Consider the following 57671-nt stretch of genomic DNA (forward strand, 5'->3'; position numbering starts at 1 on the left):
TTGACGCTCACCCCGGTCACCGACAGGGCACCGCCCGGGCCGGTCACCGTGATGTCGCTCACGTCGATGCTCGAGGCGTCGATGGCAACGTTGTCCGCATAGGTCACCGTTACCGTGGTGGAGTTGCCACCCCCGACACCGATGCCCGCCGCGCTGACGGCGCTGACCGTGGGCGCCTGCAGGTCTTCGACCGGCTCCCCACCTCCTTCCACCGGCGTGAAGTCGAGGTAGTCCACCCGTAGCGGCTCGCCGCCGTTGGGCACACCCGTGATGGCCACCACGTCCCCCTCCGCCAGCGTCACAGCGGCAAAGCTGTGCTCGGCGAAGGACGAGGTGTTGGCGATCGCGTCCCCGGCATTCAGGTTCCAGGTGAAGGTCTCGCGCACCTCGTTGTTCACCATGAGGCTGAGCACCGAGTTGCCGTCGGATTCGTCGTAATGGCCGACGGTGATCTGGTAGGTGCCCGGGGCCTCGGCGAAGACCAGGCTGGCGACATTCGGCCCGCTGCCCGGCGCCTGGATGAAGGCATCGTTCGAGGCGTGGCCGTTGGCGGTGGCGACAAACCCCTGCAGCGTCAGCGTCTCGGCCTCGACCCGGAAGGTCTCGCCGATGCTCGTGGGCGGCGGGGTGACTGGCACCACGACGTTGAAGCTGGTTAGAGCTCCGTTCGCCGCCACGGCGTTGCCGCTGGTGTCAACCACCTGCCCCGCCTGCAGCGCCACCGTGTAGGCGCCGTTGTCGGCGGTGTCCCAGGTCCCGCCCGGCGCCGCCACCGTGTAGGTGGCGCTGCGCGGGCTGCCGTCGGTGCCGACGTTGACGCTCACCCCGGTCACCGACAGGGCACCGCCCGGGCCGGTCACCGTGATGTCGCTCACGTCGATGCTCGAGGCGTCGATGGCGACGTTGTCGGCATAGGTCACCGTCACCGTGGTGGAGCTGCCACCCCCGACACCGATGCCCGCCGCGCTGACGGCGCTGACCGTGGGCGCCTGCAGGTCTTCGACCGGCTCCCCACCACCTTCCACCGGCGTGAAGTCGAGGTAGTCCACCCGCAGCGGCTCGCCGCCGTTGGGCACACCCGTGATGGCCACCACGTCCCCCTCCGCCAGCGTCACAGCGGCAAAGCTGTGCTCGGCGAAGGACGAGGTGTTGGCGATCGCGTCCCCGGCATTCAGGTTCCAGGTGAAGGTCTCGCGCACCTCGTTGTTCACCATGAGGCTGAGCACCGAGTTGCCGTCGGATTCGTCGTAATGGCCGACGGTGATCTGGTAGGTGCCCGGGGCCTCGGCGAAGACCAGGCTGGCGACATTCGGCCCGCTGCCCGGCGCCTGGATGAAGGCATCGTTCGAGGCATGGCCGTTGGCGGTGGCGACAAACCCCTGCAGCGTCAGCGTCTCGGCCTCGACCCGGAAGGTCTCGCCGATGCTCGTGGGCGGCGGGGTGACCGGCACCGCGACGTTGAAGCTGGTCAGAGCTCCGTTCGCCGCCACAGCGTTGCCGCTGGTGTCAACCACCTGCCCCGCCTGCAGCGCCACTGTGTAGGCACCGTTGTCGGCGGTGTCCCAGCTCCCGCCCGGCGCCGCCACCGTGTAGGTCACGCTGCGCGGGCTGCCGTCGCCGGCGGCGTTGAGGCTGACACCCGTGACGGTGAGCGGCCCGTTCGGCCCGGTCACGAGGATGTCGCTCACGTCGATGCTCGAGGCATCGAGCGCCACGTCGTCGCTGAAGGTCACCACGACGCTGGCCGTTGCCGCCCCGGCGACGGTGATGTCCGCGGCGATCACCGCATCGACCACCGGCGCCACGGTGTCCTCGGGCTCGACCGAGACCTGCTCCAGACTGAAAGAACGGAAGTCGAGGATGTAGCCGTTCGACGCCGGCGCCCCCTCGAAGGTGAAGCGCAGCGTCTGCAGCCCGGCCCCGAGCGCGACGTTGGTCGCTGCCGTCGCGGCGAAGACCGTGCCGTTGAACGAGGTCGAGGTGCCGTTGCTGTCGGGCAGCGCGAAGGTGGCGAGCGGCGTGCCGTCCTCGAGGGTCACGACCACCGAGTTGCCGCCGATCGGGGTCTTGGCGTTGACGCTCAGCGCGTAGCTGCCCGCCTGGGCCACGTCGATGGTGTATTCGACCCATTCGCCGGACTGGATGTAGCCGATGTCATTTGTCGAGCCCACCAGTTCCACGTCCGTGTCCGCCCGCAGCGGATGCGTTCCATCGCGGCCCGGATCGTCGTTCCACGAGATGCCCTGACCGCCGCTGTCGAAGTTCGCGGCGAGCACGGTGAGAGTGTCGTCCAGCACCGGGGCCGGACCCGGGTAGGCCTCCTGCACCGGGGTCGGGCTGTTGTCGGCATCGAAGAAGTCCGGTGTACCGTCGAGGTCGCTGTCGGTCACCAGCGCATCGTTGATCCCGTCGCCATTCGCGTCCTCCTCCGCAGAGAGCTCGTAGCCCTGCACGTTGGTGATGAGGAACATGTGGTCGTTGTAGTCGAAGTTCGACCCGCCGGGATAATCCTGGATGCCGATAAAGGTGCCCTCGATGACGTTGCCGAGCGCGTCCTTGGCCTGGAAGAAGCGGATGTAGTGGCCCTCGTTCGGCGGCGAGATGTTGTAGGTGTCATCCGCCACGTTGGCATCGGGATCGGTCCAGGCCGAGAAGGTCGGACGACCGTCCACCGTCACCCGCAGCCCGAAGGGGTCGTCGCGGTCGATGCTGGCCCGCGCCACGCTCGATTGCGCACCCGCCCCCGAGATGAGCCCGTCCGGCAACAGGGTCTGGTACTGGTTGTCATCCTGCGCATAGAGCTCTGTCAGCGCGCCGTTGGACACATCATGCAGGCTGAGCCGGCTCACGCCCGCGCTCAGGTAGGCGGCAAGCTGGATCACCTCGATCGGCTTGCTGTCATCGAGCCGCTGCAGGTAGGGCAGCAGCACCTCATCGCCCACCGTCTCGACCACGCCACCGTTGGACAGGAGCCCCTGCGCCACGTCGGTCGAGTAGCCGAAGGCCTGCACGATCTGCGCGACGGTTGGCTCCTCGCCGCCCTCGGACTGGATCTGCGCGAGGCCGGCGAGCGCGATCTGCCGCACCTCGCCATTGCTGCCGATGGTCAGCGTGCCCTCGTGGGACGTCGCCTGGCCGTCGTCGTTCGGGTCGATGCCGATGAAGGTGACCGTGAGCTGCGCCGAGGCTCCAGGCGCGAGCACCTGGCCCTCGGACAGGCCGCTGATGGTGAAGTTCCCGCTCACCGCGAGGTCGTCGATGGTCAGGTTGCTGATGCCGTCATTGGTGATGGTCAGCACCGCGCTGTCGCGGAAGGCCTGATCGCCATTGGCGGGATTGTCGATCCGCGAGAAGACCAGCCGGTCGTCCGCCGCCGCATCGTCGAGCCCTTCGATGGTGGTCACCGCGCCATAGTAGACCGGCGCAACCCCTTCGATGACGAACATGTTGTCGTTGTAGTCGTAGTTGATGCCCGTGTAGTCCATCACGCCCAGGAAGACGTTCTCGATGGCGACGCCATCCTCGTCGACCGCCTGGAACATCCTCACGGTGTAACCGTCCGAGATCTCGTTGCCCTCGGCATCGAAGACCTGCCCGTTCACAACCGTGTAGCCCGCGCCGGGATAGCGTGCGTCGAGCTGTGCCTGCGTCGGGGCCCCGGCGCCGGTCGGGTTGAGGCGGGGATCGGTCGACTGGTTGTTGATCTCGATCCCGAAGAGGTCATTGCCCGCCCAGCCATCGGGAATATCCGCCGCGGAGAACACCCGCGTCGCAAAGGCCCCGTTGCTGTTGCCCAGAGGCAGCAGGCTCTGGTTGTTGGAGCTGATGTGGCTGGTCATCCCCACATCGGTGCCTGTGTCGCCCGGCGCATGGAAGCGAACGCCCGCGCCGGAGGGGCTGTGGAAGGCCGCGATCTGGGTGATCCGCGCCTCGGTCACCCCTTCGGCGATCCGCCAGTAAGGAGACAGCACCTCGGTCTCGTCGGAGGAGAGGTAGAGGTCGAAGAAGTCCAGCACCCCGCCGCCGCCGCCGGAGGCGTAGCTCAGACCGGAGATTTCGTTGCCGAAGCCGAAGACGTCCCAGACCTCGTTGAGGTTGGGCTCCTGCCCGCCCTCGTCCTGGGACTGCCAGAAGCCGGCCAAGTCGACCCGTGCCACCGGCGTGTCGGCATCGTTGGTGCGGATGTCGAGCGCCCCTTTGAAGACGCCGCTGACGTTGCCGCTGCCCGCAGTATAGGCAGAGCGGTCAAAGAGCACCTGCACGTTGATCGACTGGCCGGCTGCCAGCGTGAGGCCCTCGAAGATATCGGGATCGGCCAGCTCGAACGGGCCGGTGATCGTGGCCTCGAGGACCTCCAGCGTCTCGGTGCCGGAGTTCGAGATGGTGACCGTCGCGCTCTCCTTGTAGTCGCGATCGGTGCCGGCCACTGCGTCAGGATTGTCGATCCAGGAGAAGTGCAGACGGTTGTCGAAATAGGTCGGATCGTTGCTCTGGATCTCGATGTCGGCATTGTCGTTGCCGGGCGCCGGGCGCACGTCGAGATAGTCGAGCGCGCTGGCCCCCGCCTGGTCCGACAGGACCGTTACCTTGTACTGCACCCCGGCGAGCAGCTCGACATAAGCCGAGGTCTCGCCCGCGTCCCCTTGCCCGGGGAAGGCGATGTCGCCGATCTCGACCGGCTGTGCGCCATCGGCGCTGAGGAAGACCGTCAGCCCGGCGCCATTCGGCGCGCCCGCGTTGGCCGCGAGATCGAGCGCGTAGGTGTCGTCCGCCGAGACGGTGAAGTAGAACTCCACCTGTGTCGCCCCGAGCGTGCGGGTGGTGTCATCGGTCGCTTCGAGTTCGATCCGCCCCTCGCCATCAATCACCGCATAGGCGGGCACGAAGGTGTCGACAGGCGCCTCGGAGACGCGCAGGTAGTCGATATTGGCGCCGTTGGCGTCCGGCACGCTGATCGAGATCGTGTTGAGCCCCGGGTTCAGCGAGATCTGCGCGCTCTGCGGCCCCCAGACATCCTCGCTGGCCGAGCTGTTGGGTTCGAAGCCGAGAATGCCCTGATCGACACCATTGACGAAAAGCGAGGCAGGACGCGCTTCCTTGCTGGTGGCGAGCGCATAGAGGATGTCGATGCCGTAAATGCCTGCCTCGGTGACCGAGACCGTCCAGGTGATGCTCTGCGTGCCCGTGCCGTCGAAGTCGACGAAATCGCCGCTCTGGTTGCGGTCGTCACCCGCGATCACCGCCCCGTCGAGCACCGCATTCTCGGCCTCGTACTTGAGGTAGGTGACGCCGCCCACCGTTTCGCTGCCATCGTTCGGCGCGGTGGGCACGTTGGCGATCACCGCCACGCTGTCGATATTCGGCCCGCCGTTTGCAGCAAGCTGCTCGATCACCACTGTGTTCGGCCCCTCGGAGAGGTCGAGCGTGACCGAGAACTCCTGCCATGCGGCGAAGCTGCCGGTGTCGGTGGTGGGGATCTGCACCGTCTGGATGCCCGCGATGATCGCGACCGGGCGCGGTGTGCCCGAGCCGTTAGCCATGCGGAAGGTCAGCGTGTAGGAGCCGGCACTCGGCGCGTCGTAGACGAAGGAAGCCTTGTCCTCGGCTCCGCCGTTCATGTCGAGATAGCCGGCGCCGGTGTAGCCGTCGTTCATCCCGTCGCCGTTGGTGTCGTATTGACCGCCGGCCGCTTCATGGGTGGTGGGATCGGTCAGCAAGCGGATCAGCGTGCCGTCGTCGGTGTCGAGCACGGTGAAGGCGCTGGCGTCGATGAGGTTCCCACTGGCGCTGTCGCCCGGGGTGAAGCTGGTGCTGGTGGAAGCGCTGTTGCCGTCGTCGTCATTGACCGTCAGCGTCGCCGAGACCTGCTCGGTCTGCCCGCTGAGATCGAGGCTGAAACGGTTCTGCGCGTCGAGCGTCACCGCCTGCGCGGGCCCGCCGTCGAAGCTGATGGTGAGGCTCTGGATGTCGGGGTCGAGCCCGACCACCTGGAACAGCACCGCCGAGGCATCCGCGGCGCTGATCACCAGCAACCCGAGGTTGCCGCCCTCGTCGGCGGTGATGTCCTCGACCTCGCCGCCCGGGGCGGCCTCGAGCCGGATGATCTGGCTGACGCCGTTCGCGCGGTTGAGGGTCAGCATGTAGAGCCGCCCGTCGGCACCCTCGATCACGTCGAGCGGATCGACGTAGTTGATCTCGTTGCCGTCGACATCGGTGAGGATGAAGTCCTCAGCGATGGTGCCGTCCTCGTTGAGCAGCACCGCCCGCAGGTTGTCGCCCGAGGAATACTGGGTGAAGATCACCGCGTTCTTCAGCGAGCTGCCGAAGACACCGCTCATGTACTCGATGGCGCCGTTGGGCGAACGGTTGTTGCCGAGATTGTAGGCGCCTTCGAGATCATAATCGGGGTCGGGATTCGTGCCGACCGGGTAGTTGGTCACCTGGTTGGGGTCGGTGCCGGAGGTCGGGTTGGCGCCGTTCAGGATGTACCTGTCGCGCAGCGGGTTCGGGTGTCCGTAGTAGCCGTCCTCGACCATCCGGAACAGGTAGTCGGACTGCAGCCCGACGCCGTCGATGCTCTCGTCGACGTCGGTGGTCGAGGGATCGTCGGGCACGTTGCCGCCCGCCGCCGACCCGTTGGTCGGCACGTAGAGGTAGCCGTTGCTGTGCCATACGAGGTCATAGGCGTTGCGGTTGCCCTCGGCGAAGATGCTGAGCACGGCGCCATCGGCGAAGGGATCGTAGTAGCGCACGATCAGGTCGGAGGACGCATCCTCACCGGTGCGCACCTCGGCCACGCCATCGGCGTCGAAGTGCAGGAAATTGCCGATGTACTCCCCGCTGGTGATCGCGATGCCGCCGTTCTTGAGATCGTTGTCGGTATCGGCGAAGCGGCGGTTCTGCCCGTCTGCCGGCAGGGGCTCGGTGGAGACGTCGAAGCCCCCCTCCGGTGCCTCTCGGGAGCGGTCGATCTCGAGGATCGCGGCGTTGAGCAGGCGCTCGGGCCGGTTGCCCCAGGCGCTGTCCGGCTCGCCCATCGCCGAGTTCGACCCCTGGGTGAGATAAAGCAGGTACTGCGGCGCATCACCGCCCGGCACGTAGTCGGGGTTGAGACGGAACTCGAGGCTGTTGGTCACGTGGTCGCCGTTCGAGCGCGGCAGACCGGTGATATAGGTCTCGATCGTCGCATCCTCGAGCGATCCGCCCTCACCAAGGGTGACCTTGGATATCCGGCCCGAGAAGTCCGGCACCGAGTTCGACCGGCCGTTGAGCGGGATCGGGTAGTTGTCGGTGATCCAGATGGTGTTCTCGTCCTCGGGATCGAAGGCGATGCCGATGATGCCGCGGCGCTCGTCGCCGACCACGAAGTCGCCCAGTGGGGTGTAGACCTCCTTGCTCGCGTCATCGAGTGAGCCGTCCGCATTCAACTCCCAGCGCGTGATCGATCCGGTGATCGAGGTGACATAGAGGAACTGCTTGTCCGGCGACATCTCGATAGAAGTGTAGCTCTCGCCAAGCATCGGGTTCGAGCTCAGTTCGACAGTGTCGACGAAGGCCACCTCGCGCGCCTCGACCAGCGGCGCGGCGCCGGTGGTGAAGGTCGTGGAGAACTTCTGGAACTCGCGGGTCAGCGCCGCGCTGTCGTCGTTGTCGCCGCGGTCGCGGAAGCCGTCGATGACCACGGTGTAGCTGGTGTAGGGCTTGAGGTCCGACACCGGCGCGATGGTGACCGAGTCGAAGCCGCCGGTGGTGTTGGCGTTATAGGCGACCTCGGCGCCGGTCAGCGTCTCGTAGATGCGGATCGAGCCGTCTTCGAGGCTTTCGAGAAGCACGCCGCCGCGCCCGTCCACCACGCTGACGCCAAGCACGATGTCCGAGGTGGGATCGATGTCGGTGGGCAGCACGCCGTCCTGGATGCCGAGCTCAACCTCGCCATCGGTCGAGACCGCGCGCGGGTTGATGAAGGCGGCATAGTCGTCGGGCGCCTCGTTGCCATCGCCCGGGGTCAGGTCGGGTAGCGCACGGATCTCGAGGTACTGCATCTCGGTGATGGTGCCGCCCTGCGCCGAAAGCGTCAGGTGTCCGTCCTGCACATGCGCCAGGGTGGTCAGCAGTTCGGTCTTGAAAGCCGAGGTGCTGCTCCATTCGGTGACCAACGCGCCTTCGACGAAGAGCCGGTTTTCGCTGTCATTGGGGCCACCCGTGTCGCCGACCGAGACCGTGACCTCGTACCAGCCATTCTCAAGCTCGATCTCCCAGGCAGTCCGCTCGGGGAAAGAGCCGAGGTCGAAATGGGCGTAGCCGGTCAGGCGCGCATCCATCGCGTCGAAATTGACGGTCAGCTTCTCGGTGGGCAGCGTTCCGTCATCCGGCAGAGTGGCCGACCCCGTGCGTTCGTTGATCGCGATCGCCGGGAAGGACGAGCCGGTGGGATCGTTGGCAGTGCCGTCGGCATCAAGCGCCGACTCCTCGGTGATGAACCCGTAGGTCAGCCCGTTCGATTGCTGCCCATAGTCGGTGAAGTTGCCGACAAGGTAGTCGGGATCGACCGGCGTGCTGCCGTCCTGGAAGTTGATGCGGATGGTCTCGCGCACCCCCGGCTCCGAGGGCGGCGGCGGCGGTGTCACGTCGTTGAAGATCGTCACGCTGTCGATGTTCGGGCCGTTGGTCACGGTGTTGGCCAGCGTCACCGTATTGGCGCCCGCAGCCAGAGTCACCTCGACCTCGAGGTCTTCCCAGACGTCCCAGTCGGGTGTCATGCCGAAGGGCACGGTCACCGTCTGGCCGTTGACCTGCAACTCCATCGGACGGCTCGGACTGGTGGTCGAGCCATTGGCGTAGCGGAAGCTCATCGTGTAGGTGCCCGCCTCGGGCACATCGACGTCGAATTGCACCGCATCCCCGATGTCGCCGCCCATGTCGAGATAACCGGTGCCGGTATAGCCCGACCAGATACCCTCGGGTCGATCGACGGTCACCCCCTCGAGATTGTCCGCATCGCGGAACTGGGTAGAGGCGGGATCGCCCTCGCCGGCGCCGGTGTCGTCAAGAATGAGGATCGAGCCGTCGCGGTTCTCGAGCTGGATCGTGGTCGAGAAGGCCTCGGGCGCGTCGCCGATGGCAATCGCGGTGGTGGCCTCGGCCGTGTTGGCCGCCTCGTCGGTCACGCGGAAGATCACGGTCAGAGCGGTTTCGGCGGCAAAGGCCGAGAGGTCGAGCGTGACGATGTCGCCCACCGGCACCACCGTCTGGAAGCTGGCGCCGCCGTCAGTGGACACTTCGATGAGCGTGATGTCGTCATCGACCCCGGCGAGCGCGAACTCGACCGAGCCGAGCCCGGCGGGCGCGATGGTCGCGGCCTCCGGCGCGGCGGCAAGATCGCCGCCCTCGTCGGCGGTGGTGTCCGGCTCGGGGATCGGGCCGGTGCCCGCCTCGGTGATCTCGATCCGGTCGACATTGGGGCCGGTGTTTGCGCCCGCAGGGATCGCCAGCGAGATCGTGTTGCTGCCCGCAACGAGCGTCACCGTGGTGGTCTCGAAGAGCCAGTGATCGAAGCCTTCCTCGGGACCGGTGCCATCGGGATCGGTGCTCGCGAAGGGCAGCGAGACCGCGCCGCCGCTGTTGACCGAGAGATCGAGCGGCCGCCCGGTGTTGGAGGCGTAGCGCACGTTGAGATCATAGTTGCCGGCGGTCGCGACGGTCACGGTGAAGGTGATCGCATCGCCCGGTGTGTCGCCGAAATCGAGATAGCCGTCGCCGCTGAAGCCCGGGCGCAGCCCGTTGACCAGGTTGGCGTTCGACTCCGGGTTGTCGGGGTCGCGGATCTGCGTGTCGTTGGTGTTCGTGTCATTGTCGAGGACGGTCAGCGCTGCGAGGACCTCATCCTCGGCCTCGATCACGATGGGCTCGAAGGTCGCACCGGGATCGTTCACCGTGATCACGAATGTCTGGGTCGATTGCTGGCCGGTCTCGTCGAATGCGGTGACCTCGACGCTGACCGTCGGCTCGGCGTTAAAGTCGAGGGTCTCGCCCGGCAGGAGGGTGAGCTGGTCGTCGCCGTCGATCTGGAAGCGCGCGTCGTCGACCGTAAAGGAGACCGCCGTGCCCTCGGGGTCCACCGAAGAAACCGTGCCGATGATCGCGCCCGCGACGCCGGAGTCCACCGTCAGCCCGGTGATCTGGGGCGCCGAGGGGGCTTCGTCCACGTCGCCGACGGTGATGGTCAGCGTGGTGGTGGTGGACTCGTTCGCCGCATCGGTGGCGGTGATTTCGACATCGACCGAAGGCGTGGCTTCGAAGTCCAGCGCCACGCCGTCCTTCAGCTTCAGCTGGCCGCCGACCACCTCGAAGTCCGAGGCCGGATCGGCGCTGAAGGTGATGGCCGCATCGTCGCCGTCGGGATCAACCGCCGAGAGCGTGCCAATCACCGCGCCCGCCGCATTCTCGGCGACCGTGCTGGTGTCAAGAGCGATCGAATTGGGCTGCGTTGCCTCGATCACGTCGGTGACGGTCACCGAAATGTCCTGCGAGGCGGTCAGCACACCGTCGCTCGTGGTCAGGGTCACGTCGTAGACGTTGTCCGCATCGAAGTCCGCCGGATTCTCGAAATCAGGGGCGGCTATGAAGTCGAGCGCGCCGGTGGTTTCATTGAACTCGAAAAGGGCGGCATCCTCGCCGGTCAGCTCGAAGCTGAGGGCGTCGCCCTCGCCATCGGTGGCGGTGAGACCGGCGGCCACCTCGGTCGAATTCTCGGCGATCGAGACGGCACCCGCCGTGGCGTCGAACTCGGGCGCGGTGTTGACCGGCGGGAAGGCCGGAGTGTCGCCGACGCTGGTGATCGCGACGGCGTCGATGTTGGGCCCGTTGCTCAAGCCCGCGGGGATCGCAAGGGTGAGGGTGTTCTCACCGGACTGCAGCGCGATCTGCACCGGGGCGCGCACCACCCAGGTGTCAAAGCCGTCGCGCTCGGGGAAGCCGATGGTCCCGCCCACCGCGTCCGCGCCATTGACCAGAACAGCGACGGGCCGATCGGTCTGGGTCGATTCCACCGACGCAAAGCGGATGTGCAAGTCGTAAAGGCCCGCATCGTCCACGGTCACGGTCCAGGTGATGAGTTCATCGCCATCCGCCCCGGCGCCATCGAAGTCGGTGTAGCCAAAGCCGCTGTATCCCTCGCGCAGTCCATATTGGTCCTGCGGCAGGTTACCGGCGCCTTCGGCAGTGGTCGGATCGTTCTGAACGCGGTGGAAGGTGCTTGCTCCGTCGGGGATCACCCCGGCTTCGCTTTGCAGCACGATCGGTGCGATGGTCGGAGAAGGGAGTTCGGGATCGACGTCGGTGACGGTGATCGACAGCTCCTGCGTCACGCTGCGTACGCCATCGGACACCTCGAGGCTGACCTGGAACACGCCGTCGAGGTCGGCATCGGTTCTGGTCTCGAAGTCGGCCGGGTCTTTCAGGGTCAGAAGACCCGTGCCGCTGATTTCAACCTTGTCGGCATCATCGCCTGTCAGCGTATAGGTGAGCATGTCGGGGTCGAGGTCCGACAGTTCGGGGTCGTCCACCTGGACCTGACCGATCTCGGTGGAATTTTCGGCAATGTCGAAGGCGGCTGCCGAGAGAATTTCGGGCGCGGCAAAGCTGATTGCGGCGCCGGGAAGCGCAATGGCCACGGCGTCGATATTGGGCGCACCCTCCGTGCCTGTCTGGGCAAGGACGACGGTATGGGTGCCGTCGCCCACGGTCACCGTGAAGCTGTGGCTCGCCCAGGTGCTCCAATCGCCGGTGTTCGTATCGGACAGGGTCTGCGCAGCGCCGCCGTCGACACTCAGCGAGATCGGTCGGCTCTGCCCGTCGGAGCCGTTGGCATAGCGCAGGGTAATCGCATAGGTGCCGGCGGGGGCGTCGAAGCTGAAGCTCAGCCGGTCCCCGACCGCACCTCCGTTGATATCGATGTAGCCGCTGCCGCTGTAGTTGTGGCGCAGGCCGAATTCGTCGAACTGATTGCCGGCTTCCTCGGGGCCTGTGTTGTCGTTCAATCCCCCTTCCACAGCCCCGCTCTCGGGATTTGCGTCGACGGTGCGCTTTAGGGTTCCGGTGCCCACGGGATCGAGGACTTCGATGTCCTCCACTCCGAGATAGATCGGCTCGAAGGGCGGCACGACGGTCACGGTGACCGCCTGCTGGGTGGTTCCGCCCTCGGCATCGGTGGCGGCGATGGTCAGTGTGTAGCTCGGCTTCGCGTCGAAATCGGCTTCATCTCTCAGCGTCAGCGCGCCGGTATCGGAATCGATCAGAAAGGCCCCGCTATCGGCCCCATCGACGATCGAATAGCTCATGCCCACTCGGGCCGGCGCATCGTCGGAGGTGTCGTTGGCAATGTCGGACGCAAGCGCCGCACCGACCGAGGTCGTGCCGTCGGCGACAAGGAAGGTGGTGTCGGACTCGAAGGTCGGGAGCGAGAAATTCGGTGTCACGCCTACATCGTGGATGGCGATCGCGTCGATATTGGGCGCGCCGGTGTCGTTTACCTGGTTGATGATCAAGTCGTGCGTGCCGCTGCCCGAAAGCGTCACCTGGACCGTGCGGGTTTCCCAGAAATAGAACTGGCCGGTTCTCGTGTCAGTAATCGTTTGGGTGACGCCGTCGACGGTGATCGAGATTGGTCGCGTGGCCGTCGACCCATTCGCGATGCGGAGAGTGATTTCGTAGGTGCCCGCCACAGCGTCGAAGGTGGTCGCGGCCTGCGCTCCGGTGTCAGTCCCGTTGATGTCGTAGTAGCCCCAGGTGTCTTCATCGCCGGCGCCGGTATAGTCCGGGCGCAGGCCATATTCGTCGAAGTTGGGCAGACCGGTGTTGGTGGAGGTGGAGGTGCTGCCGATACCGGCTGCTTCCTGGTTGCCGCTCCGGGTGCGGGCGACGTTGGCATTTGTTCCGGTCTGTTCATCGACCGTGTCCGTAATGAGTGCTTCACCCTGAATGAAAATGGTGTCGATCGGCATGTCAAACCTCCCCCGGAGACTACGAGCACTCTTCAAGGCCCGGAAAAATGGACTTTGCGCTAGCGCGCACGAATGAAACCGCCCCCCGCCGCACAGGCCGAAAAGGGCGCAAATATAATCCCGGCCCCATGGCCGAGCAAAATTGCTTGGGTCAATTCATCCGAATTCAGCGAACCGGAAAAAATCGAGACGCACCCGAAAAACCGGATACCGCCAAACTTTGGGATGTTTCAGATCGCGGCGAATGAAATGGTCGGGCCGCAGAAATGATCCAAAATGTCAGAACTAAAATGAAAACTGCACAAATTCATACGCTACAACGCGCGGAGCACTGGACCCCATGCCCAAAAAAAGGGCGATGCGCGTCCACAAAGTGTTACCATAGAGCGCCCTTCTTGCAATAGATTTTTAACTTTCCTGAACCACTTTCGGAGTTCCGCGCGCGTCAGGCGCGCCATCGGACAGTCCCCCCAGCTGGAAGAGTTCTCTAGGCATTTTTCGAAAATACAGAAGTTTCAGTTCGTTATATCGATGTTCTCATCCGACGGAGCTTCGGTCCTGCGCGCCTCACGAAAAGCGGAAGGCCAGGGGAACACCGGCAAGCCTGCCTTGGAGGTGCTCAGAATGCTGCTTGTGCAAAAGGAACTTAGCAACGCATTGCAACTCTCTATTCCACCTGTCGTTCGCCCAAAAGATGCGGGGCTTAGGCAGCGGAGTCGCCTCGAGGTCCAGAAACAGGATCAGACGTTAAAAATCCTGGCGCCCTCGGAGAATCATTGTACGACCTAACGACAATTCGGCGACACTCGATCATTTAGGAAGTGTATCGGGAGGTATAGTACAATCCTAACGCGAAAGGGCGATTGACAGGTTCCCGCCAATCGCCCTCCATCGTCGCGTCGGGAGCAGGCCCTATGCCGGTTCGGCCACCCCTTCCGGCACAGAGGCGCCTGTCATGTAGGCCACCGCGTCGGACATCGTGTGTTCCTTGGGGTCGATCACGCAGAGCCGCTTGCCGAGGCGGTGGATATGCACCCGGTCGGCGACCTCGAACACATGCGGCATGTTGTGCGAGATCAGGATGATCGGGATGCCCCGCGCCCGCACCTCCTGAATGAGGTCGAGCACCCGGCGGCTCTCCTTCACCCCGAGCGCGGCGGTCGGCTCGTCGAGGATCACCACCCGCGAGCCGAAGGCCGCTGCCCGTGCCACCGCCACGCCTTGACGCTGGCCACCCGAGAGCGTCTCGACCGGCTGGTTGATGTTCTGGATCGTCATAAGCCCAAGCTCCGAGAGTTTCTGGCGCGAGAAATCCTCCATCCGCTTGCGGTCGAGCTTGCGGAAGATCTGCCCCATGATCCCGGGCATACGCAGCTCGCGGCCCATGAACATGTTGTCGGCGATCGACAGCGCCGGAGACATGGCGAGGGTCTGATAGACGGTCTCGATCCCCTCGGCCCGGGCGTCATTGGGCGAGGCGAAGGAGACCGGATTGCCTTCGAGCAGGATTTCTCCCGCGTTTGGCTGGATGGCGCCGGAGAGCGCCTTGATCAGCGTCGACTTGCCGGCGCCGTTGTCGCCGATCACCGCGAGGATCTCGCCCGGCCTCAGGTCGAAGTCGCAATGATCAAGCGCGGTTACCTTGCCGTAGCGTTTCACGAGGCCGCGGGCTTCGAGAACGGGGGTGTCCTGGGTGTCCATGCTCATGCCGTCACCTTTCTGATCCATTGGTCCACGGTCACGGCGGCGATGATCAGCACGCCGATGAGGAGATAGGTCCATTGCGGGTCGGCCCCGGCCATGCGCAGGCCCAATTCGAAGACGCCGACGATGAGCGCCCCGAAGAAGGCGCCGAGGATCGAGCCCCGCCCGCCGAAGAGCGAGATGCCCCCGATCACCACGGCGGTGATTGCCTGGATGTTGCCGATGACGCCGGTGGTCGCCGAAGGCGAGACCGAGCCGAAGCGGCCGATCATCACCCAGCCCGCGAGGGCGCAGATGAAGCCCACCAGCATGTAGACCGACATGATGGTCTTGTGGCGGTCGACGCCGGCGAGCTGCGCCGCCTCGGGGTCGTCGCCGACGGCGTAGACATGGCGACCCCAAGCGGTGGAGCGCAGCACGTAAGCCAGCACCAGCACGAGCAGCAGCATCAGCACCACGCCGAGCGTGAAGACCGCGCCGCCGATGGTGAACTTGGTGCCGAGGAACTGCAGGAAGGGCGCTTGCGTCTCGATGTCCTGGGCGCGGATCGTCTCGTTGGCGGAATAGAGGTAGTTCACCGCCAGCACGATCTGCCACATGCCGAGCGTGACGATGAAGGGTGGCAGCTTGACCTTGCTGACAAGCCAGCCGTTGACCGCGCCGATGGCGGTGCCAAAGGCAAGACCGATGGGCACCGCGAGTATGGCGGGCACCCCATAGCGGAAGGTCACCTGCCCCATGATCACCGAGCAGAGCACCGCGACCGCGCCAACAGACAGGTCGATCCCCGCGGTCAGGATGATCAGCGCCTGGGCCGCGGCCAGAACGCCGACGATCTGGACCTGCTGAAGGATCAACGTCAGAGCGAAGGGAGAGAAGAACTTCGAGCCGAGGATCATCCCGAAAACGATACAAGCCGCCAGCAGAACGATCAGCGGCACGATGGCCGGGGTGCTGTGCAGCAGTTCGTGGAACCGGCCCCAGAGACCTTTCCCGCTGTCCTCGAACTCGGCGAACTTCTCGTCGTTCCGTGTTCGGACAACGTCTTCGTACCTGTCCGCTTCGGCCATGTCGTGCCCTCCTCTCACGTGCGCGGGCGCGGCCCCTCACCGGCCATGGTCCGCGCAGGTTGCGATAACTTCAAAAGGGCCCGCCCCGCCGCGCGGCGCGGGCCCGGATTGCGAAGGTTCAGCCCCAGCAGAGGCTCTTGCCCTCTTCGACCGAGATCGAATCCACGCCCTCGACCGGCTGGTCGGTGACCAGCTTCACGCCGGTGTCGAAGAAATTCTTGCCCTCGGTGGCCTCGGGCTTGGTGCCGTCCTTGGCGAAGGCTGCAATCGCCTCGATGCCCTTGGAGGCCATCAGCAGCGGATATTGCTGCGAGGTCGCGCCGATCACCCCGTCGGCGACGTTCTGCACACCGGGGCAGCCGCCATCGACCGAGACGACCAGCACGTCGTTCTCGCGCCCGATGGCCTTCAGCGCCTCGTAGGCACCGGCTGCGGCGGGCTCATTGATCGTGTAGACGACGTTGATCATCGGGTCCGTGGCGAGAAGGTTCTCCATCGCCTTGCGGCCGCCCTCCTCGTTGCCCTGGGTCACGTCATGGCCGACGATGCGGCTGTCACTCTCGTCACCCCATTTGTTCGGGTCACCAAGGTCGATGCCGAAGCCCTGCATGAAGCCCTGGTCGCGCAACACGCCGACGGTGGGCTGGCTCACGTCGAGGTCGAGGAAGGCCACCCGCGCATCGGCGGCGGCATCGCCAAGCTTGGCGGCGGCCCATTGGCCGATCAGCTCGCCGGCAAGGAAGTTGTCGGTGGCAAAGGTCATGTCGGCGGCCTCGATCGGGTCGAGCGGCGTGTCCAGCGCAATCACCAGGATCCCCGCATCGCGCGCCTGCTGCACAGAGGGCACGATCGCCGAGGTACTGGAGGCGGTGATCAGGATGCCATCCGCCCCGTTGGCGATGCAGGTCTCGATCGCGGCTACCTGGCTCTCGTTGTCGCCATCCACCTTGCCCGCGTAGGAGTTGAGCGTCATGCCCAGCTCCTCGGCCTTGGCCGCTGCGCCCTCGCGCATCTTCACGAAGAACGGGTTGGTGTCGGTCTTGGTGATCAGGCAGGCGCTGCCGCCGTCCTGTGCCTGGGCGCCGAGGGTCGATGCGAGCAGCGCAAATGCGCTGACGGAAATCAGCTTCTTCATGGGGTCTCCTCCTCCCTAACGTGTCATGGGACGCCAAGCGCGACGGCCCGTGAAACCTCCGTTCTGCAACGGATTACCCATGTTGATACCGGCGATTCTGACCTCGCGTCAATAAATAAATAAATTTGATTTATTAACGCCAGTCTGTAATCTGAGCCACGTCGGAATGGGGGAGACGGCATGCACACGCAGGAGATTGGACAGGAGATCAGGAAACTGAGCGACGGCGCCAACCAGATCGGCGTAAGGGCGCACAACGAGCGGCTGATCCTGTCGATGATTCAGCGCCACGGCGCCCTGCCTGGCAGCGACATCGCAAAGCACAGCGGGCTCTCGGCTCAGACCGTGTCGAACATCCTGCGCAAGCTCGAGGCCGAAGAGTTCCTGCTGCGCCGCGAGCCGACGCGCGGGCGGGTGGGCAAGCCCTCGGTGCCGATGGCGCTGAACCCCGACGCGGCGCTCTCCTACGGGCTGAAGATCGGGCGGCGCTCGGCGGACCTCGTGGTGATGAACCTGATGGGCGATGTGCTGGGATCGTCGCAGACCACTTACCCCTACCCGATGCCGGCCGAGATCTTCGCCTATCTCGAGAGAGGCATGGCGGACCTGGCGCACAAGCTTTCACCCTACCAGCGCGAGCGGCTCTGTGGCATCGGCATCGCCGCACCCTCGGAGATCTGGAGCTGGACCGACGTGCTCGGCGCCCCCATCGACTTCAGCATCTGGGCCGAGATCAACGTGCAGCAGGAAGTCGCCAAGCTCAGCGACCTTCCGCTCTTCACCGAAAACGACGGCACGGCCGCCTGCCGCGCCGAACATGTCTTCGGACGGGGACGCGAATTCGCTGACTACGCCTATTTCTTCATCGGCTCCTTCATCGGCGGCGGCCTGGTGCTGAATTCCAGCGTCACCGTCGGCGCGCAGAACAACGCCGGGGCCTTCGGCTCGCTGCGGGTGCCCGCGCCCGGCGGCGGCGAGCTGCCGCTGATCGACGCCGCCTCGCTGCACCCGCTCGAGGCCGCCATCGCGGCGGACGGGCTGGACACCACCGCGCTCTGGACACAGCCTCAGGACTGGCGCGCCTTCGAGCGGCAGATCGACCCTTGGGTCGCGCGCACCGGCGACGCCCTCGCGCATGCGATACGCTCGATCGGCTCGGTCCTGGATTTCGAGGTGGCGCTGATCGACGGCGCCATGCCTCCCGACGTGCGCGCACGCGTGGTGGCGCGCAGCCGGCAGGCACTGGATCGGCTCGATACGCGCGGCATGCTGCCGCCCCGCCCAGAAGAGGCCCGCGTCGGCGCCAATGCCCGCGCGCTCGGCGCCGGCTGCGCCCCGATCTACGCGCAGTATTTCTTCCAGTAGGACCGGCGGGCCCACCCCGACCTCTACAGCCGTGCTCCTCCGGCTCGCGCGGCGCGCAAACTGTCGCACAGGTGTCATGAAATCATCACGCGACTGTTATCCCGCTCCTGTCTGAAGCGCCCGACACCCTCAACCGTGCAACGGGCCCCGCCCTTCAGACTTCGGAGCATCCCTGTCGTGAAAACGATCTTCTCCACCACCTCGCTCGCCCTGATCCTCGCCGCAGGGAGCACTGCAGCGCAGGACATCCCGCAGGCCAATGACGCCTGGTTCACCGCCGGCCAGGAGGCCATCCAGGCCATCATCGACCGCGAGATGAACACCGGCCGCGCCAAGAACGTCATCCTGCTCGTCGCTGACGGCAACGGCGTCGGCACCAACTACGCCACCCGCCTCTTTGCCGGCCAGCAGCAAGGCCAACTCGGCGAAGAGCACGTGCTGCCCTACGAGACGCCGGACTTCCACAGCGCCCTGGTGAAGACCTACAACATCAACGCCCAGACCCCGGACTCGGCCCCGACCGCGGGGGCGATGAACACAGGCGTGAAGCAGCGCTTCAACCTGATCAACCTCGGCGGCGACGCGATCCATGACGATTGCTCGACCGTGGCCGGCAACGAGCTGACCACCTTCGCCGAGATCGTCACTGGCATGGACAAGTCGGTGGGCGTCATCTCGACCGCGCGGCTGACCCACGCCACCCCGGCGGGCGTCTACGCCAAGACCGCCAACCGCAACTGGGAAGACGAGGTCCCCGAGGGCTGCACCGCCCAGAAGGACATCGCCAGCCAGCTGATCGACCAGATGGAAGCCGGTGTCGTGGACCTCGCCATGGGCGGCGGCCGCCGCTACTTCGCCGGCACCGACGTGACCCTCGACGAGGGCGGCAAGGGCCACCGCCCGGATGGCGTTAACCTGATCGAAACCGCCACCGGCATGGGCGCGCAATACGCCTGGAACACAGAAACCTTCAACGGCCTGAGCCTCGACGGCTCCGCGACGGTGCTGGCGCTCTTCAACGACAGCCACATGGAGTACGAGGCCGACCGCGCCGAGGATGACGAGCCCTCGCTGGCCGAGATGACCAAGGCCGCGATCGAGTACCTCAGCAGCAACGAGAACGGCTACTACCTCGAGATCGAGGCGGGCCGGGTCGATCACGCCAACCACGCCGGCAACGCCAAGCGCACGATGATCGACGGCATGGCCTTTGCCGACGCCGTGGCCATGGCCGACGAGCTGACCGACGACGCCGACACGCTGATCATCGTCACCGCCGACCACGAGCACTCGATCGCCTTCAACGGCTACTGCGGCCGCGGCACGCCGATCGAGGGCCTGTGCTACGACGTCGCAAAGACCGGCGAGATGCACTCGGACGAGCTGGTGCTGGCCGATGACGGCAAGCCCTACACCGTGGTGGGCTACCTCAACGGCGCCGGCTCGGTGCTGACCAAGGGCGAGGGCGAGAACGACTACTCCGGCTCGCGCCCCGAGCTGACCCAGGAAGAGGCCACCGACATCGACTACGTGCAGCAGGCGCTGATCCCCAAGTCCTCGGAAAGCCACTCGGGCGAGGATGTCGCGGTCTATGCCAAAGGCCCCTGGGCGCATCTCTTCGACGGCACCATCGAGCAGAACGTGATCTTCCACGTGATGCACCACGCCGTCACCGCCGAGTGATCTTCTTCTGACAGATTTGGCGGGGGCGGACTGTCCGCCCCCGTCGCCGTTCCCGCTCGAAAGCCTCTCGCCATGTTCACCCGCCGAACGTTCCTCGCCTCGACGCTCGCCACCCCCTGTCTCACAGCGCCCGCCGCGGCCGATCCTTTGAAGCTGCGCGAGCTCTACCAGACCAAGGGCCGCGGCCTTTCCGAACTCGCCCAGCAGAGCGCCGGCCAGAGGCTGGAAGTCGAGGGGTTCATGGCGCCCCCACTCAAGGCCGAGAGCCGCTTCTTCGTGCTCACCAAGATGCCCATGGCCGTCTGCCCCTTCTGCGAGACCGAGGCCGAATGGCCCAATGACATCATCGCGGTCTACGCAAAACGCGTGGTCGAGCTGAGGCCCTTCAACGTCAAAATCGTCACCAGCGGAGTGCTGGAGCTCGGCGCCTACACCGATCCCGACACCGGCTTCGTCAGCCTGATGCGGCTTGTCGATGCGACCTACGGCTGAGCCGCCCATGTCCCTGCCCCTTGTTGTCAAGGACCTGCGGCTGCACAGCCCGCGCGGCCGCCTGCTGCTCGACCTGCCTGCCCTCGACGCAGCGCCCGCTGCGCTGATCAGCATCCGAGGCGTCTCGGGCGCGGGCAAGACCACGCTGCTCTACGCCCTCGCCGGGCTGCTGGACCGCGCCGAAGGGTCTGTGCGCTGGGGCGAGACCGAGCTTCTGGCGCTCACCCCCGAGGGCCGCGCCCGCTTCCGCGCTGCCAATATCGGCATGATCTTCCAGGATTTCATGCTCTTCGAAGAGCTTGGCGCGCTCGACAACGCCGCGCTGACCGCGCTCTTTCGCCCCCGTGCCGAACGCGAGGCGCTGCGCACCCGCGCGCAGGCCCGGCTCGCGGCGCTGGGGCTGACCGAAATGGGCCGCGGCGTCACCAGCTTCTCCGGCGGCGAGCGCCAGCGCGTCGCCATCGCCCGCGCCATGGCGGCCGAAGCCCCGGTTCTGCTGGCCGACGAGCCCACTGCCAGCCTCGACCGCGGCACTGCGGACCGGCTGATCGACGACCTCGTGCAGCTCGTCCGGACCCAGGGCACAACGCTGATCGCAGTCAGCCACGACGCGGCGCTGCTGGCGCGCATGGACCGGGTGCTGACCATCTCTGGCGGGCAACTGCTGGCCGACGAGGGGGCCGCATGCGCCTGATATGGGACTCCCTCCCGGCGCTGGCTCAGGACGTCGCGCTGCTGGCGCTCCTGCTTCTGCCCGCGCTCATCACCGGGCTCCTCGTCCTGCGCGGCTATGCCCCCTGGCCGCTGCTGCGCGGCTTTCTCGGGCGCTTTCGCTGGAGCACGGGGCTCTTCGTGCTGCTCATCGGAATCTCGACCGGCATGGGCATCGGGCTGCTGGCGCAGGAGCGCGGGCTGCGCCGCGGCACAGCGCAGGCGGCGGACAAGTTCGACGTCATCGTCGCGGCGCCGGGCAGCGAGCTGACTGCCCTCTTCGCCTCGGTCTTCCTGCAGCCCTCGGACATGGGGCTGGTTTCGGGCACCGCCTACGCCGAGATCGCCGGTCACCCGCAGGTCTCCATCGCCGCGCCGCTGGCGTTCGGAGACAGCTACGGCAGCGCGCCGGTGGTCGGCACGACCGCGGACTTCCTGCGCCATCTTTCCGAGGACCGGATTGAGGGGCGGCTCTGGGAGGATCACGCCGAGGCGGTGATCGGCGCGCTGGTGCCGCTGGAGATCGGCGCAGGCTTCACCCCCGCGCATGGCACCGGCGACGCTGCCGATCCCGAGGCGCATGGCGGCAGCCACGAGGCGGTAGGGGCAGAGGACCATGATGGAGACACTCACCACGACGAGGCCCACGACCACGACCATGGCGCAGCCATCACCGTGGTCGGCCGCATGGCGCCCACCGGCACGCCCTGGGATCGGGCGATCCTGATCCCGGTCGAATACGTCTGGGAAATCCACGGGCTCGCCAACGGCCACGCGCCGGACAATGAGGCCCGGATCGGCCCGCCCTTCGATCCCGAGTATTTTCCCGGCACCCCCGCCGTGGTGGTGCGAGCGCAGGAGCTCTGGGCCAATTACGCGCTGCGTTCCGAGTTCACCCGGGACGGCGAAACCATGGCCTTCTTCCCCGGCGCGGTGCTTTCGCGGCTCTACCGAGTGATCGGCGACGTGCGCCAGGCGATGTCGGTGATGGCGCTGGTCACCCAGGGGCTGGTGGCGGCGAGCGTGCTCACCGGGCTCTTCATCCTCACCCGCCTCTTCCGCCGCCAGATCGCGCTGCTGCGCGCGCTCGGCGCGCCCCGGCGCTTCGTCTTCGCCACGGTCTGGGCCTTCTGCGCGGTGCTGCTGCTCGCGGGGGCGCTGCTCGGACTGGCGGTTGGCTGGGGCGCGGCGGGGCTGCTGTCGCGCGTGCTGAGCGCCCGCACCGACATCGCGATCTCGGCCCTGCCGGGCTGGACCGAGCTGCACCTGCTGGCCGGCTTCGTCTCGCTCGCCCTGCTGCTGTCCCTGCTGCCCGCCGCCGTGGTGCTGCGCCAGCCGGTCCTGGACGGGCTGCGGAGCTGAGCCCGCGCGCCTCAAGGTGTCCGACCGTTTCTGATCATTGCGCGACGCGCGGCGAGTCGCTATGCCGTCCCTGCTTCGGTTCCGGGCGGCTTGCTGCCCGGTGAATAGGGAATGCGGTGCGGGCGGCCTGCCCAACTCCGTGACTGCCCCCGCAACTGTAGGCGGAGAGCGACGCCGGACCTAAGTCACTGCCTTTCGGGGCGGGAAGACCCGGCCAAGCGATGACCCGCGAGTCAGGAGACCTGCCGAAGCCGATCACCCAGTCCCGGCGCGGGGAGCGCCGCGGGCGACGGACCTTCCGTAGAGGTGGCATCACGCTAACCGTCTGCGGCAGGGGACTCCCTTCCGGCGACAAGAAAAGAACGGAAAAGGGACCATGAAGCCAACGCAGCGCGCAGCGCTCTTCACAGCCACCGCCCTCACCACGCTCGGCCTCACGGGCACCGCCTTCGCGCAGGAGGCCACCGACCTCGGCACGCTGACCCTCAGCGCCAACCGCGGCGAAAGCACCGAGCTTGCGCGCAGCGGGGTGACGGTGGAGGTGGTCACCAAGGAAGACCTCGAGCAAAGCGGCGAGACGCTGCTCGCCGACCACCTCGCGCGGCTGCCCGGCGTCAGCGTATCGCGTAACGGCGGTATCGGCGGGCTCACCTACATGCGCATTCGCGGCCTCTCGAGCCGATATGTTGGCGTCTACATCGATGGTATCGACGTCACCGACACCTCGGCGCCTCAGATCCAATACGACTTCGGCACGCTGACCACCGGCGGCATCAGTCGCATCGAGGTGCTGAAGGGCTCGCAATCGGCGCTCTACGGCTCCGAGGCGATCGGCGGCGTGGTGAACATCACCACCAACCGCGCCACCGAGGAAGGGCTAAGCCAGAGCGTCGAAGCCGAATACGGCAGCTATGACACCCGCAAGCTGGGCTACAACCTCAGCTACCTTGGCACGCGCGGCAGTTTCGCCTCGTCGCTGAGTTACATCAAGACCGACGGCTATTCCGCCGCCGACGAAGACGACGGCAACGACGAGGCCGACGGTCACGAGGCCACCCGTCTTAGCTTCTCGGGCGACTACGCGCTGACCGACACGGTGACCCTGGGCGGCGCGGCCTTCTGGGAAAAAAGCAGCCACGATTACGACGAGTTCGGCCCGACGGACGGCGTCACGCACGACGAGAAGGTTGAGGGCGAGCAATACGGCGCGCGGGCTTTCGCGCGCGTGGAAACCGGCGGCGTCCGCCACGAATTCTCGGCGCAGGTCTTCGAGACCGACCGCACCGACACCTACGAGGGGTCGGATACTGACTATCTCGGCCAGCGCCGCGGTCTCGGCTACGAGGGCCAGACCGGACTCGGCGCCGCAACCCTCACCTTCGGCGCCGATTACATGCGCGAGGAGTTCGAGGTACTCAGCGCATGGGGTGACAGCGAAGGCGACTACGCGACCATCGGAATCTGGGCACAGGCCGACTGGCACCTGAGCGACAAGCTGGAACTGGTCACCGCCCTGCGCCACGACGACCACTCCGAATTCGGCGGCAAGACCACGGGCCGAATCTCGCTGGCCTACCTTCCGAACCCCGACCTCACGCTGCGTGCCAGCGTCGGCACGGGCTTCCGCGCGCCCTCTCCCTACGAGCTCTACTCAACCGGCTCGGGTAACCCGGTTCTCGAGCCCGAGACCTCGGTGAGCTACGAGCTCGGCGTCGAACAGCGCTTCGGCGCGGGCTACCTCGGCGCGACCCTCTTCCGCACCGAGATCACCGACCTCATTGACTACAACTACCCAAATTACGTGCAGATCGACGGCACCAGCTGGACGCAGGGCGTGGAACTGACCGGCGGGGTGAACCTGTCCGAGGCGCTGTCGCTTGCCGCCGCCTACACCTGGACCGACAGCAAGGACGCGCAGACCGGCGACCGTCTGTCCCGTGTGCCGCTGCACGACCTGTCGCTGTCGCTCGACGCCGATGTGACCGATGCCTTCCGTGCCGGCCTGACGGTGCAGCATGTCTCGGGCCTCGAGGATACCGACGAGCCGCTGGACGATTACACCGTCGCCAACATGAACCTGCGCTATGCCCTCACCGATCAGGCCGAGCTCTACCTGCGGGTCGAGAACCTCTTCGACGAGGACTACCAGGTGGTGAAGGGCTACGGCACCTCGGACCGCGCCGCCTATTTCGGCGTAAGGGCGAGCTTCTGATGCTGCGGCGCGCGCTGATCCCACTGTCCCTGCTCGCGGCTATGGGCCTGTCCCCGGCCACCGCGCAGGACGCTCCGGCGCGCGTCGTGTCGATGAACCTCTGCACCGACCAGTTGGCGATGCTGCTCGCGGCCCCGGGTCAGTTGCTCTCGGTCTCGAAGCTGGCCCGGGACCCGATGAGTTCGGCCATGGCCGATGCGGCGATGGCCTACCCGGTCAACCACGGGCAGGCCGAGGAAGTCTGGCTGATGCAACCGGACCTCGTGATCGTCGGCAGCTATACGGCGCAGGCGGCGGCGCAGATGCTCGAACGGCTCGGAACTCGGGTGCAGCGGATTGCCCCCGCCACCTCGCTCGCCGACGTGCCGGCGCGGCTGCGCACGCTGGGCGAGGCGATGGGCCGGCAGGCGCGCGCCGAGGCGCTGATCGCCGAATTCGAGACCCGCCTCGCCGCCCTCCGCGAAAAGGTGGACCGCCGCCCCTCTGCCGCGCTCTACTACGCCAATGGCTACACCACCGGCGACCAGACGCTTGCGGGAGAGATCCTGCTCGCCGCCGGGTTCGACAATATCGCCGGGGCGCGGGGCGGCGGTCAGCTGCCTCTCGAGGCGCTGGCCATGGCCCAGCCCGAGGCGCTGATCACCGCCCGCCCCTACCCCGGCGCCTCGCGCTCGGAGGAGATCCTGATGCACCCCGTCGTCCGCCAACTGCGCGCCGCCCAAGCTGCCACCGCCAACACCGGAACCGACTGGATCTGCGGCACACCCTTCGTGCTGCAGGCCATCGAGGAGCTCTCGGAGTTTCGCAAAGCCCTCGAAACGGAGACCGAATGACCCGCGCCCTCGCGATCCTCCTGCCGCTGGTACTGGCGCTGGCGGCGGTCTCGCTGTCGCTCGGCCCGGCGGACGTCAGCCTGCCCGAAAGCCTGCGCGCGCTGGTCTTCGGCGGGGACGGCCCACTACCCATGGTGATGCGCGAGATCCGCCTGCCCCGGGTGCTGCTGGCGCTGATGATCGGCGGCACGCTGGGGCTGGCAGGGGCGGCGATGCAGGGCTACCTGCGCAACCCGCTGGCCGAGCCCGGATTGCTGGGCGTCTCGGCCAGCGCAGCGCTCGGGGCGGTGCTGGCGATCCAGACCGGGCTGTCGGCGGCCTTTGCGCTGGCGCTGCCCCTCAGCGCCCTGGCGGGCGCTGTGGTGGCCGTGCTGATCCTCATCGTGCTCGCCGGGCCGCGCGCAGAGACGCTGACGCTGATCCTGGCCGGGGTGGCGCTTTCGGCGGTGGCCGGGGCGCTGACCCAGCTTGTCCTGAACCTTTCGCCCAACCCCTTCGCCGCAAGCGAGATCGTCTTCTGGATGATGGGCTCGCTCGCCGACCGCTCGATGCTGCATGTCTGGCTGGCGCTGCCCTTCATGGCCCTGGGCGTGCTGCTGCTGGCCGGGGTGGGGCGCGGGCTCGATGCGCTGACGCTGGGCGAGGACGCCGCCTCCTCGATGGGCATTGACCTCGGGCGGCTTCGGATGCGCGTGGTGTTCGGCACCGCCTGCGTCGTGGGCGCGGGGACCGCGGTGGCGGGGGCGATCGGCTTCGTCGGGCTGGTGGTGCCGCACCTGCTGCGCGGTGCCGTCGGTGGACGGCCCGGGCCGCTGCTCTGGGCGTCGGCGGCGGGCGGCGCGGCCATGCTGCTTGCCGCGGACATCGCAGTGCGGGTTGTGGCGCCGGACCGCGACCTCAAGCTCGGGGTGCTGACCGCACTGGTTGGCGCGCCCTTCTTCCTGCACCTCGTCTGGCGCAGCCGGGGGGAACGGGCATGAGCCTCCTGTCGCTTCACGATCTCTCCGTAACCTTACGGGGGCGCAGCGTCTTCTCTGGCATCACGCTGGAGATCGGCGCCCGCGAGGTGGTCGGCCTCATCGGCCCCAACGGCGCGGGCAAGACCAGCCTGATGCGCGCCGCGCTGGGGCTGATCCCCTCGGGCGGGCGCAGCTCCCTGTCCCGGCTCACCCCGCAGCAGCGGGCCAAGGCCGTCGCCTGGATGCCGCAGGCGCGCGAAATCGCCTGGCCGGTCAAGGTCGAGGACCTCGTGGCGCTCGGCCGCCTGCCCCATGGCGATCACGCGCCGGCCCCGGTCGAAGCGGCCATCGCCAAGATGGGCCTCGAGTCTTTGCGCAAGCGCCGTGCCACCAACCTCTCGGGCGGCGAGCAGGCGCGCGCGCTTCTGGCCCGGGCGCTGGCGCAGGAGACGCCGCTCTTGATGGCTGACGAGCCCACGGCGGGGCTCGACCCGGCGCATCAGATCGCCACCATGGAGGTCTTCGGCGCCCTTGCTGCCGAGGGTCACGGCGTTCTGCTCTCGCTGCACGACATCGGCTTGGCGGCGCGGCATTGCACGCGGCTGGTGATGCTGGCCGAGGGGCGGCTGCTGGCGGACGGGCCGCCGGAAGAAGTGCTGACCGACGCGTTGCTGGCGCGGGGCTTCGGCATCACCGCCTACCACGCGCAGACGCCCGACGGGCCGGTGTTCCAGCCGATGCACCGGGCGCGCTGAGCGCAGGTCTTGCCGGGCGCGTCCCGGGCGATACCTCCGGTGCAAGCACTGACCGGAGGAGCGGCGCAATGGAGACCTACGAAGGCGGATGCCTCTGCGGCGCAGTCCGCATCCGGGCGGAGGGGCAGCCCTATAGGGTCGGCCTCTGCCATTGCCTCGACTGCCGCAAGCACCACGGAGCGCTGTTCTACGCCGCAGCGATGTTCCCCGAAGCCGCGGTCACCGTGAGCGGAGAAACCCGAAGCTACAAGGGGCGGCACTTCTGCCCGCTCTGCGGCTCCTCGGTCTTTGCGATCGACGGGGACGAGGTGGAGCTGCATCTCGGCGCGCTCGATGCGCCGGGGCAGTTGATGCCGAGTTACGAGAACTGGACGGTCCGGCGCGAGCCCTGGCTGCCGGAGCTGCCGCTCGCCCATCACTACGCGGGCAATCGAGAAGGCACCGGGCGCGGCGAGGACTAGAAGATCCGGGCGACGCATCGCCCGGATCAATCAATGGCTTCGAGCCTTCAGCTGATATCGACACCGAGGTGCTTGGCGACGGCGAAGATGTCCTTGTCGCCCCGCCCACACATGTTCATGACAATGATGTGGTCCTTGGGCAGATCGGGCGCGATCTTCATCACGTGGGCCAGCGCGTGCGACGGCTCGAGGGCGGGGATGATGCCTTCGGTCGAGCACGACAGCTGGAACGCCTCGAGCGCCTCCTTGTCGGTGATCGCGACGTATTCGGCGCGGCGGGTGTCATGCAGCCAGGCGTGTTCCGGCCCGATACCCGGATAGTCGAGACCGGCCGAGATCGAGAACCCCTCGAGGATCTGCCCGTCGTCGTCCTGCAGCAGATAGGTGCGATTGCCATGCAGCACGCCGGGGCGGCCGCCGGTGAGCGAGGCGCAATGCTCCATCTTCTCGTTGACGCCCTTGCCGCCGGCCTCGACGCCGATGATCTTCACGTCCTTGTCGTCGAGGAACGGATAGAACAGACCCATGGCGTTCGAGCCACCGCCGATGGCGGCGATGATCGTGTCGGGCAGACGGCCCTCCTGCTCGAGGATCTGTTCCTTGGTCTCCTTGCCGATGATCGACTGGAAATCGCGGACCATCGCCGGATAGGGGTGCGGACCGGCCACCGTGCCGATGCAGTAGAAGGTGTCGCGCACGTTGGTCACCCAGTCGCGCAGCGCATCGTTCATCGCATCCTTCAGCGTGCCGCGGCCGGACGTCACGGGGATCACCTCGGCGCCCAGCAGGCGCATGCGGAAAACGTTGGGCTGCTGGCGCTCGACGTCATGCGCGCCCATGTAGACGACGCACTTGAGGCCGAACTTGGCGCAGACCGTCGCCGTCGCCACACCGTGCTGACCCGCGCCGGTCTCGGCGATGATGCGGGTCTTGCCCATGCGGCGGGCAAGGATGATCTGACCCAGCACGTTGTTGATCTTGTGCGCGCCGGTGTGGTTGAGCTCGTCGCGCTTGAAGTAGACCTTGGCGCCGCCGAGGTGCTCGGACAGCCGCTCGGCGTAGTAAAGCGGCGAGGGGCGGCCGACGTAGTGCTTCCACAGCCAGTCCATCTCGTCCCAGAAGCTCTGGTCGGTCTTGGCGCGCTCGTACTGTTCCTCAAGCTCGAGGATCAGCGGCATCAGCGTCTCGGACACGAAGCGCCCGCCGTAGATGCCGAAACGGCCCTTCTCGTCGGGGCCTGTCATGAAGGAATTGACCAGATCGTCCATCGCGCCTCTCCCGCAGAATTTCCCCCTCTCTAAAGCAAGCGCGCATCCAATGACCAGAGGTCACGCGCCGCGCACGGCGAATTGTCCCCGATGAGCCGACGCCGTTTCGTCCCGGACCTCCGCCCCCGGGCCGCGCGGCCTCGCTGCGGTGGCGATTGCGCAGTCGGGGCGCAGATCTCCGGCAGGCGTCCCGCTGTGGCCCGCGGTTTCCAAAGTGCCCCTTGCAAAATAAAATCGGCCTTCCTAACCTCCGATGAGCGCCGCGCTTTTTTGCGCGAACCACGCGCTTCAAAAGGATTTTTTGCGAAGTCATTTTCCGCGAGCCCCGAGGTTGGCGCCGCGATTACGATTGGACCCATGTCGATGCGTTTGAAGATCTACACGGACCCGGCGTTCGCCTCCCCCGCAAACCCGATGCAATGTGCGATGCTGCTGCCCTTTTTCGGGCGCGAAGAGCGGGCATTCTGGTCCGCAGACACCAATGCCTTCGACACCTACAAGAAAAGTGGTCTGGGTTATTTCGAGCTGGCCGGGTCGATGGACGAGGCCGACGTCGTGGTTCTGCCAGGCACATGGCACCGCTACCTTCAGGACGGCACGACCAACGTCGCGCTTCGCTTCGCCCAAAAGGCGGCGGAGGCGGGTAAGCAGATCGTCGTTTTCCACGAGCGCGACTACGACTTCAAGTTCCCGGCCGCCAACGCGCTCCTGTTTACGCCGACGGTCGAGAAGGACCGGCAGCCGAACGAATTCGGCCTGCCCGCCTGGGTTCCCGATCACACCAACGGCCCCGCCCCGCTACGCCAGAAACAGCAGCGCCCCTCGATCGGCTTCTGCGGGCAGGTGAAAAGGCCCACCGCCAAGACCCGTCTCGTGCAATTCGCCCGCACCACGCTGCCCTATCTCTCCGATATTCGCATGTCGGGCCATTCCGCGTCCCTGAGGGAGAACTTCCAGCACAAGTTCCTGCGGGCCCAGGCGGTCCAGACCCTGCTCGATCACCCCGACGTGGACACCCATTTCGTGCTGCACGGCGATTTCTTTGCCGGGGCCGACCAGAAATCCACCGCCGACGAGAAGACCGTCGCACGGCAGAGCGCGCTCGAGACCTTTCTGAGCAATCTCGCCGACAGCGACTACAGCCTCTGCGTGCGCGGCATCGGGAACTATTCTCTGCGCTTTTACGAGATCATGGCGGCCGGCCGGCCGCCGCTGTTTCTCGACACGAACTGTGTTCTTCCCTACGACTTCCTGATCGACTGGCAGAAAGAGCTGGTCTGGGTTCCCCAAGCCGAGCACCAGCGGGCGGGGCAGATCCTCGCCGATCACCATGCCGGGCTCAGTGCCGAGCAGTTCGTCGACCAGCAGCGGCGGGCGCGGGAAATCTGGGAGGATTGGCTCTCGCCCGACGGGTTCTTCCGCAACTTCTACCGCCACTTCCGCGCGCCCTGAGCACCCCGGGGTCGAAAGACAGGCGGTCAGAAACGGCGCCGTCTTCCGCAGCCCGCGCAAGCCACGCCGACCGTGATCACATGGCCCAGGCCTCGGTGAAGCTCTCGACACCGAATTCGCGATCGAGGCGCGGCAGGTCGTGCGGGCTCAGCAGAAGCACCCCGGTGGTCGCGGCGAGCCGCTGCGCGCTCGGCGTGAACCCGGCGGTGGCGAGCACCCCCGCCCCGGCCAGCCCATAGTAATTCTTGCCGGTGAAGGCCTCCTGGATGGCCTTGTTGCCGACCGGCGAATTGTATCGCTTGACCTGCAGGCCGATCACCAGCGCGCCCTTGCGCGCGACGATGTCGATGCCCTGGTCGTAGCCGCGCTTGGTGACATCCGCGTCCCAGCCGAAATGGCGCAGTTGCGCGGCGCACCAATGCTCGAACTCGGTGGGATCGCTCGGGTAATCCTCGGCGTCAAAGCCGCCTTCCCGCGCCTCGTTCTCGATCCGGTCGATCTCGTCCATGACGAAGTCGACGACCGCCGGCTCGATGCGGTGATAGTCGAAGGACAGCTCGATGCTGTCGAGGAACTCGAGCACGATGTCGTGCCGCTCGTCGGCAATCACCCGGTTGTAATCGTTCTTCTTCACCGCCAGCCGCAGGTTGCGCGAAAGCGCCGGGGCATGGGCCTTCACGTGCCGGGTGAGCTCCTGCCGCCGCGAGCGGGTCAGCGACAGCCCCAGCCCCTTGAACACCAGCACCAGCACCGCGACATAGCCCGCGAGGATCACCGGAAGCGCCCGCGTGCTGGCCGCCGACACACCCAGCTCATAATAGGCGTAGCCCAGGCACAGCAGCGCCAGGAAGGTCACCGCGCCAAGGATGGTTTCGTACTCTCTTTTCATCTGCTGCCGCCTCGGTACGTTGTTTTCCGGCCTCCTACCGCGCGCGGAACATTACAGCAACATGTGACGTGAGAGTCGGCGCCTAAGCGCTTATCACTAAGGGGTGAATCCTGCTTTTCAGCGCAGGGATCCACGGGCGGACAGGCGGCGACCCGACGCGGCTGCCGGGTCCGCCGAACTCATGACTTGGCCGCGAGCCCGCCCGCACGGATCTCCGAGAGCGTGCGGTAGGGGGTCAGCGCTTCGGCAGCGATATCGAGCTCGAGCACCGCGCCATGTGGTGCCGCCAGCGCGCGCTCGAAGGCGGCGGCGAACGCCTCGGTGTGCGCGACGTGTTCGCCATGCATCCCGTAGGCCCGCCCCAGCGCCGCGAAGTCGGGATTGACAATCGAGGTGCCACTGACCCGTTCAGGGAACTCGCGTTCCTGGTGCGCGCGGATGGTGCCATAGGTGCCATTGTTGAGCACCAGCACGATCACCGCCGCCCCGGCCTGCCGCGCCGAGGAGAGCTCTTGCCCGTTCATCTGGAAATCCCCGTCCCCGGCAAAGCAGATGACGGTCGCCTCGGGGCGCGCGAGCTTGGCGGCGATGGCCGCCGGCACGCCGTAGCCCATAGCCCCGGACTGCGGCGCAAGAAGCCGCATGCCGGGCCGGAAGCGGAAGAAGCGGGTCGGCCAGACGGTGAAATTGCCCGCGCCATTGGTGAGCACAACGTCGCTGCCCAGCACCGCGCGCATATGCTTGCAGACCGCCACCATGTCGACCGGCCCGGGCTGCGCCGGGGCCTTGTCGATGAAGCCAAGATAGGCCGCCCGCGCTTCGGCCCGCCAGGCCTTCCAATTGCCGGTCACCTTGGCGGGCAGCGCCTGGACGAAGCGCCCGGGGTCCGCATGCACCCCGACCGTAGGGCGGTAGACCTTGCCGATCTCACGGTCCGAGGCATGAACGTGGATGATCTTCTGCTTCGGCGTCGGCACCTCGAGCAGCGTGTAGCCGTCGGTCATGTTCTCGCCGAAGCGGGTTCCCAGCGCCAGCACCACGTCGGCATCCTTTAGCAGCGCCTTGACCCCTGCGGTCATCCCCACGCCCGCGTCGCCGCAGAAGCAGGCGCAGGCGCTGTCAACCTGGTCCTGATAGCGGAAAGAGGTGATGATCGGGATGTCCGAAGCCTCGGCAAAGCCCTGCAGTGCGGCGCGGGCGGGGCCCGTCCATTCAGCGCCGCCGATCACGATCAGCGGCCGCTCGGCATGCTGCAGCAGCGCGACCGCGTCGCGCACGGCGTCGGCGGCGGGCTCGGACGCGTAGACCTTCACCGGGTCGGTCAGCGGCGCGACTTCGGTCTGCGCCATGAGCACGTCCTCTGGCAGCGCGACGACCACAGGGCCGGGCCGGCCGGTCGTGGCGGTGATCCAGGCACGAGACAGGATCTCTGGGATGCGCTCGACGTTCTCGATCTCGGTCGCCCATTTCGCCATCGTGCCGAAGACGGCCCGGTAGTCGATCTCCTGGAAGGCCTCGCGCTCTTTCATGTCCGTGGCCACCTGGCCGACCAGCAGGATCATCGGCACGCTGTCCTGCATCGCCGTGTGCACGCCGATCGCAGCGTTGGTCGCCCCCGGCCCGCGGGTCACCATGCAGATCCCCGGGCTGCCGGTCAGCTTGCCATGCGCCGCCGCCATGAACGCCGCGCCGCCCTCCTGACGGCAGAGCACGAAGTCCAGCTTGCCCGCCGTGTCATGCAGCGCGTCGAGCACGGCAAGGTAGCTCTCTCCCGGAACCCCGAAAGCCCGCGTGGCCCCAAGCGCGATCAGGCTTTCAACCACCAATTGACCACCGTTGCGCATCTCGTCCTGCTCCCTGCCAGATCGCTTTCGCGAATTTGTGCGCGCTGCGCACCGCGGATGCAAGCGCTGGCCGTGCCGTCTTCGCGGAATGCCGGGGGAGGCGCAAAAAGGCCGGGCGCCAGAACGCTTTGTTAAGACCCCGGCTGTAGTTCTCGAACCCGTCCCGGGAGCGGCCGGCGAGTCTGGGGGGCGGTCCGGACCTGATCTGCGCGTGCCCTGTCACGCGTCCTCCGCCGGCCTCGGGACAAAGGCTCAACACTCCCACGGGGACCGGCAGCCCGCTGGCCGCGGCTGCCCCCGCTCTCCTCTGGCAAAGGACAGATTTCGCGATGACTGAGCTTCACAGCCATGTGCTCGACCCGGGGCGCAACCGCAATGGCGAAGACCCCCTCGTGCCCTTCCTGCTCGGGGCGCGGCACATGCCCGTTTCGATCAGCGTGCGGGACGTTCTTCGGCTCGATGCCCACCGGCTGCAGATCCTGCTCGTGGCGCAGAAGCAATGGCAGCAAGAGGGGCTCGCCTTCCGCCTGACCGACATCAGCGAGTCGTTCCGCGGCGGGCTCGATCGGCTCGGTCTGCCGCCCACCCATTTCGACGACAGCGGCGCGGGCGCCGGACCCGGTCTCGCGGACGGCAAGGAGGCACTGCAATGACGACGAAAGTCCTCGCGATCGACGATTCCCGGACGATCCGCAACCTGCTGCGCATCTCGCTCGAAGGCGCCGGCTTCGAGTTTCACTCTGCCTGCGACGGCGTCGAGGGGGTCGAACAATTCTCCGAGGTCGAGCCGGATGTGGTGATCACCGACATCAACATGCCCAACATGGACGGCTTCGGCGTGATCGAGACGCTGCGCAGCGGTCCCAACCGCACGACGGTGCCGATCATCGTGCTGACCACCGAAAGCGGCGCCGACCTCAAGGCCCGCGCGCGCGCCGCCGGGGCGACCGGCTGGATCGTGAAACCTTTCGACGACGCATCACTGGTTTCGGTGCTGCGCCGGCTCACAGGACACATGGTGTAGAGATGTCGGGAAATTCGATCCGCGATACGTTTTTCGAGGAATGCGAAGAGCTGCTCGAAGCGCTCGTCGAGGGGCTTTCCTCGATGGAGCAGGACCCCGAGGACATGGATGTGGTCAACGCCGTGTTCCGCGCCGTGCACTCGATCAAGGGCGGCGCAGGGGCCTTCGCCCTCGACCGGCTGGTGAGCTTTGCCCACACCTTCGAGACGGTGATGGACAAGGTGCGCAGCCAGGAACTGAAGGTCAACGCAGAGCTGATGCACCTCTTCCACCGCTCCGGCGACCAGCTTGCCGACCTCGTGGAAGCGGCGCGTGACGAGCGCGAGCCAAACGCCGAGTCCGAGGCCGCCATCCTCAAGGAACTCGACAGCTATCTCGGCGAGGCGGACAAGGACGACAGCTTCAGCTTTGATGCCCTCAGTCTGGACTTCGACGCGGCACCGGCGGATCTCGACGGGTCCGGCGACGCCGCCGAGGAGAGCGCCCTGCGCCGCTTCCACATCCGCTTCAAGCCCAGTCCCGCGCTTTATGCCAACGGACACGAGCCCCTTCTGCTGTTCGACGCGCTTGCCGAGCTTGGCGAACTGCGGGTCTCCGCCGACCTCTCGGCGCTGCCCGAGTTCGATGCCTTCGACCCCAATGGCGCGGTGATGTCCTGGAGACTCCAGCTCGAGACCCCGGAACCCGAGACAGTGCTGCACGAAATCTTCGAATTCGTCGAGTCGCTCTGCGACCTCGACATCCGCGAGGACGACGGCGGGTCGGCGCCCGCGCCCCTCGATCCGGCCCCGGATCTTCCCGGGCTCGCGCCCCCGCCCCCGCCGCTCGACCTTGACGGTCCCACCGCCGCGTTGGAGCCCGCCGATGCCCGCGGCGACGCCCAGCGCGGCGAGGCGCGCGGCCCGCGCCCGACCCTGCGCGTCGACCTCGAACGGGTCGACCGGCTCATCAACACGGTGGGCGAGCTGATCATCAACCAGGCGATGATCTCCCAGCGGATCGAGGAACTGGAGCTTCCCGCAGTCGCCCATCTCACCAACGAGCTCGAGGCCTACAAGCTCCTCGCCCGCGACATCCAGGAAGGGGTCATGGCCATCCGCGCGCAACCGGTGAAGCCCCTCTTCCAGCGCATGTCCCGCATTGTCCGCGAGGCTGCGGAGGCCACTGGCAAGAAGGCGCGGCTCGTCACGATCGGTGACTCGACCGAGGTCGACAAGACGGTGATCGAACGCCTGGCTGACCCGCTCACGCATATGGTGCGCAACGCGGTCGATCATGGGCTGGAAAAACCTGCTGCCCGCAGTTCCGCCAGCAAGGAGGCCATTGGAACCATACGCCTCTCCGCCTCACACCGCTCGGGCAGCGTCTTCATCGAGATCGGAGACGACGGCGCCGGGCTGAACAGAGCGCGCATCCTCGAAAAGGCCATCGAGAAGGGCCTTGTCCTTCCCGAAGCCGAGCTGTCAGAATCCGAGATCGACAACCTGCTGTTTCTGCCCGGGTTCTCCACGGCGAGTGAGGTGTCGAACCTCTCGGGCCGCGGCGTCGGCATGGATGTCGTTAAAAACGCCGTTTCCGCGCTCGGCGGGCGGGTTTCCATTGCCTCCACGCCCGGCGCCGGCACCACCTTCACCATCGTGCTGCCGCTCACCCTCGCGGTGATGGACGGCTTCGTCATCTCGGTCGCGGATCAGACCATGGTGATCCCCATCGCCTCGATCATCGAAACGATCCGCCCCAGCCAGCGCGACCTGCACGCGGTGGGCACCAAGGGCGTGGTGATCCTTGTGCGCGGCGCCTACGTGCCGGTCGTGGACGTCGCCTTCAACCTCGGTCTCTCCCCCGCGCGGAAGGAGGCGGGAGACGGCGTGCTGCTGCTGGTGAGCACGGAGAGCCAAGGGCTCACCGCGTTGCGGGTCGAGGCGATCCACGACCAGCGTCAGGTGGTCATCAAGAGCCTCGAAAGCAACTATGCCGCCATCCCCGGCGTGTCCGCGGCAACGATCCTCGGGGATGGCAAGATCGCCCTGATCCTCGACCCCGAGGAAGTGGTCAAGCTGCAGCCCGCCGCCCCCTATTTCCCGGCCGTAACCCCCCCGAAACTGGAGCTTCGCCATGCTTGACGCCGACGAGGGACAGACTGAGACGCAGTTCGAATTCATCACCTTCTCGGCGGGAAACCAGAGTTTCTGCCTCGAGATCATGCAAATCCGCGAGATCCGCCGCTGGACCCCGGTGACCAAGCTGCCGCATACGCCCGACGACGTGCTCGGGGTGATGAACCTGCGCGGTGCGGTGATCCCGATCTTCGACCTTTCCGCTCGCTTCGGCCTCGGTGAAACGCCGGACAACGAGCGCAATGTGGTGATCGTCGCCGCCGCGGGCGGCACGACCATAGGTCTTCTGGTGGAATCCGTGTCCGAGATCCTCTCGGTCGCGAAATCCTCGATACAGGAAACCCCTGACATGAAGTCCGACGCGGCGCGCTAGGCCATTCTCGGCGTGATCTCTGTCGGCGAGTCCATGGTGCGCGTCGTCAATCTCGACGCGGTGCTCGACCAGGAAGGCGGAGCCGCCGCATGAGCCTTGCCAGCGCCGACACCCTGCCGGGGGAGTTCGCCTTCACCGATGCGGATTTCGAGGCGCTCGCCCGCCTTGCGCGGAGCGAGTACGGCCTCAGCCTCGCCTCGAGCAAGAAGCCCCTCGTCTATTCCCGCCTCGCAAGGCGACTGCGCGCCCGCGGGCTCGCGACATTTCGCGACTACATGTCGCTGCTCGACCGCGCGGAGGAGGCCGCGGAACGGCTCGAACTGGTCTCCGCACTTACCACCAATGTCACCAGTTTCTTCCGCGAGAAGCACCACTTCGAGACACTGCGCAGCGCGCTCGTCCCCGAACTCGCAACGCAGAAGCGCATCCGCATCTGGTCGGCCGGCTGCTCCTCGGGACAGGAGCCCTTCTCGATCGCCATGACGCTGCTCGACGGCCTGCCCCCCGGGGCGCGCGACATGCGCATTCTGGCGACGGACATCGACCCGGCGATCCTGCGCAAGGCGCGCGCCGGGCGCCACCCGGCAGAGGAGTGCGCCACAGTGCCCGACGAGTTTCGTGCCCGCTGGCTGCGGCCCGTACCGGGCGAGCCGGACTTGGTCGAGATGGGCGCGGAACTCAAGGCCCTGGTCAGCTTTGCCGAGCTCAACTTGATCTGCGACTGGCCCTTCGCCGGCCCCTTCGACGCGATCTTCTGCCGCAACGTTGCGATCTATTTCGACCAGGAGACACAACAGCGGCTCTGGTCACGACTCGCCGACAAGCTCCGCGCCGGCGGCTTCCTCTTCATCGGGCATTCCGAACGCCTCTCGGGCACCGCCCTACCGGAGTTCGAAACCGCCGGTGTGACCACCTACCGCAAGCGCGCCACCCCCGGTCCCGCGCGGCCGACCTAGGAGAATGAAATGAGTTTGAAGGATTCGCTGCGCATCATGGTCGTCGACGACATGGCCACGAGCCGCGGGCTGATCACCCAGGCGCTCGACGAAATCGGCATCAAGAACTACCTGACCGAGAACGACGGCAGTAAGGCCCTGGCGCGGATGGCCGGAAGCCCGGTGCACCTGGTCCTCTCGGATTACAACATGCCGAACATGGATGGACTGGCCCTGCTGAAAGCCGTGCGGCAGAATCGCGCCACCCAGAAGATCGGTTTCATCCTGGTGACCGGCAAGCCCACACCCGACATGGTGGCGCAGGCGAAACAGCTGGGCCTCAACAACATGATCAAGAAACCCTTCACCTCTCTCGCGATGAAGCAATGCATCGAAAGCGTCGTGGGAAAGCTCTGAAGCCATGTCGACGTCACGCGCCGTTCCGATCACCGCCAATGAGGCGACATGGCTGCTCTCGCGCGAGATCAGGCACCTGCAGCAGCGGCTCGAACGGCTCGAGCATGGCATGGAGCACATCTACTCGGGAAATGCGGATTCGCGCCTCGGATCGGTCGCGATCACCGCTTTTCAGGAACTCGACATGCTGGCGCAATCCACCGATGCGCTCGCCGGCTACGTGGAGCGGCTTGCCAGGCTGCTGGACACGGAGGCGGCTCTCGACCTGCGCGATGCCCTGGACGTGATCCCGCTGCGCGATCTCCGGCAAAGGCTTGGCGGCGCGCAGGGGGACGGGCTCGAGCCGAACGCACCCGAGCTGTTCTGACTGCCCACCGCCCCCGGCGGGGCAGACACCAGCATCTGGGCGGCCCTCAGGTGCATCGACCCAGCGCCACGGAGTTCGGCGCCACCGGCCATGAAGGACAAGACAGATGTCGAAGATATCCCTGATCCTGGCCCATCCGGACCTGAGCCTGCGGCGGCGGCTTGGCGCCGAACTGCGCAGCTCTGCCTTCATCACGCTGGTGTCGGAAACCCACGATCTGATGACCACCTATACCGAGGTCGAGGAGCAGGAACCGATGGCCGTGCTGATCGGGGAACGGCTCGCCATGTTGCCAGAGTTCGAGGTGATGCGTGCCCTCTTTGCCACGCTCGACGTGCGCTGGCTGGTGATCAAGTCGCGCGCGGCCGCGGCGCCGGGGCATCCGGCCAGCCCCTGGGACAAGCGCTCGGACCTCTTCGCCGTCGATGCGGGCGTGCCGGTCGACGAGTTGATCGGCACGCTGCGCTCGCTGACCCGCACCACCCGCCGGCGCGGGCCGCAGCCCTCCGTCCCGGCCTCTCCCGTGCCCGCGCCCTCGGGCGGCGCGCGCGGCAACCGCTTCATCCTGCTCGGCGCCTCCACCGGCGGCGTCGATGCGCTGCTGAGCGTGCTGTCGAGCTTCCCCGCCGATTGTCCGCCGACCTTCATCGTCCAGCACACCGGGGGCGGCTTCGGCGAGAGCCTGACCCGGCTCCTCGACCGGCAATGCGCGGCGCAAGTGCGGACGGCGCAGGATGGGGTGCGGGTCGACCACGGTCAGGTCGTCATCGCCGCGGGCAACCGGGCGCACCTTCACCTCGCGGGGGGGACCCCGATGAAGATCGCCTTGCGCGTGGGCGAGCCGATTTCGGGCCATATGCCCTCGGTCGACGCGCTTTTCACCTCGGCGCTGCCCGGGGCGCCCCGCGCGGTCGCCGCGCTGCTCACCGGCATGGGGCGGGACGGCGCACAGGGATTGAAAGCCCTACGCGACGCTGGCGCCACCACCTTCGCGCAGGACGAGGCAACCTGCATCGTCTATGGCATGCCCCGCGCGGCGCGCGACCTCGGCGCGGTGGAGACCAGCCTGCCCCTGCCGCAGATCGGCCCTGCCCTTCTGCGGGCCTGCGCCACGCCCGCCTCGGCGACCGCCCCAGCCGGGCTGATTGGAAGGACCTCCGCGAGATGAGCGATGCCGCAGAAAAGCTGGTGAACGTGATCCAGGGAGAATACCGAATTTCCTCCTCTCCCTCCGAGGTGCTGTCGACCGTGCTCGGCTCCTGCGTCGCCGTCTGCCTGACCGATGTCGAGGCCGGGGTCGGCGGGATGAACCACTTCCTGCTGCCGCAGCGCGCCGGAAAGGAGGGCGAGAACGTGCGCTACGGCGCCTATTCGATGGAACTGCTGATCAACGGATTGCTGAAATGCGGCGCGCGCAAGAATCGCCTGGTCGCCAAGCTCTTCGGCGGGGCGAACATGCTCAGCCAGTTGCGCGATATCGGCGGCTCGAACGTCGCCTTCGCCAAGGAGTTCCTACAGAACGAGGCGATCCCGCTGGCCTCCGAAAGCACCGGCGGCACCTCGGCGCGGCGCATCCGCTTCTGGCCCGCAGATGGGCGGGTACGGCAGTTCATCGTGCCCGGCGAAATCGAAGCCGTGGCGCCGGTCCAGCCGCCGAAGCCGCCGCAGTCCGAGGTGACCCTGTTCTGACAAAGGGCGGCGATGGGAGGACGGCGATGGGCCGCCCAATCAGATCGGGTCGATCTCGACGAAGGCGTTGCGCAATGCTTCGGACCAATCATGGCTCATTTTCTGGAAGGCCTCGTCCGTTGGCTCGATCCGCCGCCGCCGGGTCACCGCCAGCGCATCGCGCTCGATCACAGCGAAATCGAGCGGCATGCCCACGCTGAGGTTGGATCGCAGGGTGGAGTCCATCGACAGCAGGACCGCCTTCTCGGCGTCCGCTAGCGTGGTCGCAGAGGAAATCACCCGATCGAGGATCGGCTTGCCATACTTGTGCTCGCCGATCTGCAGAAAGGGCGTATCTGGTGTGGCTTCGATGAAATTGCCTTCGGGGTAGACCAGGAACATGCGCATCGGGCCGCCCTTGCGCTGACCGGCGACGATCATCGAGGCAGTCGCACTCTGGTTCATCCGCTCCATCTTCGAGGACACCTCGGAGGTCACGTCCGACAGAGTGGCGCCGACGATCTCGGCGACTTGCAACATGCCAGGCGCGCGCAGGATCGAGCGCGGCGAGTCGGGATCCTCATTGGCCTCGGTCAGCCGCGCGATCACCGTCTGCGTGATCGACAGCGACCCCGCGGTCATGATGCCGATGGCGCGATCCCCTTCCTGCTCGAAAAGGAACATCTTGCGGTAGGTCGCAATATTGTCGAGCCCGGCATTGGTGCGCGTGTCGGACAGCAGCACGACGCCCGCATCCAGCAGCAATCCCACGCAATAGGTCATCTGTCCCAGGTCCTTCCGACTGTCAGCGCTCCGATATACCGCCGCGCCTCGGCCCCCGCAATCCTGCACGAAGGGATAGGGTTAGGGCCGTGTGAGCCGCCGCCCAAATTTCGGGCGCCGGTCTTGACGCGCGCGCCGCCGCATCACTGCTGCTGCTGACCCGACTGCGCCGTGCTGACCGACACCTCGACCTCGAGATGCTCTTCCGGTGTCGCGCCCTGCACCAGCCCGCGGATCGGCGCGGCGTCGAGTGCGTCATACCCCGAGCCAAGCCGCACGTAGCGCTCGTCGGGGCAGCATTCGTTCGCAGCGTCGAAGCCGACCCAGCCGAGCTCGGGCACCCAGATCTCGACCCAGGCGTGGCTTGCCTCATGCGGGCTGCCGTCCTCGCTCGCCTGCAGGTAGCCGGTGACGTAGCGCGCCGGCATGTCGGCCACATGGGCGATGGAAATCAACGCGTGGGCGTGATCCTGACAGACGCCGACCCCGCCCGAGAGCGCCTCGGAAGCGGTTGTATGCGGCTTGGTCTCGCCCGGCTTATAGGCGATGGCGCCCGAGACGGCGCGGCTCAGCGCATGGGCGCGGTCGAGCGCGCCGGCGCCCTCCATGCCCTTGAGCGCCACCGCCGAGAGCGTCTTCAGCTCGGCATCCGCTTCGACCTGCCGGGTGTGGCGCAGGTAGGCCGAGGGCGGCACCCGCTCGCGGTGGCCACGCAGCACGCCGTAAAGATCGCTCGTGTCGACCTCGCCCGTCACCTCGACGGACAGCTCGGTCAGCGGCCCGCGCCAAGTGGCAAGGCGGATCACGTCGCCGGCGCCATCGACGAACTCCGCCCCGGTCTGGCCGCCGTGCGAGGTGACATGCCATGACAGGATGCGCTGGTTGTCGCAGCTCGCAGGCCAAAGCTTCTGCGACTGGACAATGCCGCGCACCGGCTCTTCAAACCGGTAGCGGGTGATATGACGGATCGAAAGTCTCATGCCGGCATTCCGCTCAGGTAGACCTCTTGCACCGTGGTCGCGACCTCGGCGTTGCGCGCCAGGAAGCGCGCGAGGAATTCGTGCAGCCCCTCCTCGAAGATCTCGTCGACGCTCGCTGCACGCAGATCGTCGAGCAACCTATGCGCCACCTCCTGCGCCGCCGTGGCAGTCTGGTAGCTCTCGGCGAGATTGTCGAGATGTTCGCAATACCACTGCACACAGGACCGCAGAGAGCGCGGGAAGCGATGGTTGAGGATCAGCAGGTGGGCGATCTTGGCGGCGGTGACCTCGCCCTGGTAGCTCCAGTTGAAGGCCCGCTGCGCGGTCATCGACTGCAGCAGCAAGGCCCATTGGCTTTGGTCCAGCCCGGAGCCGACGTAGTTCACCGACGGCAGCAGCACGTAGTATTTGACGTCGATCAGCCGGGCGGTGTTGTCGGCACGCTCGATGGTGGTGCCGATGCCCGAGAAATCATAGCCGTCATTGCGAAGCTGGGTCGACATGAAGGCGCCTCGGATCAACTGGCAAGCGCGCAAGGTCCATTCGCACAGATCGGTGACCATCAGCTTGCTGCGCTCGGTGCGGTGCAGCTGCTGCAGTTCCTGAAAGGCGCCATTGATCGCATCCCAGACCGGCGCCGTCAGCGCGGTGCGCACCACGCGGGCGTTCTCGCGCGCCGAGGAGAGGCAAGAATAGACAGACGAGGGGTTGTCGGAATCGAAGAACAGCCAGGTCTCGATATTGCGCTGGTTGGGTTCCTTGTACTTTTCGACGAAGGGCTCGAGCGTGCCCTTGGCCAGCAGCACGGCCTCCCAGTCGTTGCGGTAGCCGCCGGTGGCATTGGGCAGCAGCGCGTTGCGCGCGCCAACCTCAAGCAGGCGGGCGGTGGTTTCGGCGCGTTCGATGTAGCGCGCCATCCAGTAGAGATGTTCTGCAGTCCGGCTCAGCATGTGATCACTCCGCCAATACCCAGGTGTCCTTGACCCCGCCGCCCTGCGACGAGTTCACCACGAGCGAACCTTCGGTCAGCGCCACGCGGGTCAGCCCGCCCGGCACCAGTTCGATGGTCTCGCCAACGAGGCAATAGGGGCGCAGATCGACGTGGCGCGGCGCGATCCCCTCCTCGACAAAGGTGGGACAGGCCGAAAGCGCCAGCGTCGGCTGGGCAATGTAGTTGTCGGGGTTCTTGCGGATTTTCGCAGCAAAGGACTCGATGGTCGACTTGTCGGACTTCGGCCCCACCAGCATCCCGTAGCCGCCCGAGCCATGCACCTCCTTGACCACCAGCTCCGAGAGGTTCTCGAGCACGTATTTGCAGTCGTCGGGCTTGGCGCATTGCCAGGTCAGCACGTTCTCGAGGATCGGTTCCTCGCCGAGGTAGAAGCGGATCATTTCGGGGACGAAGGTGTAGATCGCCTTGTCGTCGGCGACGCCCGCCCCGGGGGCCGAGCAGATGGTCACCCCGCCCGAGCGATAGACGTTCATCAGGCCGGGCACGCCAAGCATGGAATCGGGACGGAAGCACAGCGGGTCGATGAAGGCATCGTCGATCCGGCGATAGATCACGTCGACCTTCCTGGGGCCCTCGGTGGTCTTCATCCAGACGAAGTCGCCCTCGACAAAAAGATCCTGCCCCTCGACCAGTTCGACGCCCATCAGGTCGGCCAGGAAGCTGTGCTCGTAATAGGCCGAGTTGAAATGGCCCGGAGTGAGGATGACGATGTTCGGCTCGCCCTGGCATTTCTGCGGCGCCACCGAGGCGAGGGTCTTCTTAAGCAGGCCGGCGTAGCCGTCGACCGGGCGTATGCGGTTTTCCATGAAGAGCTGCGGGAACATGCGCATCATGATCTCGCGGTTCTGCAGCATGTAGCTGACGCCCGACGGCGTGCGGCAATTGTCCTCGAGCACGTAGAACTGATCGGGCCCGGTGCGCACCAGATCGACGCCGACGATGTGGCTGAACACGCCGCGCGGCGGTCGAAAGCCGATGGCGGCCTTCTCGAAGGCCGCGTTGTTGGTCACCAGGTGCTCGGGGATCTTGCCCGCACGGATGATCTCGCGGCGGTCGTAGACATCGGCGAGGAAGGCGTTCAGCGCCGCCGCCCTCTGGCGCACCCCTCGGTCGAGCTTGCGCCACTCCTCGGCGGTCATCACGCGGGGAAACATGTCGAAGGGAATGAGCCGTTCCGGGTCGCCGCCCTCGCCGTAGACCGCGAAGGTGATGCCCACGCGCCGGAACAGCGCTTCGGCCTCGGACTGTTTCAGGCTTCGCAACTCGGCCGGCATCGACCGATACCATTTCTCCAGGTTCTGATAGGCCGAGCGAACCTGCTCGTCGTTCAACATCTCATTGAAAATCGCTGGCTTCGTGGCGCTCATGACAATCCCTTTGCTCTGAGGCTCACGTTCCCCGTTTCGCAGGCAGAGGAAAAGCCCCCCGCGTAGAAAAACGATCTCCACCCCATTTCGTCTGCCCAAAAAACCGGCAAATCAGCCGTCACGAATCTGATCTGCTAGGCATTCGCCTTGGTTTAGCCTGATAAGGCCCCTATTCCTCATACTTTCCGATTAATTTATTCGCAAAATCCTCCACCTATGCACAGGAATTAATCACGCCTTCCGAGCCGCCGTCCGCACCATGGAAAGCGCGTGGCGGGGCGTCACGCTTCCGTTATCCGAATGTAGCGCCAAACACCGGCGCGCCAACGGGGAGCCGCGGCGGAGCAAGCTCAAGAGGGCATCCGCCAATGGCACAACGATAATCGAAGCGGAGGAGGACCCGCGCAGATCCAAGGCCGGAAGAGCCGATACGCGAGGAGCTGGGACCCCGCTCTATAGGGATGTTGAACATGATAAAATCGATGAAACTTTCGACCGTGGCCGCGCTCGCCATGATCTCTGCGGGTGCGGTTTCGGCACAATCGGCAGACTGCCCGATCAAGGTCGGCGTGCTGCACTCGCTTTCCGGCACCATGGCGATTTCCGAAACCACCCTGAAAGACACCATGCTGATGCTGATCGACAAGCAGAACAAGGCCGGCGGCCTGCTGGGATGCCAGCTCGAAGCGGTGGTGAAGGACCCGGCCTCCGACTGGCCGCTCTTCGCCGAAAAGGCCCGCGAGCTGATCTCCAACGACGAGGTCGACGTGATCTTCGGCTCCTGGACCTCCGCCTCGCGCAAGGCGGTGCTGCCAGTGATCGAAGAGTTGAACGCGCTCTATTTCTACCCCGTCCAGTATGAGGGCGAGGAAAGCTCGAAGAACGTCTTCTACACCGGCGCCGCCCCGAACCAGCAGGCGATCCCGGCCACCGACTATTTCCTCGACGAGCTTGGCGTCGAGAAGTTCGCCCTGCTCGGAACCGACTACGTCTACCCGCGCACCACGAACCGCATCCTCGAGGCCTACCTGAAGTCGAAGGGCATCGCCGAGGAGGACATCTTCGTCAACTACACGCCCTTCGGCCACTCCGACTGGTCGACCATCGTGTCCGACGTCAAGGCGCTTGGCGCCGACGGCAAGCAGGTCGGCGTGATCTCGACGATCAACGGGGACGCGAACATCGGTTTCTACAAGGAACTGGCGGCGCAGGGCGTCTCGGCCGACGATATCCCGGTCGTCGCCTTCTCGGTGGGCGAAGAGGAACTCTCTGGCCTCGACACCTCGAACCTCGTTGGCCACCTCGCCGCCTGGAACTACTTCATGTCCGCCGAGGGCGAGGCCAACGCCGAGTTCATCAAGCAATGGCATGACTTCATCGGCGACGAGAAGCGCGTGACCAATGACCCGATGGAAGCCCATTACATCGGCTTCAACATGTGGGTGAACGCGGTCACCGCCGCCGAGACCACCGATGTCGACGCCGTGCGCGAGCACATGTGGGGCCAAGAGTTCCCGAACCTGACCGGCGGCACCGCGGAGATGGGCGTGAACCACCACCTGTCGAAGCCGGTTCTGATCGGCGAGATCCGCGCGGACGGGCAGTTCGACATCATTTCCTCGACCGATCCGGTCCCGGGCGATGCATGGACCGACTACCTGCCGGATTCCGCGGTGCTGGAATCCGATTGGAAAGACCTCGAGTGCGGCATGTACAACACCGAGACCAAGTCCTGCGTGCAGCTTCAGTCGAACTACTGATCTGAGCTGACCGGCGGCGGGCGCGCCCACACCCTGCGCGCCCGCCGCACCACGTTACCGAATTCCGCACTCTGTTCCCGGGGGCCGTCCATGCCGCGCGCGCTTCTCTCCGCTCTTGCGCTCCTGCTCTGTTTGACGCTGGCGCCGCCGATGGCCGCCGCGCAGGAGACCGGCCTCAAGGCCATTCTGCAGCAATACGCGGATGAGGTCGCCAAGCCCGGCCGCCAGACCGTGGACACGCTGATCGAGGCGCTGGTGTCCTCCGGCGATCCTGCCGTGCCCGCCTTCCTGCAGAACTGGGGCGACCGCGAGGTCTACCAACGCAAGACCGACGGGCAGTTCTTCTACGCCGAAAAGAGTGGCAGCGACTACGCGCTGAGCGATATCGTCACCGGACAGCCCGCCGGCACCGCCCCCAGCGCCGAGATCGACCAGGTCCGCCCCAACGGCGGCGTGCGCCGGGTGATCAGCACCGCGCTGGTGCAATTCCAGTTGTCGGATCCGAATGTCGCGAACCGCATCGCTGCGCTCGACGCCATTGCCCGCAGCCCCTCGGCAGAGCAGATCGAGCCGCTGCGCGCCTCGATCGAGACCGAAGAGGACCCCGGCATTCTGGCGCGCAAGAAACGCCTCGACGGCATGCTCACCGCCAGCTTCGGCGCCACGCCCGAGGCCCGCATCACCGCCATCGAGGCGCTGGCCTCCGAGCTCAGCGTCGACGTCCGCGCCGTGCTCAACCAGATCCTCACCACCCGTGCCGGCGTGGCCGAGACACTGCCCGAGGGCGCCAACATCGCGCGCGTCCTCACACCCGGCAAGGAGCTCACCGAAGCCGACGCCTACGCCCGGCTGGTCAGCGCCGAGCTTGCGCGGCCGGTGCAGAGCCGCGAGCAGATCAAGGCCGCGCTGACCGCCAATCTCAGCGATGGCGCCGTCGCCGGCGTGCCGCTTGGCCAGCTCGTCTCGGAGGGCGCTCGCGCTCGCGCCTATGCGGCGCTCGCCGAGCAGGGTGTCGTGCCCGCCCGCGTGACCGAAGAGGACCGCAGGGCCGCTCTCTCGGACCATGTTTTCTACGAGGAATACCTCGAGCCCGACGCCGCCATCACCGAGGCGGCCGAGGCGGCGCTCGGCTCGGTGCGCACGCGCGTCGGCCTCTGGCAAGCGCTGGATTTCGGGCTCGACTCCCTCTCGCTGGCCTCGATCTACTTCCTCGCCGCCATCGGCCTCGCCATCACCTTCGGCGTCATGGGCGTCATCAACATGGCGCACGGCGAGTTCATCATGATGGGCGCCTATACCGGCTACGTGGTGCAGCAGATCATCCCCGACTACACGCTGTCGCTGATCGTCGCCCTGCCGCTGGCCTTTGTCATCACCTTCGCCGCCGGCGTGGCGATGGAGCGGCTGGTGATCCGCTGGCTCTACCACCGCCCGCTGGAAACGCTGCTGGCCACCTTCGGCATCTCCATCGCACTGCAGCAGCTTGCGAAGAACATCTTCGGCACCCAGGCCCGCCCGCTGACCTCGCCGCATTGGCTCGACGGAGCGTGGATCATCAACGACGTCGCAGGCATCGCCAATATCCGCATCGCGATCTTCGTGCTGGCGTTGGTCTTCCTCTGCCTGATCCTCTTCATCCTTAACCGCACCCGCATCGGCCTCGAGGTTCGCGCCGTCACCCAGAACCCCGGCATGGCTGCCTCGATGGGCATCAATCCCGACAAGATCAACATGCTGACCTTCGGCCTCGGCTCGGGCATCGCCGGCATCGCCGGTATCGCGATCGGCCTCTACGCGCAGGTCACCTCCGAGATGGGCGGCAACTACATCGTGCAGAGCTTCATGACCGTGGTCGTCGGCGGCGTCGGCAACGTCTGGGGAACACTCGCGGGCGCGGCGCTGATCGGCATCCTGCAGAAGGGCATCGAGTGGATGAACCCCAGCAACACGCTAGCGGCGCAGACCTACATGATCCTCTTCATCATTCTCTTCATCCAGGTCCGCCCCAAGGGCATCGTCGCCCTCAAGGGCCGCGCGGCGGGAGACTGACCATGCCGCGCAGCCAACACCCGCCCGTTCTTCTAGGCCGAAATATCCCGGGGGAGAGCCGCGCAGCGGCGCTGGGGCAGAGCCCCCAAGATCCCCGGCCCCAGGGAGCCAGCGCATGACCAGCTTCTTCGCCCGCAACAAATCCGCCGCCTGGTTCCTGCTGGCCCTCGCGTTCTTCGTGCTGCTGGTCACGGTCCTGGCCCCCGCAACCGGAACGGGGTTCCTGTCGACCTCCTTCGTCAAAACGCTGGGCAAGACGCTCTGCCTGATGCTGGTCGCGGTGGCGATGGACGTGGTCTGGGGCTACACCGGCATCCTCAGCCTTGGGCACATGGCCTTCTTCGGCCTCGGCGGCTACATGATCGGCATGTGGCTGATGTACGCCCGCACCGAGCTGATCATCGCCGAGAGCCTGCGCGCCGCGCCGATCCCTCCCACCCCCGAGGAAATCCACGACGCCATCGGTCAGCAAATCTTCGGCGTGGTCGGCAGCGCCGACTTCCCCTGGCTATGGGGCTTTGCGCACAGCTTCCCGCTGCAGCTTGCGATGGTGGTGCTTGTGCCGGGTGTCCTCGCGCTGGTCTTCGGCTGGCTCGCCTTCCGCAGCAGGGTCACCGGCGTCTATCTCTCGATCCTGACGCAGGCGATGACGCTGGCGCTCTCGCTCTACCTTTTCCAGAACGAGGCGGGCTTGCGCGGCAACAACGGGCTTTCCGGCCTGCAGAACCTGCCGGGGCTCGACGCGGTGCCGCAGGCGACGATCTCGATCTGGTTCTTCTGGGGATCTGCGCTGGCGCTCGGCCTTGGCTATCTGCTCTTCGCCTGGGTGGTCTCGGGCAAGATGGGCTCGGTGATCCGCGGCATTCGCGACAATGAAAACCGGGTGCGCTTCCTCGGCTACCATGTGGAAAGCTACAAGCTCTTCATCTTCACGCTGACCGGCATCGTCTCGGGGCTGGCCGGGGCGCTCTACTACCCGCAGGCGGGGATCATCAACCCCGCCGAGATCGCCCCCATCGCCTCGATCTACCTCGCGGTCTGGGTCGCCATCGGCGGCCGCGGGCGGCTCTACGGAGCGGCGCTCGGCGCCGCCGTGGTCTCGCTTCTGTCGAGCTGGTTCACCGGCGGCGGCGCGCCCAACATCAACCTCGGTTTCTACACCATCAACTGGACCGACTGGTGGCTGGTGCTGCTTGGTCTCAGCTTCGTGGCGGTGACGTTGCTGGCCCCCAAGGGGATCGGCGGGATCTTCGATCTTTTCACCCGCCGCCACGCGGTGCCCGAGCGGGTGGGCGATTTCGGCCCCGACAAGGGCGCGCGCCGCACGGTCGAAGGGGAGGAGGAGAAATGAAGACCCTGCTCGAGATGTCCGGCGTCTCCGTCAGCTTCGACGGGTTCAAGGCGATCAACAACCTCAGTTTCCGCATCGGCGAGCCTGAGCTGCGGGCGATCATCGGCCCGAACGGCGCGGGCAAGACCACCTTCATGGACATCATCACCGGCAAGACACGCCCCGACGAGGGCCGCGTTCTGTGGGGCGAGAAATCCGTCTCCTTGCTGAAGATGAGCGAAAGCCAGATCGCCCGCGCCGGCGTCGGGCGCAAGTTCCAGAAGCCCACCGTCTTCGAGGCGCAGACCGTGCGCGAGAACCTCGCCATGGCGCTGAAGAACAAGCGCGGACCCTTTGACGTGCTGTTCCACAGCAAGACGAAAGCCGGGGCCGAGCGGATCGAGGCGATCGCCGCCGAGATCGGCCTGTCCGACCAGCTCGGCCGCGTCTCTGGCGAGCTCAGCCACGGCCAGAAGCAATGGCTCGAAATCGGCATGCTGCTGGCGCAGGACCCGCGGCTGCTGCTGGTCGACGAGCCCGCCGCCGGGATGACCCCGGCGGAGCGGGAGCACACCACCGACCTTTTGCGCCGCGCGGCGCAGAAACACGCGGTGGTGGTGGTCGAACACGACATGGAATTCGTGCGCCGGCTCGATTGCAAGGTGACGGTGCTCTGCGAGGGCGCGGTGCTGGCCGAGGGCTCGCTCGATCACGTCACCACCAACCAGGACGTCATCGACGTCTACCTCGGACGATGAAGACACGCGCGAAACCGCAACGTCCCGCGAAGGACGTTGCAGATCTCGTCGAAGAGTTTTGCGGACGGAGCGAGACGCCATGCTGAAGGTCGAAAACCTCACCCTGCACTACGGGCAGAGCCAGATCCTGCACGGGATCAGCCTCGGGGCGGAGCCCGGCAAGGTCACCGCGGTGATGGGCACGAACGGCGTGGGCAAGACCTCGCTGCTCAAGGCGATCGCCGGGCGCCACCCCTATTCCAGCGGCACGATCAGCCTCGACGGCACGCCGCTGCAGCACCTCAACGCCTATCAGGCGGCCCGCGCCGGCATCGCCTACGTGCCGCAGGGGCGCGAGATCTTCCCGCTGATGACCGTGCAGGAAAACCTCGAGTCCGGCTTTGCGTGCCTCGAGCGCTCCGAGCGGGGCGTGCCGGCGCATATCTTCGAGCTTTTCCCCATTCTCAAGGACTTCCTGCAGCGCCGCGGCGGTGATCTGTCGGGCGGCCAGCAGCAGCAGCTGGCCATTGCCCGCGCGCTGATCACCCGGCCACGTGTGCTGCTCCTCGACGAGCCAACCGAGGGGATCCAGCCCAACATCATCCAGCAGATCGGTCGGGTCATCGCGCAGCTGCGCGACCAGGGCGACATGGCGGTCGTGCTGGTCGAGCAATACTTCGATTTCACCTGGGGGCTCGCCGACAGCTTCTACGCGGTCACGCGGGGCACTGTGTCGCTTTCCGGACAGGCCGGGGAGATCGATCGCGAGGCACTGCTCGAAAAAGTCTCAATCTGACCCGGAAACCCGGTAAGTTGCTGCATTGCGGCGTCTTTTTTCCTTGCCTAAAGCGGTTTGAGTCCCAAGTCTCGCCTAAGAGATTGTTCAACTGTTTATGGTTGTGAAGGGGTTTTCCAGGGAGGAGGTCTTGCTGCATTGCGGCAACTGCGCGCGAAAGCGCGCCCGCCCTTTTCCATGCTTTGCGCATCTTGCGCCCATCCCCTTCCGCCCGCTGGTTTGACGACCAACATGAGGAGGAAGACGATGACACCCATCAAACGCCGAGTTCTCGGCGGCACCGCCATGGCGTTGGCGCTGACCGCCGGGATGGCCCAGGCCGACACCATCCGGTTCTGGACCATCGAGGAGCAGCCCGAGCGGCTGGCCAAACAGGAGGCGATGGCCAAGGCCTTCACCGAAGCGACCGGGCATGAGGTCGAAGTGATCCCTGTCACCGAAAGCGAGATGGGCACCCGCGCCACCGCCGCCTTCGCCGCAGGCGACATGCCCGATGTCATCTACCACCCGCTGTCCTACGCCCTGCCCTGGGCCGAGGCCGGGATCCTCGACCCCGATGCCGCCACCGACGTGATCGAGGAGCTTGGCGGCGCCACCTTCGCGCCCGGCGCGCTGAAGATGGCGGAGTTCGACGACGGTTTCGCCTCGGTGCCTGCCGACGGCTGGACGCAGATGATCATCTACCGAAAGGATCTCTTCGAAGAGGCCGGGCTCGAGCCGCCGACCAGCTACGCCAACGTCGAAGCCGCGCTCGAGAAGCTGCACAACCCGCCCGAGATGTATGGCTTCGTCGCCGCCACAAAGGTCGACGAGGCTTTCATGAGCCAGGTGCTCGAACATGTCTTCCTCGCCAACGGCGTCTCGCCGGTCGGGCCGGACGGGGTTGCGGAGCTCGACGAGGCCGCGACCACCGAGGTCCTGGACTTCTACAAGGCCATCGCCAAGGCTTCGCCCCCGGGCGATCTGTTCTGGGAGCAGGCCCGCACGATCTACTTCTCAGGCAACACCGCGATGACCATCTGGTCGCCCTTCATCCTCGACGAACTGGCCGGCCTGCGCGACAGCGCGCCGCCCACCATCAATGATGACCCGACCTCGGCCGAGCTGGCCGGCAAGACCGGCATCGTCACCAATTTCTCCGGCCCCTCTAATCCCGACGGCGCCGCCTTTGCCGAGCTGAACTTCCTCGGCATCACTGGCGATGCCAACACGGGCGTCGCCGAGGAGTTCGTCAAGTTCTCGATGGACGAGGGCTATCTCGATACGCTGGCCATCGCCCCCGAGGGCAAGTTCCCGGTCCGCCGGGGCACCGACGACGACCCCGAGCTCTTCGTAAAGGAATGGGGCAAGCTGCCGGTCGGCGTCGACCGCCAGGCCTCGCTCACCGACCTCTACGGCGAAGAGACCGTGGACGAACTGGTCGCCGGTCTCGACGTGGCGCAGCGCTGGGGCGCCGACGTGGGCCAGATGGCGCTGGCCTCGAAGATGGTCAACAGCCAGGTCGTGAACCGCGTGGTCCGCGCCTACATCGACGACGAGATCGATGCCGCCGCGGCCGTCAGCCAGCTCAACGAGGAACTCGGCGCGATCCAGTAGCCAAGGGCCATTTCGGGGCGCCGCCGAGGCGCCCCGCTTCTCTTTCCGACGTGCAAGACCGGAGGGTGTCCATGACGGAACCCGTTCCACCCAACACGGCCCGCCCGCCCAGGGGTATGGGCCCGCTCGCCCGCCGCGAGGCGCGGCTTGCTTGGGGCCTGCTGATGCCGACGCTGATCGCCGTGGCGCTGGTGGTGATCCTGCCGCTGCTGGCGGTCTTCTGGATTGCCTTCAAGCCCATCGGCCTCGCCGAGCTGCGCCCGCCCGCGCCGGTGGTGCGCGAGGACATCCGCGGCGACCTCGAGGAGGGCGACCCGGACGCCTACCTGCGCTACCGGCTGCGCAATTCCTCGCAGGACCAGAGGATCACCGGCGTCACCCTCACCGACAGCTGGCCCGAGGGGCTGAGCGCCACCGAGATGGACCCGCGCTGCACGCTTGAGGGCGCCACGCTGAGCTGCAATCTCGGCGACTGGGAGGGCGGCTTCCGCGATCAGATCCGTATTCCCGTCACCGCCGATCCCTCCTATTTCGAGGGTCCCGACGTGGAGGCGAGCGCCCCCGTGATCACCGGCAGCGCGAACAACGTCCTCACTTCCTTCTCGAGCTTCACGCTGGAGAATTTCGCCCGGATCTTCCAGGGCTCGGAATTCTGGTCGGTGCTGGGAGTGACCCTCTTCTACACCGTCTTCGGCACCGCGGGCGCGTTGATCTTCGGGCTGTTCGCCGCCTTGCTCCTCGACAAGAGCTTCACCGGACAGGGCCTGCTGCGCGGGCTCTACCTCTTTCCCTACGTCGCCCCGGTGATCGCTGTCGCCTTCGCCTGGATCCTGCTGTTCGATCCCTACTCCGGCTCGGCCAACGCGCTGCTGATGCAGATGGGGGTGACGTCGCAGGCGATCAACTTCTTCGGCGAGCGCCCCCTGGCGCTGATCATGGTCACGCTCTTCGAGGTCTGGCGCTACTTCCCGCTGTCGTTCCTGTTCATCCTCGCGCGCATGCAGTCGATCGACACCGACATGTACGAGGCCGCCGACATGGACGGCGCTTCGCCCTTCCAGAAATTCCGCTACCTGTCGCTGCCGCAGCTTCTTGGGATCCTGTCGGTGCTGTTCCTGCTGCGCTTCATCTGGACCTTCAACAAGTTCGACGACATCTTCCTGCTCACCGGCGGCAACGCCGGCACCCGCGTTCTGACGGTCAATGTCTACGAGCAGGCGTTTGCCCTGTCGAACATCGGCGCGGGCGCGGCGGTGGCGGTGGTGATCTTCTTGATGCTGATCCTCTTCTCGCTGTTCTTCTTCCGCGTGATGAGCCGGGAGGAGGGGTTGTGATGCGCGTCTGCTCTCTCTCAAGGCCCGAGGCCGGCGGCGGGCCGGGCGCCGCCCCCCGGACATCTGTCTCTAGACGAAGCAGGGGCACATCATGAACACTTTCCGCATCGGATATGTCACCGCGCTCTTGCTGGGCGCACTTTGGTGCCTGATCATCGCCACCACCGTGGCCGTCGCCATGAGCTTTGCCACCGGCGCAGGGTTTCGCCCCGTCTGGCTGGCGCTGCCACTGGGGGCGCTGATGGGGCTGGCCTGCCTGCGCTGGGGTGGGCACGGACGGCCCTTGCTGCCCGCGGCGCTGGCGCTTGCGATGCTCGGCCTCGCGGCGCTGTCCGGTCTGGCCCCGCTGGCCATCGCCCCAGAGGCCTCGGGTCCGGCGCGCTGGACCGGGCTGATCGCGGCCACGGGCTTTACAGCGCTTGGCATGTGGAAGATCCTCGAGAAGACGCCCGAAGGCGCGCTCACCCGCCATGTCTTCGAGGCGGCGGTGATCCGCTTCCTGACCGGCTTTGGCTACATCTTCTTCACCGCCATCGTGGTCATCCCCTTCTACGTGATGGTGATGACCTCGCTGAAGAACCAGGCGGCGCTGGTTCAGAACCCGCTGGATTTCTCGCTCGACCTGAGCCAGGGGCTCGGCCTCTTCCGGTCGTACGTCGAGCTGATGCGGGACTACAACTTCGGCAGCTATCTCTGGACGTCCTTCTACGTGTCGGTGCTCACGGTGCTGATCACCCTCGCCTTCGCCATCCCCGGCGCCTATGCCGTGGCGCGGCTGCGCTTCCGGGGCCAGAAGGTCTTTTCGCGCTCGATCCTGCTGATCTACATGGTGCCGATGATCGTGCTGGCGCTGCCGATCTACATCGCCTTCTCGATGACCGGGCTGCGCAACACCCTCTTCGGCATCGTGCTGATCTACCCGGTCACCACCATCCCCGTGGCGCTCTACATGCTGCAGGGCTACTTCCGCGGCCTGCCGTCGGAGGTCGAGGAGGCGGGGCTGATGGACGGGCTGTCGCGGCTCAAGGTGATCTGGACGATCACCCTGCCGCTGTCGCTGCCGGCACTGGCCTCGGTCTCGCTCTACGTATTCATGATCGCCTGGAACGAGTTCCTGCTGGCCTTCATGCTGCTCGACGATCCGGGCAAGTTCACCCTGACCCGCGGCATCGCTTCGCTGAACTCCTCGGAGGTGCCCCGGCAGCACCTGATGGCCGGTTCGGTGATCGCCACGGTGCCGATCATGGTGCTGTTCCTGGGGCTCGAGCGTTTCATGACCAAGGGGCTGACCGCCGGATCGGTGAAAGGATGAGCGGCGCCGAGGCGCCCTCTGCAAGACTGATGAGGAAAGACTGACATGGCTGGCATCGAGCTGAAATCCGTCGAGAAATGGTACGGCGGCGCGCAGGTGATCAAGGGCGTGGATCTTGCCGTGGAGGAAGGCGAGTTCGTCATCTTCGTCGGCCCCTCCGGCTGCGGCAAGTCCACGCTCCTGCGGATGATCGCCGGACTCGAGGAGACCTCGCGCGGGCAGATCGTCATCGGCGGCCGCGACGCCACCGCCGAGCCCCCCGCCGAACGCGGACTTGCGATGGTGTTTCAGAGCTACGCGCTCTACCCGCATATGTCAGTGCGGGAAAACATGGGCTTCTCGCTGAAGTCGGCGGGCGCGCCGAAGCAGGAGATCACCGACAAGGTCGACGAGGCCGCACGGGTGTTGAAGCTCGAGCCGCTGCTCGAGCGGCGCCCCAAGGACCTTTCGGGCGGGCAGCGCCAGCGCGTCGCCATCGGCCGCTCGATCGTGCGCGACCCCACGGCCTTTCTGTTCGACGAGCCGCTGTCGAACCTCGACGCGGCGCTGCGGGTGGAGATGCGTTACGAGATTGCCAAGCTGCACCAGGCGCTCGGCGCCACGATGATCTACGTCACCCACGACCAGGTCGAGGCGATGACCCTTGCCGACCGTATCGTGGTTCTGGAAGCCGGGAAGATCAGCCAGGTCGGCAGCCCGCGCGAGCTCTACGAACGGCCCGGCAACCTCTTCGTCGCGCAGTTCATCGGCTCGCCGAAGATGAACGTGATGCCCGCGGATGTGGAGGGGTTGCGCCTGTCCGAGCCCATGCCCCCAGCCGCCCGGCACCTCGGCATCCGCCCCGAGCACATCACACTGACCGGCCCCGGCGAGGGCCAGCTCGACGGCACGGTGGACGTGCTCGAGTACCTTGGCGCCGACACCTATGTGATCGTCGACTGTGGCGCCGCGGGAAAACTCACGGTGCGGGCCATCGGCAGCACCGCGCTGACCCCCGGCGCGCCCTGCGGCCTTGGCTTCGCGCCCGCGCAGATCCACGCCTTCGACGCCGGCGGCCTCGCGCTCCGCTGAGGGGTCTTCTGCACCAAAGCCTCAACGGGGTGTCCGCGCCAACGGACGGGGGCAACGCCTCCAAACGCACCGCTTGCCGCAAGCCCCGCCCGCGTGTCATCAATATCCCACCGAGGGGGAGGAGAGGACGATGCGCAGGATGGGCATGGCGCTGGTGGGGCTGACCCTGCTGGCCGGCGGCACCGCGGCGGAGACGCGCCTGCCGCGCGCGGTGAACGATGCGGATTACGTTGAGACGGGCGCCGAAGAGGTCGCGCTTGGGCAGCTGCTCTTCTACGACCCGCTGCTTTCGGGCAACCGCAATATCGCCTGCGCCACCTGCCACCATCCGCGATTTGCCACCTCGGACGGATTGAGCCTCGGGATCGGCGAGGGCGGAATCGGGCTCGGACCGGAGCGCCACGTCACTGCCGAGGACACCCCCGAGCAGCGCATCCCGCGCAACGCAACGGCGCTTTTCAACCTCGGAGCGCATGAGTTCACCACCCTCTTCCACGATGGACGGATCGAAGCAGACCCGTCGCGCCCCGGTGGCCTTCGGACACCGATGGCCGAGGACATGGAGCAGGGCTTCTCGGGCGTGCTTTCGGCCCAGACGATGTTCCCGGTGCTTTCGCCCGACGAGATGGCGGGGCATTACTCCGAAAGCGACGTCTCCAAGGCAGTGCGGTCAGGGCGGATCACCGGCGACGGCGGAGCCTGGGACATCATCTCGCGGCGGGTCGCGGCGGTTCCGGACTATGCCGCGCGCTTCGAGGCGGTCTACCCGCATGTGGCGCAGGGCAGGCCAATCCACTTCACCGACATCTCCAACGCCATTGCCGCCTTCGTCGCCTTCGAGTGGCGCTCCGACGACAGCCCCTTCGACGCGGCACTGCGCGGCGAGACGACGCTGGCCGGCGCCGCGGCAGAGGGGGCGGCGCTCTTCTACGGGCAAGCCGGCTGCGTGGAGTGCCACTCCGGCCCCTTCCTCACCGACCACGACTTCCACGCCATGGGCGCGCCGCAGCTCGGGCCAGGCAAGGCCGAGCGGTTCGAACACCACGCGCGGGACGACGGGCGGATGCGGGTCACCGGACGCGCGGAGGATCGCTTCGCCTTTCGCACGCCCTCGCTGCGCAATGTCCTGCAGACCGGGCCCTGGGGCCACGCGGGCGGGCATGACGATCTGGCGGACTTTGTCGCCGACCACGCGGCGCGGGCCGAGGGGCTGGGCGGATACGCCCGCCATGTGGTCCTGCCCGAACTGCCGGAGACCAAGCCCGATTGGACGGTGATGGACGACCCGAATGAGGTTCAGGCGCTGGTGGCCGCAGCCGGACCGGGCACGTCGCTGACCGCCGGTGAAATCGAGGCGCTCATGGCCTTTCTTGAAACGCTGTCCGATCCCGTGGCGCTGTCGGGACGCCTTGGCGTTCCGCACACCGTGCCCTCGGGGCTGCCGGTG

At 66.4% G+C, this 57671-nt stretch carries 40 protein-coding genes, 1 pseudogene and 1 riboswitch (1 of these 42 running past the window's edge); of the genes and pseudogenes, 30 read left to right on the top strand and 11 right to left on the bottom strand.

The window, feature by feature from the left end; translation table 11 throughout:
• The 4 genes from G0D83_RS02965 to G0D83_RS02980 form a co-directional block, all read right to left on the bottom strand.
• The coding region (locus G0D83_RS02965; RefSeq protein WP_164189375.1) for a carbohydrate-binding protein at window positions 1-13001 on the bottom strand (13001 nt) is incomplete at its 3' end.
• Between the two features lie 912 nt (window positions 13002-13913).
• Window positions 13914-14708, bottom strand: coding sequence for an ATP-binding cassette domain-containing protein (locus G0D83_RS02970; protein ID WP_235939379.1), 795 nt, complete (start codon window positions 14706-14708; stop codon window positions 13914-13916).
• The gene (locus G0D83_RS02975; protein ID WP_164189377.1) at window positions 14705-15775 is read right to left on the bottom strand and encodes an ABC transporter permease; all 1071 of its coding nucleotides are present in this window, start codon (window positions 15773-15775) and stop codon (window positions 14705-14707) included. Before G0D83_RS02975 ends, G0D83_RS02970 begins: the two co-directional genes overlap by 4 nt.
• 118 nt (window positions 15776-15893) lie before the next feature.
• Window positions 15894-16910 carry a sugar ABC transporter substrate-binding protein gene (locus tag G0D83_RS02980; protein WP_164189385.1) on the bottom strand — a complete coding sequence of 339 codons (1017 nt, stop codon included), beginning with the start codon at window positions 16908-16910 and terminating at the stop codon, window positions 15894-15896.
• Window positions 16911-17090: 180 nt separating this feature from the next.
• Between G0D83_RS02980 and G0D83_RS02985 the strand changes: the two genes are divergently transcribed.
• From G0D83_RS02985 to G0D83_RS03030, 10 genes are all read left to right on the top strand, one after another.
• The gene (locus G0D83_RS02985; RefSeq protein WP_203594851.1) at window positions 17091-18275 is read left to right on the top strand and encodes an ROK family transcriptional regulator; all 1185 of its coding nucleotides are present in this window, start codon (window positions 17091-17093) and stop codon (window positions 18273-18275) included.
• A gap of 177 nt (window positions 18276-18452) precedes the next feature.
• On the top strand, window positions 18453-19958 hold the full coding sequence (locus G0D83_RS02990; protein ID WP_164189387.1) for an alkaline phosphatase: 1506 nt from the start codon (window positions 18453-18455) through the stop codon (window positions 19956-19958).
• Between the two features lie 72 nt (window positions 19959-20030).
• On the top strand, window positions 20031-20450 hold the full coding sequence (locus G0D83_RS02995; protein WP_164189389.1) for a hypothetical protein: 420 nt from the start codon (window positions 20031-20033) through the stop codon (window positions 20448-20450).
• A gap of 7 nt (window positions 20451-20457) precedes the next feature.
• On the top strand, window positions 20458-21144 hold the full coding sequence (locus G0D83_RS03000; RefSeq protein WP_164189391.1) for an ABC transporter ATP-binding protein: 687 nt from the start codon (window positions 20458-20460) through the stop codon (window positions 21142-21144).
• Entirely contained in the window at window positions 21135-22523 is a 1389-nt protein-coding gene (locus tag G0D83_RS03005) for an FtsX-like permease family protein (RefSeq protein ID WP_164189393.1), read from the top strand. Before G0D83_RS03000 ends, G0D83_RS03005 begins: the two co-directional genes overlap by 10 nt.
• 59 nt (window positions 22524-22582) lie before the next feature.
• Window positions 22583-22788: riboswitch (cobalamin riboswitch) on the top strand.
• Window positions 22789-22899: 111 nt separating this feature from the next.
• Window positions 22900-24735: a TonB-dependent siderophore receptor gene (locus G0D83_RS03010; RefSeq protein WP_164189395.1), complete on the top strand. Its 1836-nt coding sequence runs from the start codon at window positions 22900-22902 to the stop codon at window positions 24733-24735.
• Entirely contained in the window at window positions 24735-25568 is an 834-nt protein-coding gene (locus G0D83_RS03015; RefSeq protein WP_164189397.1) for an ABC transporter substrate-binding protein, read from the top strand. Before G0D83_RS03010 ends, G0D83_RS03015 begins: the two co-directional genes overlap by 1 nt.
• On the top strand, window positions 25565-26548 hold the full coding sequence (locus G0D83_RS03020; RefSeq protein ID WP_164189399.1) for an iron ABC transporter permease: 984 nt from the start codon (window positions 25565-25567) through the stop codon (window positions 26546-26548). The genes G0D83_RS03015 and G0D83_RS03020 overlap by 4 nt, the downstream gene beginning before the upstream one ends.
• Window positions 26545-27282 (top strand): ABC transporter ATP-binding protein, encoded by a 738-nt coding sequence (locus G0D83_RS03025; protein ID WP_164189401.1) that lies wholly within the window; start codon window positions 26545-26547, stop codon window positions 27280-27282. Before G0D83_RS03020 ends, G0D83_RS03025 begins: the two co-directional genes overlap by 4 nt.
• A 68-nt stretch (window positions 27283-27350) precedes the next feature.
• Window positions 27351-27743 carry a GFA family protein gene (locus tag G0D83_RS03030; protein ID WP_164189403.1) on the top strand — a complete coding sequence of 131 codons (393 nt, stop codon included), beginning with the start codon at window positions 27351-27353 and terminating at the stop codon, window positions 27741-27743.
• Window positions 27744-27790: 47 nt separating this feature from the next.
• Here G0D83_RS03030 and trpB read toward each other — a convergent pair whose 3' ends face one another.
• Window positions 27791-29011, bottom strand: coding sequence for a tryptophan synthase subunit beta (gene trpB, locus G0D83_RS03035; RefSeq protein ID WP_164189405.1), 1221 nt, complete (start codon window positions 29009-29011; stop codon window positions 27791-27793).
• A gap of 357 nt (window positions 29012-29368) precedes the next feature.
• Between trpB and G0D83_RS03040 the strand changes: the two genes are divergently transcribed.
• Window positions 29369-30463 carry an exostosin family protein gene (locus G0D83_RS03040; RefSeq protein WP_164189408.1) on the top strand — a complete coding sequence of 365 codons (1095 nt, stop codon included), beginning with the start codon at window positions 29369-29371 and terminating at the stop codon, window positions 30461-30463.
• Window positions 30464-30539: 76 nt separating this feature from the next.
• Here the strand turns inward: G0D83_RS03040 and G0D83_RS03045 are convergent, their stop codons facing one another.
• Together G0D83_RS03045 and G0D83_RS03050 are read right to left on the bottom strand one after the other, a co-directional pair.
• On the bottom strand, window positions 30540-31352 hold the full coding sequence (locus tag G0D83_RS03045) for a restriction endonuclease (RefSeq protein WP_108968493.1): 813 nt from the start codon (window positions 31350-31352) through the stop codon (window positions 30540-30542).
• A gap of 179 nt (window positions 31353-31531) precedes the next feature.
• A complete protein-coding gene (locus G0D83_RS03050) occupies window positions 31532-33196 on the bottom strand; it encodes a thiamine pyrophosphate-dependent enzyme (RefSeq protein ID WP_164189410.1) in 1665 nt (554 codons plus the stop codon).
• Between the two features lie 329 nt (window positions 33197-33525).
• Here G0D83_RS03050 and G0D83_RS03055 point away from each other — a divergent pair, with 329 nt between their 5' ends.
• The 9 genes and pseudogenes from G0D83_RS03055 (at window position 33526) to G0D83_RS03095 (ending at window position 40118) form a co-directional block, all read left to right on the top strand.
• A complete protein-coding gene (locus tag G0D83_RS03055) occupies window positions 33526-33849 on the top strand; it encodes a hypothetical protein (protein WP_164189412.1) in 324 nt (107 codons plus the stop codon).
• Window positions 33846-34220, top strand: a complete 375-nt coding sequence (locus tag G0D83_RS03060) for a response regulator (RefSeq protein WP_095882021.1) — start codon at window positions 33846-33848, stop codon at window positions 34218-34220. The genes G0D83_RS03055 and G0D83_RS03060 overlap by 4 nt, the downstream gene beginning before the upstream one ends.
• 2 nt (window positions 34221-34222) lie before the next feature.
• The gene (locus tag G0D83_RS03065; protein WP_164189414.1) at window positions 34223-36343 is read left to right on the top strand and encodes a chemotaxis protein CheA; all 2121 of its coding nucleotides are present in this window, start codon (window positions 34223-34225) and stop codon (window positions 36341-36343) included.
• Window positions 36336-36803 (top strand): annotated as a pseudogene (locus tag G0D83_RS03070) (chemotaxis protein CheW). The gene G0D83_RS03065 and the pseudogene G0D83_RS03070 overlap by 8 nt, the downstream one beginning before the upstream one ends.
• Window positions 36800-37666 (top strand): protein-glutamate O-methyltransferase CheR, encoded by an 867-nt coding sequence (locus tag G0D83_RS03075; protein WP_164189416.1) that lies wholly within the window; start codon window positions 36800-36802, stop codon window positions 37664-37666. Before G0D83_RS03070 ends, G0D83_RS03075 begins: the two are co-directional and overlap by 4 nt.
• Window positions 37667-37675: 9 nt before the next feature.
• Window positions 37676-38062 carry a response regulator gene (locus G0D83_RS03080; protein WP_164189418.1) on the top strand — a complete coding sequence of 129 codons (387 nt, stop codon included), beginning with the start codon at window positions 37676-37678 and terminating at the stop codon, window positions 38060-38062.
• A 4-nt stretch (window positions 38063-38066) separates the two neighbouring features.
• The gene (locus G0D83_RS03085; RefSeq protein WP_164189420.1) at window positions 38067-38429 is read left to right on the top strand and encodes a chemotaxis protein; all 363 of its coding nucleotides are present in this window, start codon (window positions 38067-38069) and stop codon (window positions 38427-38429) included.
• A 106-nt stretch (window positions 38430-38535) separates the two neighbouring features.
• Window positions 38536-39597 carry a CheB methylesterase domain-containing protein gene (locus tag G0D83_RS03090; RefSeq protein ID WP_164189423.1) on the top strand — a complete coding sequence of 354 codons (1062 nt, stop codon included), beginning with the start codon at window positions 38536-38538 and terminating at the stop codon, window positions 39595-39597.
• On the top strand, window positions 39594-40118 hold the full coding sequence (locus G0D83_RS03095; RefSeq protein WP_108968475.1) for a chemotaxis protein CheD: 525 nt from the start codon (window positions 39594-39596) through the stop codon (window positions 40116-40118). The genes G0D83_RS03090 and G0D83_RS03095 overlap by 4 nt, the downstream gene beginning before the upstream one ends.
• 39 nt (window positions 40119-40157) lie before the next feature.
• Here G0D83_RS03095 and G0D83_RS03100 read toward each other — a convergent pair whose 3' ends face one another.
• From G0D83_RS03100 to G0D83_RS03115, 4 genes are all read right to left on the bottom strand, one after another.
• A complete protein-coding gene (locus G0D83_RS03100) occupies window positions 40158-40880 on the bottom strand; it encodes a peptidase (RefSeq protein WP_164189425.1) in 723 nt (240 codons plus the stop codon).
• A 143-nt stretch (window positions 40881-41023) separates the two neighbouring features.
• Entirely contained in the window at window positions 41024-41860 is an 837-nt protein-coding gene (locus G0D83_RS03105) for a transglutaminase family protein (RefSeq protein WP_164189427.1), read from the bottom strand.
• The gene (locus G0D83_RS03110; RefSeq protein ID WP_108968469.1) at window positions 41857-42810 is read right to left on the bottom strand and encodes an alpha-E domain-containing protein; all 954 of its coding nucleotides are present in this window, start codon (window positions 42808-42810) and stop codon (window positions 41857-41859) included. Before G0D83_RS03110 ends, G0D83_RS03105 begins: the two co-directional genes overlap by 4 nt.
• Window positions 42811-42814: 4 nt before the next feature.
• Window positions 42815-44239, bottom strand: a complete 1425-nt coding sequence (locus tag G0D83_RS03115) for a circularly permuted type 2 ATP-grasp protein (RefSeq protein ID WP_164189429.1) — start codon at window positions 44237-44239, stop codon at window positions 42815-42817.
• A 470-nt stretch (window positions 44240-44709) separates the two neighbouring features.
• Between G0D83_RS03115 and urtA the strand changes: the two genes are divergently transcribed.
• From urtA to G0D83_RS03165, 10 genes are all read left to right on the top strand, one after another.
• The gene (gene urtA / locus G0D83_RS03120) at window positions 44710-45999 is read left to right on the top strand and encodes an urea ABC transporter substrate-binding protein (RefSeq protein ID WP_164189431.1); all 1290 of its coding nucleotides are present in this window, start codon (window positions 44710-44712) and stop codon (window positions 45997-45999) included.
• Window positions 46000-46089: 90 nt separating this feature from the next.
• On the top strand, window positions 46090-48048 hold the full coding sequence (urtB, locus tag G0D83_RS03125) for an urea ABC transporter permease subunit UrtB (RefSeq protein ID WP_164189433.1): 1959 nt from the start codon (window positions 46090-46092) through the stop codon (window positions 48046-48048).
• A 115-nt stretch (window positions 48049-48163) separates the two neighbouring features.
• A complete protein-coding gene (gene urtC / locus G0D83_RS03130) occupies window positions 48164-49399 on the top strand; it encodes an urea ABC transporter permease subunit UrtC (protein WP_164189435.1) in 1236 nt (411 codons plus the stop codon).
• Window positions 49396-50136 (top strand): urea ABC transporter ATP-binding protein UrtD, encoded by a 741-nt coding sequence (gene urtD / locus G0D83_RS03135; protein WP_164189437.1) that lies wholly within the window; start codon window positions 49396-49398, stop codon window positions 50134-50136. The genes urtC and urtD overlap by 4 nt, the downstream gene beginning before the upstream one ends.
• Before the next feature lie 79 nt (window positions 50137-50215).
• Window positions 50216-50911 (top strand): urea ABC transporter ATP-binding subunit UrtE, encoded by a 696-nt coding sequence (gene urtE, locus G0D83_RS03140; RefSeq protein WP_164189439.1) that lies wholly within the window; start codon window positions 50216-50218, stop codon window positions 50909-50911.
• 246 nt (window positions 50912-51157) lie between these two features.
• A complete protein-coding gene (locus G0D83_RS03145) occupies window positions 51158-52507 on the top strand; it encodes an ABC transporter substrate-binding protein (RefSeq protein WP_164189441.1) in 1350 nt (449 codons plus the stop codon).
• 71 nt (window positions 52508-52578) lie between these two features.
• Complete coding sequence (locus tag G0D83_RS03150; RefSeq protein ID WP_164189443.1) at window positions 52579-53841, top strand: carbohydrate ABC transporter permease; 1263 nt, start codon at window positions 52579-52581, stop codon at window positions 53839-53841.
• A gap of 91 nt (window positions 53842-53932) precedes the next feature.
• Entirely contained in the window at window positions 53933-55153 is a 1221-nt protein-coding gene (locus tag G0D83_RS03155; RefSeq protein WP_164189446.1) for a carbohydrate ABC transporter permease, read from the top strand.
• A 45-nt stretch (window positions 55154-55198) separates the two neighbouring features.
• Window positions 55199-56224, top strand: a complete 1026-nt coding sequence (locus G0D83_RS03160; protein ID WP_164189448.1) for an ABC transporter ATP-binding protein — start codon at window positions 55199-55201, stop codon at window positions 56222-56224.
• 130 nt (window positions 56225-56354) lie between these two features.
• Window positions 56355-57671: the 5' portion of a cytochrome-c peroxidase gene (locus tag G0D83_RS03165; RefSeq protein ID WP_370457146.1), read on the top strand. It continues 9 nt past the right edge of the window; only the first 1317 of its 1326 coding nucleotides appear in the window; the start codon lies at window positions 56355-56357; its stop codon lies off the right edge, out of view.

The organism is Salipiger sp. PrR003 (genome assembly GCF_010500785.1).
GTDB classification, from domain to species: Bacteria; Pseudomonadota; Alphaproteobacteria; order Rhodobacterales; family Rhodobacteraceae; genus Salipiger; species Salipiger pacificus_A.

What these genes read in the sequence shown, in the direction of transcription:
- G0D83_RS02970 (WP_235939379.1), bottom strand. Translation starts at nt 14,708, where the DNA reads ATGAGCATGGACACCCAGGACACCCCCGTTCTCGAAGCCCGCGGCCTC.
- G0D83_RS02975 (WP_164189377.1), bottom strand. Translation starts at nt 15,775, where the DNA reads ATGGCCGAAGCGGACAGGTACGAAGACGTTGTCCGAACACGGAACGAC.
- G0D83_RS02980 (WP_164189385.1), bottom strand. Translation starts at nt 16,910, where the DNA reads ATGAAGAAGCTGATTTCCGTCAGCGCATTTGCGCTGCTCGCATCGACC.
- G0D83_RS02985 (WP_203594851.1), top strand. Translation starts at nt 17,091, where the DNA reads ATGCACACGCAGGAGATTGGACAGGAGATCAGGAAACTGAGCGACGGC.
- G0D83_RS02995 (WP_164189389.1), top strand. Translation starts at nt 20,031, where the DNA reads ATGTTCACCCGCCGAACGTTCCTCGCCTCGACGCTCGCCACCCCCTGT.
- G0D83_RS03000 (WP_164189391.1), top strand. Translation starts at nt 20,458, where the DNA reads ATGTCCCTGCCCCTTGTTGTCAAGGACCTGCGGCTGCACAGCCCGCGC.
- G0D83_RS03005 (WP_164189393.1), top strand. Translation starts at nt 21,135, where the DNA reads ATGCGCCTGATATGGGACTCCCTCCCGGCGCTGGCTCAGGACGTCGCG.
- G0D83_RS03010 (WP_164189395.1), top strand. Translation starts at nt 22,900, where the DNA reads ATGAAGCCAACGCAGCGCGCAGCGCTCTTCACAGCCACCGCCCTCACC.
- G0D83_RS03015 (WP_164189397.1), top strand. Translation starts at nt 24,735, where the DNA reads ATGCTGCGGCGCGCGCTGATCCCACTGTCCCTGCTCGCGGCTATGGGC.
- G0D83_RS03020 (WP_164189399.1), top strand. Translation starts at nt 25,565, where the DNA reads ATGACCCGCGCCCTCGCGATCCTCCTGCCGCTGGTACTGGCGCTGGCG.
- G0D83_RS03025 (WP_164189401.1), top strand. Translation starts at nt 26,545, where the DNA reads ATGAGCCTCCTGTCGCTTCACGATCTCTCCGTAACCTTACGGGGGCGC.
- G0D83_RS03030 (WP_164189403.1), top strand. Translation starts at nt 27,351, where the DNA reads ATGGAGACCTACGAAGGCGGATGCCTCTGCGGCGCAGTCCGCATCCGG.
- trpB (WP_164189405.1), bottom strand. Translation starts at nt 29,011, where the DNA reads ATGGACGATCTGGTCAATTCCTTCATGACAGGCCCCGACGAGAAGGGC.
- G0D83_RS03040 (WP_164189408.1), top strand. Translation starts at nt 29,369, where the DNA reads ATGTCGATGCGTTTGAAGATCTACACGGACCCGGCGTTCGCCTCCCCC.
- G0D83_RS03045 (WP_108968493.1), bottom strand. Translation starts at nt 31,352, where the DNA reads ATGAAAAGAGAGTACGAAACCATCCTTGGCGCGGTGACCTTCCTGGCG.
- G0D83_RS03050 (WP_164189410.1), bottom strand. Translation starts at nt 33,196, where the DNA reads ATGCGCAACGGTGGTCAATTGGTGGTTGAAAGCCTGATCGCGCTTGGG.
- G0D83_RS03055 (WP_164189412.1), top strand. Translation starts at nt 33,526, where the DNA reads ATGACTGAGCTTCACAGCCATGTGCTCGACCCGGGGCGCAACCGCAAT.
- G0D83_RS03060 (WP_095882021.1), top strand. Translation starts at nt 33,846, where the DNA reads ATGACGACGAAAGTCCTCGCGATCGACGATTCCCGGACGATCCGCAAC.
- G0D83_RS03065 (WP_164189414.1), top strand. Translation starts at nt 34,223, where the DNA reads ATGTCGGGAAATTCGATCCGCGATACGTTTTTCGAGGAATGCGAAGAG.
- G0D83_RS03075 (WP_164189416.1), top strand. Translation starts at nt 36,800, where the DNA reads ATGAGCCTTGCCAGCGCCGACACCCTGCCGGGGGAGTTCGCCTTCACC.
- G0D83_RS03080 (WP_164189418.1), top strand. Translation starts at nt 37,676, where the DNA reads ATGAGTTTGAAGGATTCGCTGCGCATCATGGTCGTCGACGACATGGCC.
- G0D83_RS03085 (WP_164189420.1), top strand. Translation starts at nt 38,067, where the DNA reads ATGTCGACGTCACGCGCCGTTCCGATCACCGCCAATGAGGCGACATGG.
- G0D83_RS03090 (WP_164189423.1), top strand. Translation starts at nt 38,536, where the DNA reads ATGTCGAAGATATCCCTGATCCTGGCCCATCCGGACCTGAGCCTGCGG.
- G0D83_RS03095 (WP_108968475.1), top strand. Translation starts at nt 39,594, where the DNA reads ATGAGCGATGCCGCAGAAAAGCTGGTGAACGTGATCCAGGGAGAATAC.
- G0D83_RS03100 (WP_164189425.1), bottom strand. Translation starts at nt 40,880, where the DNA reads ATGACCTATTGCGTGGGATTGCTGCTGGATGCGGGCGTCGTGCTGCTG.
- G0D83_RS03105 (WP_164189427.1), bottom strand. Translation starts at nt 41,860, where the DNA reads ATGAGACTTTCGATCCGTCATATCACCCGCTACCGGTTTGAAGAGCCG.
- G0D83_RS03110 (WP_108968469.1), bottom strand. Translation starts at nt 42,810, where the DNA reads ATGCTGAGCCGGACTGCAGAACATCTCTACTGGATGGCGCGCTACATC.
- G0D83_RS03115 (WP_164189429.1), bottom strand. Translation starts at nt 44,239, where the DNA reads ATGAGCGCCACGAAGCCAGCGATTTTCAATGAGATGTTGAACGACGAG.
- urtA (WP_164189431.1), top strand. Translation starts at nt 44,710, where the DNA reads ATGATAAAATCGATGAAACTTTCGACCGTGGCCGCGCTCGCCATGATC.
- urtB (WP_164189433.1), top strand. Translation starts at nt 46,090, where the DNA reads ATGCCGCGCGCGCTTCTCTCCGCTCTTGCGCTCCTGCTCTGTTTGACG.
- urtC (WP_164189435.1), top strand. Translation starts at nt 48,164, where the DNA reads ATGACCAGCTTCTTCGCCCGCAACAAATCCGCCGCCTGGTTCCTGCTG.
- urtD (WP_164189437.1), top strand. Translation starts at nt 49,396, where the DNA reads ATGAAGACCCTGCTCGAGATGTCCGGCGTCTCCGTCAGCTTCGACGGG.
- urtE (WP_164189439.1), top strand. Translation starts at nt 50,216, where the DNA reads ATGCTGAAGGTCGAAAACCTCACCCTGCACTACGGGCAGAGCCAGATC.
- G0D83_RS03145 (WP_164189441.1), top strand. Translation starts at nt 51,158, where the DNA reads ATGACACCCATCAAACGCCGAGTTCTCGGCGGCACCGCCATGGCGTTG.
- G0D83_RS03150 (WP_164189443.1), top strand. Translation starts at nt 52,579, where the DNA reads ATGACGGAACCCGTTCCACCCAACACGGCCCGCCCGCCCAGGGGTATG.
- G0D83_RS03155 (WP_164189446.1), top strand. Translation starts at nt 53,933, where the DNA reads ATGAACACTTTCCGCATCGGATATGTCACCGCGCTCTTGCTGGGCGCA.
- G0D83_RS03160 (WP_164189448.1), top strand. Translation starts at nt 55,199, where the DNA reads ATGGCTGGCATCGAGCTGAAATCCGTCGAGAAATGGTACGGCGGCGCG.